Raw genomic sequence first — 57,671 nt, 5'->3', positions numbered from 1 at the left:
AACGATCAAAATAAAGCTCAAGATCAGGAGGTTAAGTAATGGATTTACTGCTGATAATGACCTACGCGGCACTGTGTATCACCATTTTTAAGGTGTTCAACATTCCGCTAAATAAATGGACTGTCCCTACTGCTGTTCTTGGCGGTGTGATCATCATCGGTACTTTGATCTTACTGATGAACTACAACCACCCTTTCACTCAGATTGGTAACCAAGTTTACTCAACAACGCCTATCGTTTCAGGGGTTAGAGGTAAAGTAATTGAAGTGCCAGTAGAGGCAAATAAGCCTCTGAAAAAGGGCGATATCCTCTTTAAAATCGATCCTATTCCGTTCGAGGCTGAAGTCGCAAGATTAGAAGCGAAAGTAAAGGAAGCAAGCCAAGGTGCGCTAGGAATGGAATCTGACGTTGCTGAAGCTGAAGCTGCAAGAATCAAAGCTATTGCTGAGAGAGACAAAGCTCAACGTGAGTTCTCTCGTTACAAACGCGGTTACGACAGTGGTGCCTTTACTGAGCAACAACTGGATACTCGCAGACAAGCGTATAAAGCATCAGAAGCTGCCGTAAAAGTGGCAGATGCGACTTTAGAAAGAGCAAAAATTGCTTTGGATTCTGAGATCGGTGGCGAGAATACAGCAGTATTAAGCCTATTAGCTGAATTGCGTAAAGCTCAGTTTGACTTAGAGCAGACCGTGGTTCGAGCGCCTACCGATGGCTACGTGACTCAATTAGCACTGCGCCCAGGTGTTATGGCAGTGCCACTGCCACTTGCTCCGGTGATGACTTTTGTTCACACAGAAGACCAGTTCTACACCGCAGCCTTTAGACAAAACTCTTTGCAGCGCTTACAACCAGGCTATGAAGCAGAGTTCCTGTTTAGAGCATTACCAGGCAAAGTATTCAAAGGACGCATCGAAGAAGTGATTCCAGCCATCGGTGAGAGCCAATTCCAAGCGAGAGGTGCGCTACTGGGTACTGAGGCATTGCGTACTAGTGGCCGTGTGTTTGTGAAATTGACCATTACTGATGACCTGTCTGATTTCCACTTACCTATGGGTACAGCAGTAGAAGTTGCAGTTTATTCAGATAGCTTCACTCATGTATCTATCATGCGTAAAGTACTTATTCGCATGAAGAGTTGGCAAAACTACCTATACCTAGATCACTAAGCCAGGTATAGGTTGGTCAAGAACTGACTTAACACACTGTTAATGTGAATGAAAAAGCCAGACCTGCTCTGGCTTTTTTGTTGCTTGATTAACCATAAACCAATGCTTTTTACATCATATAAACTTATCTGGATGGAATTTTAGACATCTAGACACTTACCTTCCCTTATGGAAGGGTTCTACTGTATAATGCGCGCCTTATTTTTTATATTTGCCTAAAAAACGATCTCGATGAGATACCTACTAAAAATGGCGAATATACGTTCTTTGTTATTTTTATCTTTCAGTATTTGAGGTTACCTATGAACTTTTCAGCTAAAACAGTGGTTGTCATTGCCATTGGTGCAGCACTTTACGGCATTGGTGGTTTACCTATGTTTGGTGTGCCAGTGTTCGCTAATACGACATTAAAACCAGCAATGGCGGTGTTAGCACTGTTTTCTGTTTTGTTCGGCCCAATTGTAGGTTTCTTAGTCGGCTTCATTGGCCACTGGGTAACAGACCTATTCGCAGGCTGGGGTGTATGGTTAACTTGGGTATTGGGCTCAGGTATTGTGGGTATGATCATCGGTTTATTCCCGATGTTGACCAAGAACCGCCTTCAGCAAGGTGAGTTGCCTATGAAAGACTTCGCGCTGTTTGTGGTACTTGCCCTTGCTGGTAATGTGGTCGGTTACGGATGTTCTGCATTCCTAGATACCATCCTTTATGCAGAACCGTTTACTAAAGTCTTCACTCAACTGTCTATCATTGCAGCGGGTAACACCGTTCTGATCGCTGTTGTTGGCTTACTGATCCTTAAATCAGTCGCTAAACGCAACAAACAAAGCCGTAACCTGACTGAGGCATAAGCGATAATGACTATAGCATTTTCGAACTTCTCTTTTAGATATGAGTCGCTGGATAAACCGACGCTAAAAAATATCAATCTAAGGATAGAGAAAGGAGAGAAAATCGTCATTATTGGACCAAGCGGCAGTGGTAAATCTACCCTAGGTCAGTGTCTTAACGGTCTAATCCCTCACGCGATTAAAGGTGAGGTTACCGGTTCTTTAGAGATCAACGGCAAGAACATCTCTAAGTTTTCAATGCACGACTATACCGAGCAAGTCGGCACGGTATTGCAAGATACTGATAGCCAATTTGTCGGCTTGAGTATTGGCGAAGACATCGCATTCGCTCTGGAAAACCAGTTAGTGTCGAACATTGATATGTACCCTCTGGTTAAGTCGACAGCAAAAATGGTCGGCTTAGCAGATATGCTTGATCGTTCGCCACATGATTTATCAGGCGGTCAGAAACAACGCGTGTCATTAGCAGGCATCTTAGTTGATGACGTTGACATCCTGTTGTTTGATGAACCTTTGGCTAGCCTTGACCCGAAAACGGGTAAAGCGACTATCGAAATCATCGACCAGCTTCATAAAAAAACCAACAAGACTATCGTAATCATCGAGCATCGTCTTGAGGATGTTCTGCACCGCGATATCGACCGAGTGATCTTGATGGAGCGCGGTGAAGTTGTTGCGGACATGACACCCGATGAAATCTTAGCTTCTGAACTGCTTGAAACACACGGTATTCGTGAACCGCTTTATTTATCTGCTCTTAAGGCAGCGAAAGCACCTTTGACCAGTGAAGATAAACTATCAAACCTCAAAGCTCTCGATTACAAAAGGTTCCGTCCTGCAGTTCAGACTTGGTTTGCAGAGCGCCCGACTCCAGTTGCCGAGAAACAGTACCAACCTTTGCTTGAGGTCCACGGCCTGACTTACTCTTACGATGGTGAAAAGAACGCTCTCGAAGATGTTAGCTTTAAGATTGGTAAGGGTGAGTTCGTTTCAATCTTAGGCAAAAATGGCTCCGGCAAATCAACCATCACCAAGATTATCATGGGTGTGATTGACGCAGATTCAGGGTCTTCGTACCTCAACGGTGAAGACCTGTCAGAACTTTCTATCTTCGAAAGAAGCCAGAAAGTCGGTGTAGTGATGCAGAACCCAAATCATATGATCTCGCATCATATGATCTTTGATGAAGTTGCATTCGGTCTGCGTAATCGTGGGGTTACAGAGCAGGAAATCAAAGAGAAGGTGGAAAACGTTCTTGAGCTGTGTGGCTTGAGCAAGTTCCGCCACTGGCCAATCGAAGCGCTAAGCTACGGTCAGAAAAAACGCGTAACGATCGCTTCTATCTTAGTATTGGAGCCAGAGCTTCTGATCTTGGATGAACCGACCGCTGGTCAAGATTACCGTAACTACACCTCAATGCTGGCGTTTATCCAAAAGCTTAACCGCGAGTTAGGTATCACCGTCGTGATCATTTCACACGACATGCACCTTGTTCTAGAGTACACCACACGCTCAATTGTCATTGCTGACAGTAAGCTGATTGCCAATGCCGCGATGACGGAAGTATTCAGTCAGCCATCGCTGTTAGAACGCGCAAATCTTTGTACCACCAGCATTTATGAACTCGCGACCATGATGAAAATCGACGACACCAATGCATTTATGCAGTACTTCATCGACTACGAGAGAAGCTCGCTATGAATGCATCAAAAGTAAAATTCGGCATCAACTACATTGATACCAAATCACCGCTGCATGCGTTAAACGGCATCACTAAATTTGCTCTTTTCTTAGCTTGGGTGACTGTTGTATTAACGACATTCGACCTACGGTTAATCACGTTACTCATCCTAACGGGGCTTTATCTACTCAAGCTAACCAGAGTGCCGGTTAGGGTTTATAAGCCGCTGTTACTTGGTACGGCTAGCGTACTGAGCCTGAATGCTTTATTCATGTATCTACTTGCGCCTCAACAAGGTACTGATCTTATCGGTAGCGAAACACTATTACTTGCTTTGCCTGGTAACTACTCGTTGAGCCAAGAGACATTGTTTTACTTGGTGACCGTAACACTTAAGTACATGAGCATGTTTCCGATAGCGCTGATCTTTGTATTCACAACGCACCCGACTGAGTTTGCGGCTAGCCTCAACCGCATTGGTGTTCCTTACAAGATTGCCTACGCAGTGAGCTTAACGCTACGTTATTTGCCAGAAGTTAAGAAGGATTTCGTCAACATCATGCATGCCCAACAAGCTCGTGGTGTTGAACTATCTAAGAAAGCGCCACTTCTTACACGCATTAAAAATGTTGCTAAAGTGTTAGGGCCATTGATTTTCTCAAGCCTAGATAGAGCAGATGAAATATCGAATGCTATGACGCTGCGTGGCTTTGGCAGACACAAGTCTCGCACTTGGTATAGCTACGCACCATTAAAACGTATAGATTTTATTTGTCTATTTATCATTGGTTTAATCGTGATGTTGGCTATCGCGAAACGCATTCTTGAACCAACGTTGTTTTGGTATCCATTTTAGTATCAAGCTAAACAACTAGTTAAAATGATACACCGCTCAATAGGGCGGTGTTTTTGTTTTACCTATCCACTTTTGAACAAAACTTAACCGAACAAACCATAACCATCGGATTTTGACGATAAACTGACCGTTTCCTCACATCTTTGGTTTGAATTCTAATTTAGAAGCTCTTAATATTCTTTTTACAGAATGTTGCGCGAAATAGAGATTTGTAATGGCTCGAATTACCCAAGTACAGAAACTAGAAAACCAAAAGCACTACGATGAGATCGTACTAAGCCTTTTTCTAGCTGAAGGACATGAAGCACTAACTTATGCAAGGATTGCTCAGGAAATTGGCATTAGTTTAACAACGCTTCAGGGTTACTACCCATCGACTCGTGCTATCCGCTCCGTATTACATCAACACATGCTTTCGATTGTTATTGAGAGTTTAGACTTCTCGTCTGAGGAAGCCTTTGTTCAATCATGGCAAAACGCTTTAGATAATGAACAATTCCGATACGTGATCAAGTTGATGTTCTTTCATGCTTCGCAAGTGAAAAGCCCTGAAGAGTTCAATATCAGCTCAGATGGTGAGTTTCGAGAGAAAATGTTTGAGAGCTTTGGTAACGATTCAGTTCGACTCCTTGAAACTGTGGTAGGACGTTCAATGTTTTATCTAACGAACTTCAAACAACACTGAGCAAATACGTCACCCCATTGAAAAAGGAGCTTTAAAGCTCCTTTTTTGTGCCTAAAACAAAACAACTGCAGAATACCACTCCATAGGCACACCCATGTTATAGATAATTATAATGCCTTGTAATTAAAACTAATTTAGCGCTATAACGTATAAATTCATTGTTATTTATTTGTTCTCGGTACCTTACATACCTAAACTTTCTCAATATGAAATAGACGACTATAATTTTAAAATGTCTCGAATTACTAAAATACAGAAACTAGAAAACCAAAAGCACTACGATGAAATTGTACTCAACCTTTTTCTTGCTGAAGGTCATGAAGCACTAACTTATGCAAGGATTGCTCAAGAAATTGGTATCAGTTTAACGACGCTTCAGGGCTATTATCCAACGACTCGTGCTATCCGCTCCGTATTGCACCAACCCATGCTCTCGCTCTTCATGGAGTGTCTCGATTTTTCATCAGAAGAGGCATTTATACAGTCATGGGAGAACGCCCTCGATACAGAGCGTTTCCAGTATGTGATAAAATTAATGTTCTTCCACGCATCACAAGTTAGTCACCCCGAGGCCTTTGATACGACCTCGAAAGGTCAGTTTCGCGAGAAAATGCTGGAGAGTTTTGGCACCGATTCGATTCGGCTTCTTGAGACCATGCTAGGACGCTCCATGCTCTATCTCACCAACTTCAAGTAGCTCAGATCAATTTGCTGAAATAATAAAGGGAACCTCTAAGGTTCCCTTTTTGTTCTGTCTAATAAGTGACGTATCTTCGTTAACTAGTTCAGCTTGTAGAAAACCGTTGATAATGGCGGCAAACGCAGCTCAATCGATGTCGCTAAGCCTTCGCTTTCCACTTGTTCAATTTCAGCAACCTGCTTCACTTCAAAACCACTACCTGCGTAATCTACAGAGTCGGTATTCAATAGCAACTTATACTGACCTTGTGCCGGCACGCCTAAACGGAAGTGCTCGTGAGGAACTGGCGTAAAGTTCGATACCACCAGCACACGCTCACCAGATTCACTGATACGCTCGTGAGCTAGAATGCTCGCTTCCGCTGAATCCTGTAGACGCCATTCAAAACCTCGTGGGTCGAAGTCCAAATCATGCATCGCAGCTTCATTACGGTAAAGATGGTTCAGATCTTTGGTTAGCTTTTGGACACCTTGGTGACGTTCGTAGTCGAGTAAGAACCACTGCAGTTGGTCATCATGGTTCCACTCTGCTGTCTGGCCAAACTCAGCCCCCATAAAGTTAAGCTTCTTACCCGGCTGTGCGTACATGTAACCCATGTATGCGCGTAGGTTAGCCGTTTGCTGCCACTCATCACCCGGCATCTTGTTATGGATAGAGCCTTTACCATAAACCACCTCATCGTGAGACAGTGACAATACATAGTTCTCACTGTGTGCGTAAACCAGTGGGAAAGTAATCGTATCGTGGTGGTATTTTCGGTTAATTGGATCTTCTTGGATGTAAGATAAGCTATCGTGCATCCAACCCATGTTCCACTTAAAGCCGAAGCCTAAACCACCCATAAAGGTCGGTGCAGAAACACCAGGGAAAGCCGTCGATTCTTCCGCAATGGTCATCGCATTCGGGAAATGTTTGTAGACTTCTTCGTTCATCCATTTCAATGTCGCGATGGCGTCGTAGTTCTCATTGCCGCCATCAACATTCGGAATCCATTGATCGTGGCTACGCGAGTAATCGAGGTACAGCATTGAAGCTACGGCATCCACACGAATACCATCAATATGGAATTGCTCGAACCAGTACAGCGCGTTTGCCACTAAGAAACGACGTACGTGTTCGCGACCTAAGTCATAGATGTACGAGTTCCAATCCTGATGCCAACCACGACGCGGGTCTGGGTCGTGGAACAGCGGTGTACCATCGAAGTTAGCCAAGCCGTGATCATCACTTGGGAAGTGTGCTGGAACCCAGTCAAGTACAACGCCTAGACCGGCTTGGTGACATTGGTCTACGAAGTATTTGAAGTCATCCGGTGAACCAAAGCGGCTGGTTGGCGCGAAAAGACCAACAGGCTGGTAGCCCCATGAACCATAGAAAGGGTGTTCTGAAACTGGCATCAACTCGACGTGAGTGTAACCAAGCTCAGTGAGGTACGGGATCAGCTCTGCTGCTAACTCGCGGTAGTTTAGAAAATCACCTTCAGCATTACGCTTCCAGGAACCAGCATGTAATTCATAGAACGACAGTGCTTCTTTACGCTTCTCTGTCACTGGGCGATTTTGCCATTTGGCATCTTGCCACTCATAACGAGCGTGATCGTAAGTCACAGAAGAGAACGAAGGGTACTGCTCAGAGTAGAAACCCCATGGGTCAGCCTTGTGAGGTAAGCCTTCACCATTTGGTCCTTTTAATTCGAACTTATATTGAGCGCCCTCTTCCAAGTCTGGAATGAATAAGCCCCAAATACCGTAGTCCAAACGTTGCATAGGGTGGCGACGACCGTCCCACGAGTTGAAGTTACCTACTAAGCTAGCCGCTGTTGCATGCGGTGCATAAACCAAGAAGCGAGTACCAGAAATTGTCTGACCATCACGCTCTAGCGTAACAAACTGAGCCCCCATGTGATGGTACATATCTTTAGGTGTGTGAAGGTCTTCATAGCTCGCGTACAGATCATGATACTGGTAAGGATCATCGATGATCTGCTCTACTCCCGCCCAATCAACTGCAAGCTTATAGTGAGTAAAACGCAAATCTCTTTGTTGCTTAAGAATGAAGCCACTTTCATCCTCTCGCTCTAACTCAATACGAGGTTCCTTTCCAACAATCAACTCGACTTTATCTGCCCCAGGGATCCATACGCGTAATGCACCTTGAGCTGAAGGTAAGTACGGCCCTAAAAACGCAAACGGGTCAGTGAAACAAGCCTGTGATAGTTGGGTATATATTTGTTTTTGCTTTGAAATCGAACTTAGTTCCAAAACGTTTCTCCCTAACCAAACATCCAAAAAATATAATACAAAAATGCCCGCTATTAGTGCGGGCAATATAACGACGATTTATTCTACCAGATGAGCATTCATTATTGAGTGACCAAGGTTGTAGTTTCGTACGCCGTAAGCAAAAAACCACCTATTTTCAAAGCCACTCAAACTCATCATTTACCTGCTTTTTCTCGAACTTCTGTTAGCTTAGAAGCAATTCGATTCACGCCGTCATGAGCAAAGATTTCGTCTAGGTTCATCGATAGTTTACGACGCCAGTTTGGGTACTCATCTACAGTACCAGGAATGTTTACTGGCTGGTCCATTTCCAACCAGTCTTCCAATTGAACACTAAGTAGTGTTGAGCCACCGGCAGCAACGTGCAGTTGAAGTGCTTCCGCAAGGTATGAGTCCATTGGTACTTGGCTCGCGTCACGGCCTACACCTTCAGGTAAGAAACCATGCCATGCCACAGAGTCTAAGATACCTTGCTTACATTCAAGACGGTCATCAAACAAGCCGTTCAGCTGCTCCTGATCTGGGTACAGACCAATCTCTTGACCCATTTTCAGGTCATCGCAGTGCCAGAAGCCACGTAGTGTTGGCATATCGTGAGTACATAATGCCGCCATCGACTGTTCAGCATAATGAGCAGGTGAGATGAAACCACCATCTTCTTCTGATGTTTCGAAGAAGAACACCTTGTACGAGTGAACACCCGCATCAGCCAAGATATCGACAATCTCATCCGGCACAGTACCTAAATCTTCACCGATAACGCTACATTGGTAACGATGAGATTCAAGAGCAAGAATTGACAGCATGTCTTGAACTGGGTAGTAGATGTAAGCGCCTTTCGTTGCGTCTTCACCTTTTGGAATCCACCATAGACGAAGCAGGCCTAATACGTGGTCAATACGCAACGCACCACAGTGCTTCATGTTTGCTCGAAGCAACTTGATGTAAGCATCATAACCCGTCGCCTGAAGTACTTCTGGGTTTAGCGGTGGAAGACCCCAGTTTTGACCCAATGGACCAAGAATATCTGGCGGAGCACCGATGCTTGCATCCATCACAAGATTACCTTCATCAGCCCAAGTTTCACTGCCTGAATCCGCAACGCCTACCGCTAGATCTCGATACAAGCCAACCGCCATGCCTTTTTCTTCTGCCAATGACTGAGCATCGTTGATTTGGCAGTCAGCTAGCCATTGTAGGTACATGTAAAGATGTACTTTATCTAGGTTGTCTTTGATGTACTTTTGAGTAGCTGGGCTGTCGAATGTACGGTATTTCTCAGGGAATACCGGCCATCCCCACATACCAGAATCTTCAGCATGCAATTCACCGTGCAGAGCGTCAAAGGCCGCTTGGTGCATCAGGCTATCACCGCCCTCTTCAACAAACGCTAAGAATGCTTGTGCGCGATCGCTGTTTTTGTCTAAGTGACGAGTTTTAAACTCTGTAAATAGCAGAGGCAAGATGCTCATCTTCAGCTCAGACACTTCGGTGTAGTTCACCCAATGTGCATCACGTGCTTTCTGAAGGCGCTGTTGGAACTCTGCGCTGCCTACTGTTTGTTGCGCTTCAGCGCTTAATGCAAATTCAGGAACTGAGCTCACATCAATGTATAGGATGTTCAACCAACGACGTGAAGACGGGCTGTATGGGCTCGCACCTTCTGGGTTCGCTGGGAATAGAGAGTGAATTGGGTTAAGACCCACAAAATCACCACCACGTGATGAGATGTCAGCAACCAGCTGTTTCAGATCACCGAAGTCACCGATACCCCAGTTATGCTGAGTGCGCAGTGTGTAAAGCTGGACACTTGGGCCCCAAAGCTTTTTGCCTTCTTCAATTGGCGACTGCTTAAAGCACGCTTTAGGTGTAATAATTAGCGTCATTTCGTAAGGCTTTTTACGGCGCTTACGGCTCACAATTAACTTGTGGTAACCCCATGCCAGATCACTTGGCAATGCAAACACTAAAGGGCCACCCTCTGCACGCTCATCACGAACGACTTGAGATTGAAGATAGCCTTCAAGTACCTCTCCTTGCTCGGTCTCTAAACGCCAGCTGAACTCACTTTCACGAGCGCTTACACCTAGATTCAACGCCACTTCTACTGGCTCACCATCACGCAAGACAAGAACTGGGTCTAGTACATCTTTTTTGTGTTTTCTTTCTGCTGACTTAAGCAGTGCATCATCGCTGCTTGTATCGTAGCCCAATGAAGCCAGTAGAGATGTAATTGTCTCATCTGATACCTGTGCTTCATCGCCCCACGCACTAACGTAACTGTCGGCAAGGTTTGCCATTTCTGCGACTTGTTTTAATACGGTCTGTTCTTTCATCGCTCTCTCCGAAAACGTTCTAACGCTTTCAATTTTGTAGGGTTGTTATTTAATCTGTTACTAATCAATTAGCTTGTGACAATCAGTTTGTGAGCATTTCTATCGGAGCTAAGCCATCTGTTTGCTCACAAGCTAATTGAGCCAAGGCAGAGGCTGCCTTGGCTGCGTTGGAAGTATTAACGGTTAACCGCTTCTAGTTTCCAGATATTGTTCACGTAGTCGCGGATAGAGCGGTCTGATGTGAACTTGCCAACCAATGCGGTGTTAAGAATCGCTTTCTTAGCCCAACCCGCTTGGTCTTTGTATTGCGTGCCCATGTCTTCATGCGCTTTCACGTAAGAAGCAAAGTCAGCAAGACATAGATATGGGTCACCACCATCTAGCAGGCTGTCAAACGTTGCACGTAGAAGGCCTGGTTGACCTGGTGTGAACTCTTCACCAGTTAGTAGATCAAGTGACGCCTTCAGTAGTGGGTCTGCATTGTAGTAATCGTATGGGTTGTAACCCTGAGCTTTCAGTGCTTGTACACCATCAACGTCTAGACCGAAGATGTAGATGTTCTCATCACCCACTTCTTCACGGATCTCAACGTTCGCACCATCCATCGTACCGATAGTTAGAGCGCCGTTTAGAGCCATCTTCATGTTACCCGTACCCGATGCTTCTTTACCCGCTAGCGAGATTTGCTGAGAAACGTCAGCCGCTGGGATGATGATTTCCGCCATGCTTACACGGTAGTCAGGGATGAATACCACCTTAAGCTTATTACCGATGCGAGGATCGTTGTTGATCTTCTCGGCAACCTTATTCACTGCGAACATGATCTCTTTCGCTAGGTGGTAACCCGGTGCTGCTTTTGCTGCGAAGAAACATACGCGTGGCTCACACTCAAAACCAGGTTCGTTAAGGATGCGGTGGTACAGAGATAGAATGTGAAGCAAGTCTAGGTGCTGACGCTTGTACTCGTGCAGACGCTTGATTTGCACATCAAAGATAGCGTTAGTATCTAATTCGATACCCATGTTCTCTTGAACCCAATCAGCAAGACGCTGTTTGTTTTCTTTCTTAACCGCCATGAATTCTTTTTGGAATTTCGCGTCTGTCGCGTACTTAGCAATGCCTTCTAGCTGCTCAAGTTTCGCAGGCCACTCTGAACCGATCTTATCTGTGATTAACGCAGACAGACCTGGGTTACAGAACTTCAACCAACGACGTGGTGTAATACCGTTTGTTACGTTAGTCAGTTTACCTGGGAAGATTTCGTTGAACTCAGGGAATAAGTCTTTCTTAACTAGCTGAGAGTGAAGCGCTGCTACACCGTTTACCTTGTAAGAGCCAATTACACATAGGTTTGCCATGCGAACCATGCGGTGGAAACCTTCTTGGATGATAGAAAGCTTCGCTTGCTTCTCACCGTCACCAGGCCACATCTTACGAACTTCTTGCAGGAAGCGGTGGTTGATTTCAAAAATGATTTCCATGTGACGTGGAAGTAGACGCTGGATTAGCGACTCAGACCAAGTCTCTAGAGCTTCTGGAAGTAGAGTGTGGTTCGTGTATGCAAATGTGTGTGCACTGATTTCCCACGCTTCATCCCAAGATAGGCCGCGCTCATCGATAAGAATGCGCATTAGCTCTGGGATCGCGATTGTTGGGTGCGTATCGTTTAACTGGATAGTCTCTTGCTTAGGAAGATCCGCTAGAGAGAAGCCTGCTGCTTCGTGACGACGTAGGATGTCACGTACAGACGCTGCAGAGTGGAAGTACTGCTGCATTAGACGAAGCGTTTTACCCTTCTCGTGGTTATCATTCGGGTATAGAACCTTAGTGATGTTACCAGCATCGATCAGTGCGTGTTGCGCTTCGAAGTAATCACCGTTGTTGAAGCTTGCTAGTGAGAATGGTGCAATTGCCTGGCATTCCCAAAGACGCAGTGGGTAAACCGTGCTTGACTCGTAACCAACGATTGGTAGATCCCATGGCATTGCTTTTACTTCCATACCTGGAACCCAAGTACGCACTTCTTTACCGTCAATGTATTCAACTTCAACATGACCGTAAAAACCAATGTGTTGCGCAAGTTCTGGACGAGCGATTTCCCATGGGTAGCCTTCAACGCCACGCCATGCATCCGGTGCTTCTTTTTGACGCCCGTCTTCGAAAGACTGCTTAAATAGACCGTACTCATAGTGTAGGCCGTAACCTACTGTTGGGAATTCTTGTGCTGCACAAGAGTCCATGAAACATGCTGCTAGACGACCAAGACCACCATTACCTAGTGATGGATCACGTTCTTCTTCTAGAAGGTCCGTTAAGTTCTGGCCTAACTCTTCCATCGCATGCGTGATCTGCTCATACAGACCCATGCTAATTAGGTTGTTACCCGTTAGACGACCAATCAAGAACTCTAGCGAAAGGTAGTTTACGCTCTTCGCATTTTTGATTTTCTCGTCATTTTCAGTTTCTAACAGGTCAAATGTTGTAAGTTCGGCTAGCGCGCGACCCATTGCTAGGTACCATGCGCGGCTATCTGCGTTTTCTATAGTAGTTGCGTAGGTTGCAGATAGATGTTTCTTAACGCTTTCTTGGAACGACACTTTATCGAAAGTTTTTTGCTGAGTTGGTTTCATTTCAGAAATCTCGCTTTTAATAGTTCTAATTCATCTGTGACATATCGTGCATGGTCACTAGAAACTAAACATCCTCCCGCTAACGCGCCAAACTAGGAGTAGATGGGAGGGCGTAGGGGGCGTACCGACATAGGGTTAGTGATCTGACTCTCATGTTCTGACTTCGAACAAAAACTTGGAGTGACTAAGATCACAAGCTCCCGTTCGATAACTTAACTTCGATTGATGTGATTTTTATTTGACCTAATTACAGTCATTGTCAAATCTGAGTTTCAGATCACGAAAATAATTTCCGGGTATCATCTTTTGCATTAAATACAGTGCAAACAGAAACAAAGTCACATTATCGAACCACCACATTTTGTGAGAAAAGTCACAAATAAAGGGCGTAGAGATTCAAAAACATGCAGGAGTGCAAGGTTTCTGCGGAGGATCATAGTCGGTGTCGTTTTGCTTCACGTAATATGAGTAAAGACTTAAGTAATTAGGCTAGTGTCATTGGACAGCACTCAATGCGTGCTTGATAGATTCCAGACCATAGCCACGGAATAGGTGTAAAACTTCGACATGTGGATCCCTTCGAAACTGACTCGTCCCGGCCGCTTACACAATGCAATTCTGCGTCCTAGGGTTCTCGATCTGCTTCAGAATGCAGATTGCTATAAACTCGTACTGTTCCGCTCTCCAGCTGGATACGGCAAGACCACCATGGCTGCCCAGTGGTTGGTAGATAAGCCCAACGTAGGTTGGTATAGCATCGATGATAGTGACAACGATGCCTTCCGTTTTATCAACTACCTACTTCAATCACTCAATAAAGCGACGCAAAACGCCTGCCCTAATGCGCAAAAGCTGGCAGAAAAAAGACAATTTTCATCGCTACACTCTCTATTAAGTGAAGTGTTCGCCGAGATGTCTGAGTTCCATCAGGAATGTTTCCTCGTATTGGACGACTATCACTTAGTGAACAATGACGACATCCACGAAGCCATGCGCTTTTTCCTTAAGCACATGCCCGACAACCTAACGCTTGTTGTGACCAGCCGCGGCACACCTCCACTTGGAACGGCCAACCTGCGTGTTCGCGACTTAATGATCGAATTAGGCAATGACTCTTTGGCATTTGATACCGAAGAGACGACACGTTTCTTTAATCAACGCGTTGCCGATGGCATTGATGACACAACCGCCGATAGTATTTGTAGTTATGTAGAAGGTTGGCCTTCTGCACTGCAACTTATCGCGCTTCAAGCACAGCACCAAAAACGCACACTGGCGCAGTCTGCTGAGTCATTCTCTCACTTCAATCATGCTCATTTGTGGGATTACTTGGTTGAAGAAGTCTTCGACCTGCTAGACAAAGAAACCCGCCAGTTCTTGATGCAATGTTCTGTACTTGATCACTTTAATGATGAACTGGTATGTGCGCTCACTCAGCGTGAAGATGCGCTTGGAATGATCGAGTCTCTCAACCGATTTGGTCTGTTCATCTACCCTCTTGAGGGAGAGAAGAACTGGTATCGCTTCCATAACCTGTTTGGTGAATTCCTAGCTCATGAACGCCAAGCTCGCATTCCGCAACAAGAAGCTGAACTGCACCGCAGTGCAGCAAAAGCCTGGATCAAACAGAAGACACCGCATCAAGCACTGCGTCACGCACAACGCGCCGATGATCCTGATTTGATTGTTCAAATCCTCAGCGAACACGGCTGGCAGATGTTTAACCAAGGTGAGTTGTCATCACTAGAGATGGCAATTAAGCAGCTCACGACCGATCAGCTCTACAGCGAGCCAAAACTATCGATGCTACGGGCATGGCTAGCGCAGAGTCAGCACCGTTATGATCAAGTGGGTACCTTGTTAGAAGAGGCAGAAACTCAGTATCAAGCACGAAACATCGAGCTAGATACTCAACAACAAGGCCAGTACAACGCCTTACGTGCACAGGTAGCCATTAACAGCAACGAACCAGAGAAAGCACTCGAACTCGCAGAGCTTTCTCTAAGCCAGCTTAATACCACGGTTTATCGCAGCCGCATTGTGGCAACCTCAGTTGTTGGCGAAGTCAATCATGTCATGGGTAACCTGAGCCGCGCTCTACCAATGATGCAGCAAACTGAGAAGTTGGCTCGCCAGTATCAGGTTTACCATCAAGCACTGTGGGCAATTCTTCAACAAAGTGAAATATTGATTGCTCAAGGCTACGTTCAAGCGGCATTTGAATTGCAAGACAGCGCGTTCAAGTTGATTGAAGAACATCAACTTCAATACGTACCTCTACATGAATTCTTGCTACGCGTACGAGCTCAGATCTTCTGGTGTTGGAACCGTTTAGATGAAGCGGAAGAGTGTTGCTACAAAGGCTTAGATATCCTCGGTCACCACTCTCCAAGTAAACACCTTCATAGTTACTCAATGCTAGCTCGTATTTCATTGAGCCGTGGTGAGATCGACAAAGCGTCGAAGTTTATTGACCAGATCCAACACTTGTTACGCCAATCAACCTACCACGTTGACTGGACGGCGAATGCTTCACTGTCTCTGATCTTGTTCTGGCAAGTGAAAGGCGATAAAGATGCAATCCGTGACTGGCTAAGCGTTGCTGTAAGACCGGAGTCTGCTAGCAACCACTTCTGTCAGCTTCAGTGGCGAAACATCGTGCGTGCTCACATTATTCTTGAGCAATATGAAGAGGCTGAAGAGGCATTAGCATTCTTAAAGAGCGAAGCACAGCGCTCACACTTGATTACCGATACGAATAGAAACTTGATCGTCGAGGCTGTTTTACGCACGCAAATCAACGATGAAGACAGCGCACGTGTATTACTTGAAGAAGCCCTACACATGACCAACCAAACAGGCATGGTCGGTAACTTCTTGGTCGATGGTGGCACTATCGGACATATCTTAGATAAGTTGAGCAACAAGCCAGGCCTAGGTGATTTAGAACGTCACCGAGCACAACAAATCATGAAGGATATCTCGACCACTCAGCGCAGCCGCTCAGTTCACTTTGATGAAGACTTTGTTGAAAACTTGGTTAATCACCCAAACATTCCTGAACTTGTACGTACCAGCCCACTCACTCAACGTGAATGGCAGGTACTGGGCTTGATCTACTCTGGCTTCAGTAACGAGCAAATCGCTCAAGAACTGGATGTAGCAGGCACCACGATCAAAACTCACATTCGAAATCTTTATCAGAAGCTCAACATTGCTAACCGTAAAGAAGCGATAAGCACAGCAGAGAATTTGTTGCAGTTAATGGGTTACTAAACGGATTCGAAATTCGAGAAAACACAAGCTGGTCACCGACGGTGGCTGGCTTTTTTTTCACCTGAAATTCAGAGCCTGAAAGTATAGAGGCGGGAGTAGAAAAAGGAGAACACCAAATGACAGGCAAAAAAATAGCCAACCGCAATAATCGCGATTGGCTCTATATATTTGTGAACAAATCATAGGTTCACTAACAACGTCAGTTGGCTAGGTGACCCTCGGCTTAAGAAGGGTCGATTAGTACTATGCAGTTAGCGTGCCAACTTTAATTAGGCATTTTATAAGCCCTGCATCGCATAAAAGCGGCTAATTTTACATGCGAATTGCAAAGTGCATTTGCATAATGCAATCAAGATGCAATATTGATAAGAGACCAGTTTCATCCCTAGCATTAATGATAAATTACTAAGTGACTGTATTTTAAATGTTAGGCAGATATTCACATCAACGTATTGCCTTACAATTAAGAGAGTAAGAAAAGCACCTTCTCAGTAGCATATTCATACTTTTTTGACAGCAAAGTTTGTATACTGCACGAAATCACCCTCAACTCTATGAAGCAATGAACTACTTAAGTACTTTTTTCAAAGGCATGGCCATGGGCGCGGCTGACGTTGTCCCAGGCGTTTCAGGCGGAACCATCGCATTCATCACAGGTATTTACGATACGCTTTTAGAAAGCATTCGCAGAATTAACCCTAGCGTACTTGGTTTATGGAAGCGCGAAGGCTTCAAAGCCGCGTTTAACCACATCAATGGCTTTTTCCTAATTTCATTATTCGCAGGCGTGTTCACCAGCATTGCGACATTCGCAAAACTGATTTCTTGGTTATTGGTCACCCACCCAGTCCCACTGTGGTCTTTCTTCTTCGGCCTGATTTTGGTGTCGGTGTTCCATATTCTTAAACAAGTAGAAAAGCGCGATATGATTCGATTCGTGTTTTTACTGCTTGGTGTTGCCTTTGCTTATAGCATTACAGTGCTTAAACCACTGCAAATGGAGCCAACCAGCATCAACGTCTTAATTGCGGGTGCGATTGCTATCTGCGCGATGATTTTACCCGGTATTTCAGGCAGCTTTATTCTGCTCCTGATTGGCATGTATGGCCCAGTGCTTGGCGCCGTTAAATCATTTCAAGTCGATGTACTTGCGCTATTCCTTGCTGGCTGTGTGATTGGACTGCTGACTTTCTCACATGTACTGTCTTGGCTATTGCGTTCATTCCGCGACTTCACGCTTGTGTTCTTAACTGGTTTGATGATCGGTACGCTGCCTAAGATCTGGCCTTGGAAAGAGACCATCAGCTGGCGCATCAACTCTAAAGGTGAGCAAGTGCCTCTCATTCAAGAGAACTTGTCTCCATTTAACTTCGAAGCCGTCACCTCTCAGCCTTCTCAACTGACCTTGGCTGTGATCATGATGTTGGTTGCCATCGCATTAGTTCTTGGCTTAGAAAAGTTTGCCGAGCGCAATGCTGACTAACCTCTAACAATCGAGCGGCATTTCGCATGTAGGGTGCTTTCCTTAAATAGCGACGTGTCAGTAAATTGAATCAAAGCGAAGCTACTGGCTTCGCTTTTTTATATCTACCATACGCACAAAATTGCTTTTTGATACAAGCACGTATTGAGTGGTGTGATACCATCGCCGTTCTTATAAAATCAAATGAGAACACGACATGCACCCAGCATTAAAGGTTGCTGCGCTCGGTATTGCGCTGGTCGCTGGCTTTTATGGACCACAGGCAGTCGAGCAATTTAAATCGGTAGTAGAGAGCCACTCTCCTGACGTCAATTTAGATGACTACTGCATGCTTTCAACAACATCGTGTGAGCAAGACAGCGTTGCTATGACCCTTGAGCATGAAACAGCTCAACCTCTAGTCCCAACAAAAATCAAAGTGGTGTGGGAAGGCGCGGCCTCTGAAACCTTGATGCTATCGCTGACCGGTTTAGAGATGGAAATGGGCTCAGCACGTTTCCAATTAAAAAATACTGGTAACAACATCTATGAAGGTGATGTCATTTTACCCGTGTGTACCATGGATCACATGACTTGGCTTGGTGAGCTCACCGATGGTGTTGAAACCGTAAAACCTGCAATAAGGATGACAAGATGAGTAAGAATTGGTCGCTAGCGCTGGTTGTAGCGTTTGTACTTGGCTTTGGAGTAAAAAGCTATCTCGATGGTCAAACAGAGGCTCAAGAGCAACACGTTGAAAAACAACAATTCTCCGAAACAACGCTTTTTGGAAAAGACAACCAATCAATAAAACTCTTTGACGAAACCGATGACAGAATTCGTATCGTTTACTTTGGCTTCACACGCTGTCCTGACGTTTGCCCAACATCATTAGCAATGCTAGCGGGTGCGCTCAACCAGACCTCTGATGAATCGAAAGCCAAGATTCGTCCTATGTTTGTTTCTCTTGATCCAGAGCGTGATGCCGCGGAAGCGTCATACGAATACGCGCAGTACTTCAACCCAATGATTGAAGGTATGAGTGGCCCATTGGATGTCACCACGAATCTGGCACATAAATACGGTGTTATTTTCCGAAAGACACAGCTTGAAGGTTCCGAGCTGGAATACACACTCGACCACAGCTCATATTTCTACTTTTTAAAGCCCAACGGTACCTTGATTACTAAAGTACCGCACACGTTGACGCCTGCGCCAATTGTTGAAGCCATCAACACATTGACACGCTAGTGTGCTAAGTCACTCTAGAAGCAGCGTGTATAAAAATAAAGAACTCAACTAATCGAGTTCAAAACGTAAAGTCAGGTCCCAGACCAAAACATAAAACAATAAGGACAACAACATGAAGTTAAAAGCACTTGCTCTAGCAGGCTTATTGCTCACCCCTCTTGCTCAGGCAAAAAGCGACATCATGGTACATGACGCGTACGCTCGTGCGACACCGCCAACGGCTGTGAACAGCGCAGTATTTACGACCCTGATGAACCATAGTGACAAAGACCGCGCTATCGTTTCAGCGACAACACCAGCAGCAGGTAAGGTAGAGCTTCATGATGTGATCGTTGAAGGCGATGTAATGAAAATGCGTCAGGTTCAACAGATCACAATCCCAGCAAATGGTGAAGCCGTACTTAAGCCTGGCAGCCTGCACATTATGTTGTTCGACCTAAAAAATGGTCTAAAAGAAGGCGAGCAGATCGAAATGACACTGACTTTCGCAAATGGCGAAACACAAACTTTCGAAGCACCAGTTAAGAAAGTGATGAGTGGCATGAAAAAGATGAATCACGATCATCACTAATTCTAGAAACTGATGCTCATGAGGCTTATCAAGAGCCAAAGCACATCAGTGAAAAATTAGACAAAATAAGCCACGATGACTTCTCGCCATCGTGGCTTTTTGTTAAACTGCACTCGCTTTTTATGCAAAGCCTAACCATATTAATAACCAAGGAGAAGAGAAGATGATTGTAATGAAAACACTAAAACTGGCAGTAAAAGTAACGCGTTAATTTTGTTTGGTTAAACCAACTTTAATTCCGAACTACCAACATTAAGCCACCAGCTGGCTACCGCACACTTTTACCCGGTTTACATTTGATCGCACATGGTCAAAGCATGCTCATTATGCATGAATCAATCCGGGGTCCTATCTATTGAATTCGACCCAAACTCTAAAGCATTTTTGACGTCCCGACGCTTTTGGGCTTTTAACGCTTCTGATCTCACCAACAATAAGAGATCTCACAAGAAGTTAATGCTCTCACAAGAAAAGAAAGCTCGCACGTCTGGGTAAATAGACATGAATTCACAAGCTGCATTTTCTCATCCAATGTCACTTCAACAACTTGGATGGCAACCTGTATTCCAACAACAACTGACACTTGAAGATTACGACCATTCAGTGATCGCCCGTATCACCGCGCACCATCGCAGTGGCTACACATTGGCTTCTGAACAGGGCGAAATCACTCTACCTATTCATCACAACCAACCTGCAATGACGGTTGGCGATTGGGTAATATTGAACTCTGAACTGCAATTCGATCGCTTACTAGAACGCCAATCGCTCTTTAGCCGAAAAGCTGCGGGCAGTCGTGTGGCTGAACAATATATTTCAGCCAATATCGACACAGTGTTTATCGTGGTTTCATTGAACAACGACTTTAATCTGAGTCGCATTGAACGCTACCTGGCACTCGCAAATGAAGCACAAGTTGAAGCGGTTATCGTCCTGACGAAGAAAGACTTGTGTGACGACTACGAAGACAAAGTACAACAGGTACAAAGCTTAGACCCGATGCTCATGATCGAAGCGGTCAACAGCCTAGATCAAGGCTCAACCCAAGTACTTTCACCTTGGTGTAAAATCGGCAAGACCGTCGCGCTAATGGGCTCTTCTGGTGTGGGTAAGTCGACTTTGGTTAACTCATTGCTAGGTGAAGCATCGCAGGCAACTGGTGGTATTCGTGAAGTAATCACACCTACCCAAGTTACGTACTAACTACACCTTGCTATAGCACTCTCATGTATTACAGTTATGTTACTAGCCCGCAGAACGTAACATGCATTGATTAGCTTCTAGCTGCTCAGGATCCAAGAGAGAAATGTGATTGAAATTAAGTATGTAAAAGTAAACTTAGGACAACTGCCCAGTTTCAAGAAAGAACTGGTTAGTGTGCCTAGTACTGGTCACATGATTCGCTCAATCCATTACCAAGTCCCCCACGTTGAGAACAAATTCCCTGTACTTATTAGCGATACCCAATTGAAAGAGTGCTTAGAAGCAAACTTATTCTTAGATTATCGCTACAAGGGTAAGTTTATCCCTCCCCAAAAGGGAGGGCAGAAGAATCTTCTCGGCGGAGTCCAAGTCAAGACAATTAAAAGTATTGCTAACTCTCTAAAGGCGTTCCTTACATGGTTTGAATCTGAGAAGCTGAGTTTTGATTCTCTTTATGCTGTCTCAATCACCGATGAAGCTAAACAATGGCTTCCAGCATATCGCTACCGTAAACACCTAATTATTAGGGTTAATAAGCGAGAATTAGATCTTGATACAGCCAACCTCTACATCGCGCATGTACGCCAATTCTATGAGTGGGCTTATCAAACCAAAAGAATGGAGAAGCTTCCATTTACATATAAGAACAAGATTGTAAGGAAAAATAAGACAAACTCGGAGTTTGATCTGCTTTTCTCGTCTCCATTTCAATCAAGAGGTATTGAAGTGACGACCAGTGATCTAAAAATCCCAAGAAAACACAAGCAAAAGAGGTTTAATACTGAACTTACTCCTTTCAATAAAGATGAGATAAACCTTCTATTTTCCACAAAATATATAAAAGGCGGAGCTCGACGATTGTGGTGTGAATTAGGTCTATTTTGCGGGTTACGCGCAGTTGATATTGTTGAGCTAGAAGATACAGACATAGTTGACATTAGTCTTTGTAACACAGATGTGTTCACTGTGACTTTAACGGGTAAACAAAATAAAAGTAGGAAAATTCATGTAGCTAGAAGCTTAATGGGAAGGCTTTGGGATTATAAAGTTTCAGCAGTAAGATTAAGTCGTATCGCCAAATGGGAGGTTAGGTTCGGCACAGAGCCTACAAAAAAGCTTTTTATTAATCGGTCAGGCAATAAACTTAATACTGGTTCCATCACAAATATCCCCTCGAAAGTAAACGCTGAGTTATCAGATTCACCTCTAAAGCTCGAAAGGTCGTTTCATGATTTACGAGCGACATTTGCAACAAGCTTAGCTATGCAAATGTTGAAGCAAAACCTACCGTTAGGTTTTCTACAATATAAGCTAATGCAGCTTATGGGCCACAATCAATTTTCTACGACCGAAAAATATATAAATATGGCACGTTCGACATCATTCAACAAACAAATGTCATGTTGGGTTGAAGGGATATTCAAAGGCATTGAGGACGAAATAAAGAAAGAAAAAGAAGGAGGCTTTAGATGATTCTTACAAGTTCCAACCTTATCGGTAGAAGCGTAAACCTTGAAAGAATTGAAAAGCAAAGCCCTCAACTCGCCAAGGATATTTGTTTCTGCTACGAGAAAAGAATGAAACAAGCCGATAAATGGGGGGGAGCTGAAAGTACTTTTTTTATAAAACTAAGCAGCCTCTTGAGTATATTTGAGCACTCTATTGACCGCCTACCCTACACATCAAAAGAAACTTTACTCAAACTTGGATTGAGAGCTTTGGAAAGTAACAACCTCTGGGTAGAGCTTGAAAACTCAGGTCATTTAGAATCTGGAGTAAGAGAAAGCACGGGATATAGAGCCTGCAAAGCATGGCACACTCTTGCACAAATCTATTTTAACGATCCCGACCTTCTCCCCCCAAGTAAGTTCAACCTTAGAGGATACATCACTGATATATCAAAACTCTATGCTGGTTCAGACGTACTAGTTAAAGACTATCGATGTTTTTTAGATCGGCTCGCAAAAGGAAGCTTAAGACTCAATACCATTAAAATAATGAAAGCGAATACACACGGAATCATCGTACACTTACTAAAAGACAAACGGTTTCGTCAACAACTTTCAGAACACGGCTTAAAGGCTTTTGAACGAGATAATAACTTACTTAATAGAGCAAAAAGTTATAGTCACTTCACAGAGAGTTCCTTTAGAGCGCTATTGAAAGGTTTAGATATCAAACACTTTCAGACGATTAGTATTGAGTTGGCAGGTTCTAAGGTTGACTGTACTGAACTACATAACTTATCACCAGCCCTATATAATAATATGGTTAATTTTGCTTCATATATTGAAAAAGAAATTGACCTAAAACCCCAAACACGAGTCGACAAAATCTCATTTTTTAAGCGTACCCTTACACTCCTTAAAAATAATCTAACTGAAAAAGAATTTAGTACAATTGTAAACAATGGTGTTCAATCACTTCTTCAATTTGATGGACTACTACAAAAAATATTTGATTGTAAATATATTTCCAATAAAGAATTCAATCTAATCCATAGTGTTTGCAAGGCTAACTACCCCAAAGAAACACCAGAAATAAACTCCCTAAGAAAATTCCATTTATTATTTTCTGGAGTAGATAAAAATAGAGATTTGATTATAGACTTCAACCCAATCAACAATATGTCTGAGAAGCTATATCAAGATTTAGAATACCATTTAAAACATACGAAAACTTCGATGGATGAAAAAGTCTACAACGAGACAACTTTACACCACAAATATTCTCAACTTAAAGCACTGTTAAACGTTGTAACAAAAAGCTTGAAGTATGAACATTTATCTATACTGAGAGCACATGGAATGAGAGGTTTTGAAGACTCGAGCTTCTTAGTTCAAAATCATATATTAGCCGAGCTCCAAAGCTATGTAATCAATGATGGAATGAACAGGACTACAGCCAATACGTATCGGGATAGTCTAAAATGGTTCCTAAACGAATTTGGGTTAACTTTCACTAACACTTATCCAATACCAATAAGTAAAGATAGAGAATATACAAAACATATTGAGTCAAAAGATTTTTATTCCGAGTTAGAATGCAGGGAATTAGCATTCCATATAGAGAAAGTACTAGCAAAAAGAAAAACCTCCCTGCGCACTAAAGTCCTATTATACTACGCAAAGATTCTTTTAAAAACAGGGTGGAACGTAGCTCCTACCCTCGCGTTACAATGCGGTGATATCATTGAAATTAAATCCCCTCTTTCGAATAAAAGTGAGTACGCGGTAGTAATTCAAAAGGCAAGAGCTGGTTATCGGAGTGATAGTTATACTTTTGACCAAGATAGCGTAAAGGAAAGTTCCCTTCGCAGTGCCGCTCTCGATATTATATATGTCAGAGATGTTCTCACTAAGAAGTTAAGGCAGAAGTACGCGGGAGTAGAGGGACATGAATGTATTTTTATTTTTGAAAAAAAAGGGAAACTAATCAGGCTTCAATATAGTTTTCTGAAGAGTATTAGCCATATTTTAGCTACAGCGGGTTGTAAGATTCCGTTTATTCAAGCAAAAGTACGAAAAGGTGGTCTCAACCATATTTACCGTAAAGTCAGCAAAGACATTAGTAGATATACAGCAATATCTAACCACTCTTTTGAAGTCTTTGAATCGCATTACTTTAGAGAGGACCCTAACCAGTTACGCTACTCACTTAGTCAAGCAACCAGGATAATGGGCAATTATTTTACAGGAAAAGAAATTTCACGTGAGATAAAAATCTTAACAGATGAACCGAGAGAGTCACACCAAGTAACCCCTTCAGGCACGTGTCTTTCACTTGAAGAAAGCGAAGAAGCAATCAGATACAGAAAGGAACATCGAAAGATTCCCATCAATGATAACTCTCAGAAAAAACAATTTTGCGCAGATTTTCTTAGTTGCATCTGGTGCAAGTATTTTCGGATTGTATTAGATCCAGAACACGTCTGGAAACTGTTAACGTACAGAAACTACATTTTAAACAGTATGGAAGTTTCGATAACAAGTTTAGACAGTAAGCAAGATCAAGAGGCTCAAATAGACATTCTGAAGCAACGAGTTTCGGATATTTTAAAACACTTACGTGAACGTGATAATAATGTCGTAAAAGAAGGGGAAAAGCTGATAAAGGACCATGGCATGCACCCTGATTGGGAGTTTACGATGCCACCCCTTGACAATATTGGGGAACATTAGAATGGCAGATCTAAATGAGATCATTACTAAAGTTACTGAAATTGATACTAATATTAAAATAAAAGCTCTAGCTAAAAAGCAAATTAATGAACTTGCGGATCTTATTATTTGGGATACACCTTACGCAGAGAACAAGCCTATTAGATTTGGGAGCAACTCGTTTAAACCAACTACGAGTACTGGCTTACTTTTTGACGCCGACTCTGTCTTCTTCAACTATGAGCTCAAAACAATTGCGATTGTAGCTACGCATATAGGAACCATAGAAGGAGGAAAGCCATATAAGTGGAGTACCGTTGCACCTCGAATCAGAAAACTGAAAATCCTGAGCAAATTCATCTACCGAAGAGGGTTTACTTCCTTTAGTGAGTTAAATGAGTTGTCAGAACTTCGACTGAGAAACTTAATTAGTGATTTCCTTTTATTACCTGTAAAACAAGGGGGCCTTAATTCGAATGTATCAACGTCAATATGCAAGATTGCTAGAGAAGCTTTACTCTTTCTGAGTACCTATCAAATTGTCTACTCTTGTCATTTTGACGAAGTGGTGAATACTCTTACAGTGGCTAAGAGTCAAAAGCATGAAACCGAAAATCGCCTCAAACACCCTATCATACCAATCAGAATATTAAAGGCTCTAATCTCTGATATAGAATTCTACATTGATGACATTGAGAGTAATTTAGCTGAATTTTTAGATTTATCAGAACGAGTAAACGAATCTATTCGAACTTCGAAAAGCCAAAAAGACCCAACGTCAAAACCCAAAGCACGAAAAGAATTTACCTCCTTAAAACAACACATAGAAAACATACAACACCTTAACCTATATACTGCAACATTAGTTCTTACTTTTACAGGGATGCGCTACAGTGAAGTTGATGCTCTTAAGAATGGCTGTAATACATACAAAGATGAAAGTGGCGAAGATGTGTACTCTATTCGAAGTACTCTAAGAAAAACCTCAGATGGCGAAATGCAACTTGATTGGATCGCGAACAAGTTGGCATGTAAAGCTATCAAAATTCTAAGTCAGATAAACAAGGTCTATTTACAGAGGGCAGAGACTTTGTTGGAGCACAATTACCATACCCCCACGAGCCACAAGGCTGAAAGGCTAAGAAAGTCTATTAAAGAGGACCGACTTTTTGGCTTTGCTCATAATGAGTTCAACGCCAACCCCATTTTTCGCACAAGCCTAAGTGAAACGCATGGAAGTGTTAGTTTAAAGGCTCTTAGCTACCACGTCTCCCCCAAAGATGTCTCTCAACTTGAAAAGATGGATTGCAATTATCAATCAACATCAGCAAATTCAGGTAAGAGAGGAGTCAAATACAGAGGAGGAGAACTCTTCAATTTTACTCCACATCAATTCAGACACACTTTTGCATGGTTCATTATTGCTAATCAACTTGGCGATTTGGACGATATTAAGTACCAATTCAAACACCTCAAGAGAGCAATGACAATGGTGTACTCTGAACGAGGATTTAAGAGCCTTGACGAATTAAAATCGGTAGTAAAGTCTTTTGAAAGATACCTAACCTCACAAGTAATAGAAGATATCGTCACGTCAGCCCAAAAAGGGACTGTATCGGGTGGAGGGGGGACGAGGCTATCGCGCTTCATCTCAAGATTAAATGAAAGTACACCAGGTATAATATATTCAACTGAGCACCAAGGGCATTTCAACAATGTTCAAGAATTGGTTGAGTTTGCAATGAAGTACAGCGATGGCATTAGAGGCTTACCGCATGGTTACTGTACTAAAGGTCCTGAGTGCAAGATAAAAAACGCAGCCGACCCTTCACATTGTTTGTATTGTGATACGTATTTTGCCACTCCAAAGCACCTTCCCTACTGGGTAGCAATTAAGAATAATTGTCGAGCAAAAATCGAACGAATAAAGTCTCTGCCGGACCCATCTCGTTATAAAGCATTTCTAACGGCACTTAAAGACAACTTAGCGTCAGCTGAAAAAGTGATCGCAGATTTGACCAATGGTCAGGAAATAGTACACAGAAGTAACGAAACCTAAATATAAACGGGTGATAGGCATGTCAGCATCATTAATACCTGTCATATTCTAACAGTAGAGGGATTGAAAATGTCTACTCGTGATAAGTTGAAGCAAGCCCTAAGCTCCCTAATTGATGAAAGAGTGCCAATAACAGTCTCAGCAGTAGCCAAGCGCTGTGGAGTCTCACACTCATTAATATACAACAACCATCCAGACATCAAAGATGCCATCAAAAAAGCTAAAAACAGGCAGAAAGAACAACAACAAGCTGAAATAAGTCGAACTGAGAATGAAAAGTTAGTAAAAAAGGTCTCTGCATTAGAAACAATACTTGAGAAAAGAAAGGGCCGTGACGACCAAGAAACAATTAACATACTACTAGCTCACATAACTGAGGTTTACTCCATGTATGATGTCTTGCTTAAAGAGCGAAATGATTACGCTGAACGCTTATGCGAACTTGAAAAAATAATTAAGTTTCAATAACTTAAAACCAAGAAAAGGTCTGTGTTCTTGTCTCACTTTTTATAGAACCCAATAAGTAATGAAGAAAAGTTAGTGATTCATGCATTAACTTGAACTTAACTTTGGTAAAGAAAAGCCGAACTATATGATTAAGGCGCACAACTGAAAGTTTACCTAAGTATTTTGTACAATATATAAAACTGTAATAAAAAAGAAGACCGATTCGAGCATATAATCTTCAGAACCACAGTTGTTGCAAGTACGACTTTTCTAGTTCCGTATCTAGCTATTCAAAAGAGTTTACTGTAATTGATCTGATAAATCTTTAGCACTCTGTCTTAACAGGTTTTCTTTCCTTCAGATAAAGTACTTAATACGTTTGTTAATACGTTAACCTTTCCTAGCAAATGTGCCGAACGTTGTTTCGATTGTTGTAACAAGGGAATCAACTTACTCTCAAGTGCAGGGAAGCGGCATCTTAGTGATTGGTATTCATCTATCTCACCGAGCACTACCTCTAACTCACCTTTGTATTCATTACTCTCGTTAAACAAAACAGAGTAATCTGAGTCACATTCTTTAATAGAAGCTTCACACTGCTTTGCTTTGCGAGGTTCAACCTGAAGCAACCCAAATTTCTCAGTTTGAAAATATCGCTTATTCCAGCCTTTACCCTCACTGCGTAACCAACCTCGTTTCTGATATTGCCATATCAGACGATAAACTCGCTTTCGTGCTACGTGTGGCTCTTGTGGTCCTTCTTCCAGGTCTAATAAAACACCTCTGGCTTCAGTCACAGAAAACCCATCCATAACTTTTTCAATCAACAGCTTATACATGATGGGGCTGATTTTAGTTGAACGTTTCATTTATTAACTCTAATCACAAAAAAACTAAGGATTGCTTAGTATACAGAAAACAGTAAAACTAAGAAAATCTTAGTTAATTAGAGTTTATAGATATGAAACATAAGTGGCCTTCAATAATCCATTACCAATACGCCTCAAAGAGGCGCGTAAAAAAGCCAAACTCTCCCAAAAGGCTTTGGGAGTGCGTATAGGTATGGATGAAAGCTCGGCTAGTGCGCGAATGAACCAATATGAGAAAGGTAAGCACACTCCCGATATAAGCACCTTAAAGAGGATTGCTGAAGAGCTTGATGTGCCTTTAAGTTACTTTTTTTGTGAAGATGACAATTCAGCTAAGTTGGTTTGCCTGATCGCCAAAATGAGTGAAGATGAAAAAGTAGACCTAATCAAACAAATGGAAAGTTTAGAGCTAAGCTAGAAGATTCCCCCGGGCATGCACAGGGTGCTTATCGTGACAACGCACAAGCGTTGACCAAAATTACAAACAGCTTACGCTGTAATTTTGGAATTGGCATTCATCCACGGGTAAACTCGTGGTTTTCTGTATTCACAGAATAAAAAGCTAATGTTTTCCAGTTCAACTATAATGTGCAGAGTATCTAAAAGCTCAGAGCAAGTTGAACTCTATAATACTTCTACTCTATATTGCCCCCACACGTTTTCAAAACAACATTCTAAAAAGTTAGTCGACCGAATACTCTTTATTCACGTTAGAATTGAGTAAAACTTGAACTCTCAATTCATAGAGTTGAACTTTTGGAGGCCTTGTTGCGTAATTCAATGGACCTAACTCAAGAACCTACGATCTGATCAGCTACATCCACTACCTCTCGTTGCTCTATGCCTAAACCTAGAGACAAAACAACCAACTGAAAGCAATACAATCACTCATTAACAGTGGCTCTCTGACCTTTTGGACTAAATGAAGAGGCAATAAACGGGTGGGCCCAAAGCAAACAGAATAAGCGCGGGAGACCACCTCGGTTCAGTGATTTAGCTATCACCACAGTCCTCATCATGGTGAGACGAGTTTTTTCTATGCCACTGAGAGCGCTGCAAGGGTTTATCGACTCGATATTTAGGTTAGCCCATGTACCGTCAAGTTGTCCGCATTACACCAGCATGAGTCGTAGAGCCAAGCAAGTTGAGGTCTATTTAAGACTAAAACTAGAGGAGCGATACGACACCTAGCCATTGATGCGACTGGCCTTAAGGTTTATGGCGAAGGTGAATGGAAAGTCAAAAAACACGGCACGGATGGCAAGCGTCGAGTCTGGCCAAAGCTTCATGTGCAGTCGATTCAAGCACTCATGAGATCATTGCCCCCGAACTTACTGAAACAAACACGCCGAAATATCCTTGAGATGTCTGGTGATGGCGCTTACGACACGAGAACGTGTCACGCTGCTATTAAGATTAAGGGGCCTGTTGCGCTTAGTCTCCCGAGAAAAGAGGCAGCCTTCTGGAAGAGTGGTCACCCTCGAAACTTCGCTGTGGGTTGCCAGAAGTTATACGGCTTAAATAAGTATTGGAAAGAGCGGTATGAATGCCACAAACGTTCACTCTCAGAAACAGCGATGTATCGAGTTAAACAGTTGATAGGAGCGCAACTGAGCTTAAGAAATTACAATGCACAGGTGGGGGAAACTGACGCGATGATAAAAACGTTGAACAAGCTTACTGGGTTAGGTATGTCTGAAACTTGTCGTATTGACTAAAAAGCATGTGAAACGGGGTGGATCTATTTATAAACTGAATTACGCAACAAAGCCCCTGCCAGAGGATAACGGCTAGTCATATATGGCGTCATTGATCTTCAAACTGATTTGATTAACAACGCCACTCGAAATTGCCCCATTCCTTGTTTGCGAGAATTTCGACCGATAAATCCCACCATAGTTTGCCCTAAATTTCCTAATGTCGGGACCGAATAGGATTATGCTAGCCTTGGTATATACAGTCATATTTGTACGCGCAGCACACATAGTAACGTCAATATGCACGTAGCACTTGATACTAAAGCACATCAACCGTTGAAAGCCGTCAAAGAAGAGTTCTGTTTAAGCACTTTGCAAAACGCTATCAATCAATGTTGTATGCAGATAGCTGTATCCATAAGTAAATGGCTCAAATCAAAAGCCCAGAGCTATGAGTTGGGCCATTTTCGCTATCAGAAAAACTTAAATTTATCTAAAAGTTCACGATGTTTCTCAGATTCTTCAAATTGCCACTTCAAATTCCATTCCCAAGAATCCTCTCTGGCTTTACAATCACAACATGAGTCACAGTGCCGTTGTTTAAAACCTTGTAAAGGTTCTGGCGCTTCAGGTCTACTATAAGCCTCAGATAATAACGCCCCAGTGCCAGTTGCATGTCCATATTTAAGACAAATCATAAGCCCACTGCCAAGAGAATGCATGCGCAGTTGCTGTGCAATCATCCCTCCGGGTTTATAGTGCACAAACATGTTCTCACAATTTTTAACCACTCCACTTGGATCATAATTATCAAGACCAATTTTAACGAATCTTCCAAACTCATTATCTGGATCGTCAGGGTCCATTCCTAAGTTTTTAGCCATGTCAGTAAAGAATTTCTTTTGCTCTTCGACACTTAAATCATAAAAGCCTCGTTCACTATTGATCTCATTAACTTTCTTTTCTATAAAGTTCAAAAGATCTTCTGATTCGGGAAGCGCACTTAAAATCAACTTTTTGGTGTGGGTTAGTTTTTCACCATCCTTCAAACCAAGGTGGGCAGTAAGAAAATATAGTCTTTCTAGCTTGTGGTAGTCTCTGTCGTTAGCAACATACATTAGGACTAACAAATTCACTTGTTCAAACCAATTGTCAAGAAACTCAATTGATTCATTAGATCCACGCGCTGAATGTACAGTTTTGAAAATTAAGACTAGTGCTCCAAGCTCTACAAACAAACCAGCAAGCACATCAAACTGACTTTGCCTAACAAGTCTATTGCACAAAAAGATAATTTTCTGAAGAGTTCTACATACACCTATGTAGAGCTTCTGTGTTTCCGCATTTAAATGGTAGAATTCGAAACTCTCACTGTCAAAATGCTGATTTGATATATGTAGTGCATGTAGCTGATCTAACTTTGATTTAAAGATTTCAATTCTAGCTTTGCCGACAGCTGTTAATCGGTAGATTCTATCTCTTTTTTCTCGTGCGATTTTTACTAGTATTTCACGCAAAATTAAGCGCTCAACAACTTCTTCATGCTTAATTTTTGTGTAAGGTGAAATGTTAAAAGCTTCGGCATAGTACATGGTTGCAATAAAACGATCTTTCGGTGGCGCGATCGGTGACTGCATAATTTGGTTTGACTGCTGATAAAGCTCATCAAAGCTTCTTTTTAGCAAAAGCTGATCTAGTTTTGCATGATGTGCTCGAAAAAAAGCATCGCCAATTTCATCGATACACTTGTCAATCTCATCAGGCTTCACTATCGAATAATTAGCTACCGCTTGTTTAATCCCTCGAACGGACAGATAACTCCAACACTGTGTGACAGCGTCTAAAAGGCTAAAAAATGAGGCATCATTTCTTCTGACAAGTTCATTTTCAACTGGTAAGTGTATTGCTTTACTGTCATCGAGAGTATTAGATACTTGCTCTTTAATTTTATCGCTGTCAGTAATCGATACCCAGAAAACTCTTTCAAGGGTTACATCGACAACCACTAAAACAACTGGAATATTGAATCTCAAATAATATTTCAATCGTTCAACTTTGATACTGTGCGAAACTGTTTTGCCATTATTAATAAATGAGCAGTTTTCCTCACCCTTCACCTGAACTTTAAATACACTATCTTTACCCAGAGCTTGACCATCCGAGTTCTTGATTTCTATCTCGTAATCGATACCATGATCGTCTTGATCTTCTTGACTACGGGATATCCAATTTGCTGGGAGCTTATATTCAAAGATTCTACCAGCCTCTTTCCCTATCTCGCCTGCATTCATGTGCTATCCTCTTGTTTATTTAGGCATTATAACAAAGAGCAATGGCAAGTTGAGCAAGAAAATTAAGTTCTTCAGAAGATACTCCGTCCCTTCTTTCGAAGCCGTTATATGAATCGTAAATCGGAATTGTCCAGAGCCGTCATAGGTTGAATTTTTACCCGTGGCAACTTTCTAGCTCAAAAGTGTCCCAAGCCGTGTTTAGGAAACCCACCAAGTCATTACTTGGTCTAATTAAGCTATTTGTATTTGGTAACAGCATCGTACCCAATTTCCCGGGCACCTCATACCTCAATAAGCGTTTAAAGCTACTAGTCTTTAAATCACCATCTTTTATTGTATTTTCATACAGGAATGGTTCTTCGGTTTCTTACGATAAGAGTGATATTCAATAATTAAGATGCTTTGTGTATCATGCATATGTAACTACATGAACAGTGAGAGTGTTAATTTGAATAGAATCTATATTGAGAAACTTCATGTTAAGAACTTTCGTCAATTTGATGAGCTTAATGTTTCTTTTAACCAAGGTTTCAACTTTATTGCAGGCCCAAACGGTTGTGGCAAAACCTCCATTTTATCAGCAATAGCCCACAGCATTTCTACTGGTAGCTTTGGATATTCTAGATTTAAAACAGGAGCGGAAGTATGGACGGATATGAATGTACAAGGCGCCCACGTACGGATAGGGTTTGGTTCTGGTGCTATTAGGGACTCAGGTTACAGAAATGCGACTTACGTTAGCCATGTTGATCCTCCAGTAGAGCAAGGTCGAAAGGTTGTGCCAATCCATCAGTCTGAGCAAGCGCTTACAGGGGCGCTGCCATTATTTATAGGGGCGAGCCGAAGTATTAAATACAAAAAAATTCAAGGTATGACTCGTGAGCCCACCCTAAATGAGAACAATCGAACATACGTAAATAGTGGTAATAGTGCGCTTTATGGAGATAAAGAAACAAACATAAAACAATGGATAATTAATCGTGATTTTTTAATTGAAAAAGATTGGGCGGAAGAGGAACGAGCCAACTGGAACCATATGCTAGGTTTATTGCCTGAAATCGGGCCATTTGATAGCAACTTTTCTTACATCAAAACAGGCAGAGATTTAGAGCCTGAATTTTCCCTTTATGGCCAAAGTTGTTATCTGGAAGAACTTTCTTCTGGGTTTCAGGCCGTATTATCAATCATAGCCAATATAATTGAATGGATTGAGGGCACTCGTCCCGAAGGAATGAGAAGTGTTATAGCTGCTTCTGGTACAGTCTTAATTGACGAGTTAGATCTTCATTTACATCCAGAGTGGCAGTTTACACTGCGAAATGGACTCGAAAAGTTATTTCCAAACATCCAATTTATCGTTACTACCCACTCGCCACACATTTTAGCTTCAGCTAAACAAAGCGAAGTTATTGTAATGCCAAAAATACAAGGTGGTGAGACATATAACCTTCAACCTACAAATACAATGTTTTCAGGATGGAATACTGACCAAATACTTGCGGATGTGATGGGAGTTCAGAGCTTAGAAAACAAACAGTATGCTCAACTCATCGCAACAGCCTTTGAGCATGTAGAAAAGCATAATCCAGAGGCTTTACAGTTATCGATTGACGACTTGCTAAGGGTTACTCACCCAAATGATGTCATAGTACCAGTTCTTCAAGCTAAACTAGCATCGATGGTGGCTATGCAAAATGATTAAGTTAGTGCGCGGGATAAAGCCAGATATTTTAAATGCTCATCACGACACTTGGCAGGTGGCTTTAGATGCAGCTATACAAAAGTATGGGTCGTACAAAAATATCCCAAAAAAAGAAAAAGATAGTTTATTGAGCCATTACCGTCACCAAGATATCAAAGATATTTTATTCGCAACATCTAAGCTTAAATGTGCTTTTTGTGAATGTAAGCCAACGGAAGGGGGAAATATCGAGGTTGAGCACTTCAAACCGAAGTCAATTTATCCTGAGTTCGCGTTTGAGTGGTTAAATTTTCTTCCATCATGCAATAAGTGTAATAACAGTAAACTAAATCATGACACGGGTAAGCTTCCTATCGTTAACCCTTATGAAACAGATCCTGAGGATGTTTTTTACTATGAAGACATTAGAATTCGACCTGTAGACGGAAACAAACTAGGTAACACTACTATTGAAGTTTGTGGTTTGAATACTGTAAGGCTAATGACTCCCAGAGGACAACTCTTAGCTAGCCTTCACGAATTCGCTTATTCAATGGAAGAAGCTTTAAATGACTATCATAGTTGTTCAACTGAGCTTACAAAGATGAATCGGTTAAGAAAAATCTCTTCATCAATTGATTCAATAGAAGAATTAACGAAATCTTCTAGCAAGTATTCAGCATACTGTTCACACTATTTGCGAAATTGTCAGTCCTACATTGACGCTAAAAAACTCATCCGTTCTGCTATGGAATAGAAAAAATTCTGTAGAGTATTGCCTTACCTTTAATAATCTAAATCACCAGAGCTAGAGGGAAATCTCTAGCTCACTTCTGTCCAAAAGCGTCACAACTTGAATTTTAACACATGGCATTTTTTAGCTTGAAAATGCCCCATTCCGAGGTTGCGCAACGGAACTCTGATAACCCCCGCTAGAAAATAGGCCTACTTTTACTAAAGGTAGTCCGTGTAGCATCAGTATGCGGAGTCTCCTAAAAGCGGTGTTTATAGTCAGCAACTCTCTCCTGCATAGCTACGCGAGTTTGTTGGAGGACATGTCTCGAAATTGAAAAGAAAATAATATTTGATTTTACTAAATTAGCACATCATAAATTAACTATGGTAATGCAAATCTTCTTTTTAATGATTGAAGCATTGAGCTCAGGCGAAGCAAATAAGTGTATAGAAAGCAGAAGCCTTATCAGTACGCTAGAAACACCTAGTCTACAATTATATGTGCATCAATGATGGTATGATGGGTGTATAAGATTCGATTGTATAAGTTGTGAGAAACATGAAACCTATAGAGTTCCGTGGCGTAGTCTACAAAAGTCTAAGTTCTTTCTTTATTGAGAACAAGCATCTGATCAATTGCTCTAAGCCTACTCTGACTATACGGCTAAATGAAGGTATGGATATTGAAGAAGCTATAGTTGCCTCTAAAAAGAAGACTGGAACTACCTTCATTGAGCCTCAGCTTATTGAAGGCGTTATATATAAAACCATAAAAGAAATTGCTGAAGCATACAAAGTTAACTTTAATACTATGTTCAAAAGGTATTCTCGAGGAAAGCGTGGTGAGGATCTGGTCAAGAAAACCGAACGTAAAGACTATGTTGAAGAGTCAAAAGTAATTTCCAAGAAAAAGTATATACCTGATAGCGCAAAGGCAATTGAATATGAGGGAGTGGTTTACACTTCACAGAAAAATATATGCGCGGTTTTCAATGTTGATAGAGCCACCTTCCGTGTTCGCAGAAAACGCGGACTTACTATTGGTCAGGCTCTGGGTCAAGAACCTACTGTTGATGGTCGTACGACTACCGCTAAAGTAAAAAAACATGAATATCAAGGAAAAGAATATACTATCCCAGCGCTATCTAAGGCGTTTGGTATAAATGAGAGTACGATTCGTGATCGCCTTAATCGCGGAGCAACTGTTGAACAAGCACTATCAAAAGAAAAAATTGATCGTGGTATCCTCACTCCTCAACGTAATGTTCCTACAAAAAAAAGGTCTCATAACGTTCCAGTTATGGTTGTTGACGGTAAAACTTATTCATCTTACAAGGCTCTAGCTGATGAGTACGGCTTAAAACAATACGTGGTACGACAACGTATTGTTGATTATGGCTGGACACCAGAAGACGCAGTGAAGCTTGAGGGTAAGCATAAGTCATTTATAGTAGATGGAAAAGTATTTCCAACTCTACAGGACGCAGCTAAAGAATATGGTATTAAGATCGAAACATTGAGAGGTAGAAGGGAGATGGGGTGGACTCCTCGACAGATTGTTGGGCTCGATATAGCGCCACACTTGACAGTTTACAAATGGGATGGAAAGGAGTTTGGGACAGTTCGAGATGTTGCCCAATATGTTGGAATGTCAGAAAAATTGCTATCAAGTCGACTGACTAGAATGACCCTAGCGGACGCCATTGAGTTAGGCAATAAAAGGGTTGTGAATAGTGGCCGTTATAACATGACTATCCTTGAACGCGATGAAGAGTTAGCTAACACACCTAGTTTTTTGTACTTCTTAGAAATGATTGTCGATGAGCGATTAGCGTATAAGGTCGGAATTACAACGACCACAGTAGCTGAACGAATGTCATCAGAGCGAGGCGTTCTATGGGAAGAGATTGCTGTTGGTAACGGTACCTTGATGGAGTGTTTCAAACTAGAGCAAGCTATCCATGAATTAATGGAAGATAAAAACATTAAAGATATCGATGGTAGTATTATGGATGGGTACACCGAACTGTTTGATTTTAATGATAGTGATGTGGAGAGTATTAAAGAGTTAATCGCTGAACTATTATAACTACTTCCCACTGGCTAACTCTAATACCTGCCACATTAATAGGAGTAGGTAAAATGTATATGTAACCACTCTAACTAATAATGGGCAGACGCGCTTCAAGGGTAAATTGCAGTTTGCATGTCCTGCAAAAGATTCTGCATAAAGTGAACCCGCCACCACAGATCGAAATTGAACGTTTCTGTTCATTTTGTTACAACTCAGGCACTGCGTTCAGCGGAGCCTGATTGCGTTTTGGGATATCTAAAGTTATTCGATGATAGCAAAATTATAAGAACTACTGACACGTCTTTGTCCAGAGGTGTGCTAAAGCCGATCACGGCAAGCACACATTTCTCCATTCCTGTTTAGACCAAATACTCGTTTATATCTTGTGGATGCGAGCTTACCCTGCCTTGAACTTATGCAAGGCAAAATGCAAATTTGACACTGTTCTGTCATAGCCTGTTAGCCTGCTCAATGTTAATTATTACACTACCAGTATTTATACCCTGTAGTTACCCTAAGCACTATCTTTGTAAAGTTATTTGGAATAACCGTTAATTCCTTACTTTTCAGCCTGTTATAGCTTGAAAAAAGGAGAAGCCCATATACCCCGTAGCGTTATTCTATATGATTAGATTTCTTAATGAACGTGACTAGTTGGTTAAGACGTTTGTTTAGATCTAACTTGGTTAAGTCTGCAGGGTAATTGTCGGTGTAGTGGTTTGCTACTTTTACCTTACTAGCTGTAGGGTAGGGTTTAGCTTTGTTCTTAGAAACGGTTTTATGTGTGAACTCAAGAAGGTTCTCCCACTTTCCTTTAGCACGTAGCTTAATCGCTGATTTAGGATGAACGGCTGTTACAGTATCTTCCAGCTTATCCTCATCTAAATAGTTCTCTACTTCACGGCCTTCTGTTACCCAAGCAAACCCTGGGCCCATGTTGAACTCATCTCGTAGGCGCTTCTTTGTATCATTGATTCTGCTTTGTGGTGCGGCTTTATCGCTGTCGATCATGATGACACTGCTACGATTCAATTTCCGCAGTGAGATAAGTTCTTTTTCATGTTCTTCTAGTTCATCAGGATCGTATCCGCTGAGATGACTAGCTAAGCGTCCACCATAAAACATTATAGAGTAGTGTATCCCTTCCACTAGGCTATCATCCTTAGCTTTAAGCCAATAGTTTAAGTAGGTTCTATCTGATGGGCCTTCTACCCAAATCACGCAATTGGCTTGGAGAATGTCCGAGCCTTTGTAACCTAGGCTTGCGCAAAGTTCAGAACGCTCGCGCGTATTAGAAACAGCCGCGACTTTTGATACGCCCTCTTCCATCGATACATGGAAAATTTGAGCCTCAGTCGCATCAAGTAGGTGTGCAGAGTGTGTCGTAATAAAGTACTGATTGTTGGTATCAGTATTTAGGTAGTTGATGAGCTTACGCTGAAGGATTGGGTGCAAATGAAGTTCAGGTTCTTCTATACACACAACAGTATTTTCAAGGAGTGTCGCGGCAGCAGCCAAGATAACAACCTCATGAATACCAGTGCCCAGAGACTCTAATGGGAGAGTCTTGTCATCCATATGTACGATGATCATCGATCGATCATGAGGTATTTCTAGAGTAGCACTGTCATTCTCTAACACAGAACGCAAAAAGGTATTAATCTTAGCGAATTTTTTTTTGTCTTGTTGGTTTGTACCAATCGCTGGGCGTTCTAGCTTTTGAAGACGCTCAATAATACCTGAACCACTAAAATCCGATTGGTTAGATAGCTGAGAGTCGAACTGGCCAATTTGACGAATTGCAGGTATGAATATGGGGCTAAAGTTTAGCTTGGGCTTTACCATTGCCATTGCATTTAAAACATCTGGAATATTCTGTTTATCAGTCTGGTAGTAGCTATTATTCAGAGAAATGTTGAGACTTCTCCAACTAAAACCTTCAGGTACAGCTAGGTTAATGGCATATTGATTGTCTAGAGGTTCGTGAGTATGACTACTGCGATGGTCAAAATTGAACCAAGTATAAACATCTTCGCCTTGTCCAATATGCCCAAAAAGTTCTGTACCAAAAAGCCACTCAAAGTGTACTTCCTGCTCTTTGTAATCTGTTCGCTTTATAAGGCTTTTACTCAGCGCCTTTACAGTTTCCTTTGATGCTGCAATTGAAAACTTGAAGTTGCCAGAGCCCACTTGAGGAATATCAAGCTGATCGAACTTTGTCTCGTGTTTTGTAAACAAGGTTTGGTGTTCACAGATAAGCCTCATCACATTCGACTTACCTGAGTTGTTAGCACCAATTAGAAAGTTGATCTTTTGAAGGGGGGCAATGACAGCTTTTTCTTCATTGCCGAAGCTGCGATAGCCAGAGAATGCAAAACCAGAAAGTATCACTCAATAAATTCCCATAATTCCGAAGGTTATTGCTGAGATGATACTATGGAACTTCCTAAATGCCATTCTATTCATACGTAATCAGGTGACTATAAGTATATATTGTCTTGAAATACTAGGCGGAGTATATATGCCCCCTTATGATGTGCTTACGCAACTAAAGCCAGCGGTTTTGTAACCAATTCAGCACCTTAGTGTTAAACTTTGGCTTCACCGCAGTCGTAAATAGACAAGTGAGATTGTATAAGCAACTGATTCATGAGGATATTTTACCCATATTGACGCCATATTTCAGCGTGGTGGGTTAGGCCATTTTGCCACATAAATAGAGATGGACATGGCTTTGCCAGCATTGCTTTATGATACCTGACCTAATCCACATATCACTAAATTAGCAAAATCACTGACACGCTTTTGTCCAAAACAGTTACAGTCGGCACTTTCCCACCCGAAAGTGCCCCAAAATTGTTTAGAGCACATGAATTACAAAATCTAGGGCATGCGTTTGCTCCTACTAGAAGTTATCCGCACTCAGCATATCCCCGCGTGGTTTTGTGTAATGCTTTAAACCATTCTATAGGGTAATCCAAAAGTGGCTAATTGAGTAAAGCCTCCGACAAACTTTTGTCAAAAAGTGAACTGTGTAGGTATTGAGTTGAAAATGAAGGTAATCGACACTATATAATACAAACTGCCAAATCATGCATGAGTCTTTACAACTGGCTCATTTAATTTCCTGTCCGTGATGCTTCCTAGAATAAACTCACAACCGTTAGTTATTAGCCTGAGATGAGTTCCGCCGTGGTTTGCTCTCTTGGTTCTGGTAAGTGCTTTCTTAACCGAGAACTCCATTCTTTTCTAGCAACTGATTTTGATACTTCAAGATGCCATACATGTCTTTTAAGCTGCGATTTGATAGCTTCGTTCCATGTATCGCTATTAGGTTCAGCATCTAACACTTGCTCAAAACAAAAGAGCATCTGAGCGATAAACCAACGGTACTTTGAATAAGTGGCTGGGTCGCTCGTTATATTCATCTTAGTACCTCTGGCTAGCTCTGGGTGCTCAAAACATAGATTTAAGTAACTTTGATATGAAGCGTATGCTGTAGCTCTTCTCGCTTCATTGCGTGAAGACAATATCTGGATGATGGCAAATACAAGTGCGAAGAAAGCGATTATCATGACGAATATATCGGCTCGTGCATCCCAGAACTCAAAACTTAAAAATTGTGCTGCACCAAAATCTAAATACATACTTAGCTCCTAAAAGTGTTTTATTCTATATCTCAACGACTTATTACTTTTTCGCAATCGTAACCTGGGGGCAAGTGCTTGAATGAGGCCCCTGCACCTGGTCTAGATTTGTACTGAAACTCCCTTAGCTTTTGTATATCTATATCGGTCGTTAAAACACAAGCATTGTTTCCACCTTTGACATAAAGCATTGTTTTATTATATGTTTTACTTGGTCTAAGTACGCATGAGCCGCCATATTGAGACGTGTTGGATTGAACTACATAGCAATGAAGGTCTCTGACAGCAGACTCCAAGATATGTTGGTAGTAGTTAGTATCCTTGTTCCATACACACGCGAAGATCATATCAACTTCAGATTTGAATAGAGTTCTGTGTTCTATGTCAGATAACTCGAAACAGTTGTATGTGGTAAAACTTACTCCGTTCCAATTTACTTTATGGTAATAGTTCTTTGGTTTATGCAGCATGTTTGCGGGTGCAAGTCTTAGTGAATCAATAAGCTCTAATTCACTAGGAGCGTAGTGGTTTTTAAGCCTAACGGAGATTGCACACGACTTATATTTGTTCGAAGCTTTGAATGGGAGTACTTCAATGATTAAATTATAAACTTGGTTGCCTACGACCCAATGCTCTAACCCAAATATCAACCCTATCTGATGTCTGCGAGAGTGAGCTACCATAAAAGGAAGCCAAGTGACTGGTATAGCGACTTCTGGCATAATTAAGAGTTCTGCCTGCTCTTTGATCGCTGAGTTTAGTAACTGATATAACCTCTTCTGACGTTCGAAGCTCACATTGGAGCGTTTGTCCTTCCTTAAAGATGAATCGATATCTCGCTCATCTACAACCATGTTGGCTAACGCAAGTCTTATGCTGTGCTTGCTCTTACTACTCCCAACAGTAAAAGTAGACTTAACATTGCTCTTATCGTCTAGTGGCTCAAAATCAACAGGCAGTTTCTGGAAAAAAACCTTTTCCTCGTAGGATATTAGGGAGCTTTTTTGCCATTCTACGAGCTGTTTTTCTGCGTGAAGAGCATCGGGTAGTTTGAATAGTTGCCACTCATCTAAGTGGATAAACCTAGGTGACATTTTTATTTTCTCAGCACACAAAGCAACTGTTTCAATCTCTAGAAACGAGTCTTCGTTCGTAAGGTCTCCGTTGAAATCAGCAAAGTTGGCTAATGGCCATGAAACTAAATGATGTCGAAGCAGATTTGATTTTCTAAATGACCATGAGTAATGGGCTAGTTGATTTTCAAATATGAAGGCCGCTAGTTTGTCTTTGCCGCTGCTTAGAAATACTTTATGCGCCTCATCAGTACCTTCTTCTGGCGGTTCAGCAATATCTAGCAAGGCGACCGTAAGAGATAGAGATAGATGGTTATATAACTCCATATCTTTGTGGAGTTTAGTCGTCAATCTTTTTCTAACCCTTTGACTTGTAGGATTGATAACCCGAATCTTCTTGATTTCAGATTCTAATGTGTTTACGAATCTAAATATAAAATCATATCTTTTGGTTACCAGAGCATATTGGTAGACTTTTTCCCAAAGACGGTTGAATTGAAGGGCATTAGCTCCTCTAAAGAAAAGTTGAATGTCAGGTATGACAGTGCTGTTATAGTCTAACTTACAGAGTCTATGCGCAGTTATATGGCTCGATAAATATTTTGATAACTCAGTTTCATTTTCAGCTAGACCAACAACACTCCTCAGCTTATTAGCTGAACCATCATACAGAATATCATAAGCAAATTTATCCAGTTCTTTGTCAATGTGCTCTGTAGGTAAAAACTTAAAAGCACTACTTCTTTCTTCTAGCTCTTGTTTGAATATGTCTAGTCCAGCTTTACTGTGGTTTTTGTCGAAGTACTGGAGTATTAGTTTATCCCTTTGAATCGGAAGCTTGTTCTGAGCGATAGTAATGAAATAGTCAGCTTTTGGGCCTTTATCTCGTTTCAATAGATTGTTGAAATAGTGTTCAATAAAGCTTTCAATTGGGTTTTGTTGTTCAAAGTTTGGGCGTCTAAAAACTAGCAGGATATCGTCTACGTAACGACCATAGTATGAGGGTCTAACTTTATTAGAGATATCCTCATCAAACTCAGATAGATACCAGTTGGCGATGATGGCGGACGAAGCCATGCCTATAGGTAGCCACAATTTTTCCTGGCAATCAGGGTGAGTCAGTGTTGCGGACTTATAAGTAGTATAATTGTATGTATCGTGGACTTTTTCCAAGGCTTCGGTCAATAACTTAGCCAATTCTAGGTCGACAAAACAACCCTTATTTTGTTCAATGAAGTCAGATATTGAGTTGAAATCGAAATCAACATGATAGAAGTATGATTTCAAGTCGAGAGATAGAAGAGCAACATCTTCTTCCTTGTCCGCGAGGTTTGATGCTATTTCAATAGCTTGATCTCGCCACTGATTGTATTGGTCTACATAACGCTTAAAGATATCTTTAGTGTAATTTGAAGGCTTATCCTCAGTGTCATTGCTGGTCAGGAAGCTTTTGAGTCTATTCCCATAACAATCATCAGACAGTTTACTATCCATTACAGAGCCTACTACGGTACACCACAACATCTCTACAACATGAAGCTCAACTGGGGCATTGATAAAGTAGTTTACTTTTTCAACTTGATACTGAGGTGAAGATGTAATGTTTGAAATGAAAAGGCCATTTCTCTCATTATGCTGGTTTTGTTTGGTATCTTCAGTTCTTGATACTGACTTCGGTAACAAATGATAGGAAATTTCGTCCAACCAATCTTTAAAATCATTAGTAGCCACGGGATTTTTGCTTTTTAGAACTGAAAGTATCTTTTGAAGAGATGTGTCAAGGTCTGTACTTTCGAAAGCAGCTACTCTTTGTTTCAAAAATAGGTTGAGATTATCTTGATAAGCGTAGCTCTTGAGTGAAAGATATGCGCTTCTAATAGTTTCTATATCCAACTTCATGCTCTTCATGTCTCAGTATTGATTTATGTTAATTCATTGTAGTTATGCAATGGTTTTATGCGCTTATGTTATCATATGTTTCGCAATTTTAATCAAAAGCTTGGATACTGCTATTGACTCATCTTTGCCCTATGCTGGGGCGTTTGGAGTAGCTAAATCAGTTCTTCCCCCCTTTCAGTTCGACAAACTCATCACGCAAGCAGCGTGACGCAACTTCCATGATGAGCATCTTCCGCAATTGACCGTGCATATTTGTACGGGAATTGAGAATATTCCATATTTAAAGTAACTCATGATTATCTAAATTAGGAAAAGTGCTAACTAACTTCTGTCCATAGGCTTCATAGATCTGAAGTTTTACCCATGGCACCTTCTAGCTCAAAAGTGCCCCAAAGTGAGCTAGAGATGGATTGAACTTAGTTTCAAACCCTGCAATTTACCTTACTTTTACTCATGCCTAGAGTTCCAACAATGAAGCTAAATGTTCTAATCCACAAACAACAGGCTAATGTTCAATCACACTCACGCACGAATATATTGTTCAACTATTTCTAATCTATTGAATAATTGAGAACTAAAAGGAAATTTTTGATTGATAACGTGCCTTGAATCGGAAGGAATATGTGCTTGCACGGCTTTCAACTAGAGGTTAGAAAAATCTGAATTATATACATAATTTTCAGTTAGTTAGAGATGGTGCTTAAGATATTCTGAATATATAAATTCGTGCTGGCACGATATTAAAATGTTAGGCGTCACCCAGCCTGAAAGTATCATTAATAGAATAATTTCTTAACCTTGTTTTCACTATGACGCTATAACCATACTTCCTATAAATTCTCGATTCTTTCTCTGATAAGGGATACGCATCAGAAAAAAAGCCATTAGGATCTATAGCGGAGTCGGTTTTTACATCATATACATAAATGCACTCTCTGCGCATAGACCATCTACGCCAGAAAAGAAGGCGACAATTGGGATAAACATAGAACCCTGCAATTTTTGCGTCATCAACTAATGCAACGGCAAATAGTTTATTACTATCAAATTGCTTCCCTACAACTAAGGTATTGTGCTCGGGTTTGTGTCTCAACATATCTAAAAAATACCTTATCGCGCCAAAGTTTACCGGGATGCTTTCAATCATAAATGAGTACCTAAGAGATTTGATTCATTGTAAATCTTATTAAGCTACTGATAAAGTTGAGTTTGCGTCTAACAAGGCGTTATGTTGATCTCCCAAGTCATATGTAGCAAAATGCATATTTATTTATATAAGGAGGTTGGTATGGATATTTTAGATAAATTCTCAGCAGTTAAAGAGCATGCGGACTTGCTTGCCATTCCTTTTCTTTCAATTGCGTATTACGACTATTTTCCCGCATCACTAAGCGAGGGAAGTGACATCGCTTGGCTTTACAGTGTCTCTCCGAGTTTAGGAGTTGCTGCGAATCTTATAGTTGCTGTCGCTGTGGCTATTGTTTCTTATGCCCTTTTATTTGCGGGAGCTAGTTATTTTAGTGCGTATCATTCTGTTCCAATGTTTCCGATATTGGGTTTTATAGCGTTGGCTATGGCATTTGCTCCTCAATTTGGACTTCAAGACTTTACCTGGATAAAACCATCGTTATCTTTCGCGCTAGGCGCTGTAGGTTTGTCTATGTTGTCATTGAGTTTTATCGCCAAAAGATCAACATAACAAGGCGTTATAAGCCACGATCACAAGAACACATACCTGTAGTTTTAAGACCTTTTCCCTAAACGTGTACCATGTGTTGTTAATTGATTTGATTCACAAAAATACAGTTTTTAACACTGTATAAAGGTTTGGTTATAAATCGTGTGTGTGATTCAAATCATAAGGAGATTATATGGATTGGGATGATGTTAATGGACCACTAACTTACTCAGGTGATGGAACCATGGTTCCGGATATGGATAGTGAAATAGAAGTCGGTGAACACGCAAAATTAAGATCTGGAGAATTTGAAGTTAAGGTAGAAATCACTGAAGTATGGGATGACTGCATAGAGGGTGAAATTATACACTTAGGTCCAGAACCACAACTAGAAGTAAATGGCTTGTTTCGAGGTGATATCGTTGAATTTAATGAGGAAAATATAGTAACACTGTATCGGAACTAGGCTTATAACAAGCATTTCAGGTTTCAAGGTACTCTTTTTAATCTTGTATAAACGGTTTAGAGCTATAGGTCTAAATCGTTTTTGTCCAGAACCTTCACAGATGGCACTTCTTAACTCAGAAACGCCCCATTGTCATTCAGAGTAAAAGCTCAATCATATTCTGTTGAAGCGGACTTACCCTATCAAACCTTATTTGAAGCAACCTGTGATTACTGAGTGTTCCGACTCCTGTTCAGCTATTAAAACTGTGTGGTATTTATGCCTTCGGCTATCTAGCCGTTGAAACGTTGCAGCAATCCGAACTGATAATCTGCGAGAGTATGCTTCTCTAACTAACATCCAATCAAAAATCACCGAGAATCACTGAATAATCACTGTTCTATCTTCGTCTTTGTGAAACCGTCTTTCATACAATGTCATCGTTCATTCAACAATGGAGATAGAACGATGAACAACAAACAGAACAACAAACAGAACAACCATAAAGCAAATCAAGGCAACGGCAACAAAGGTACACCTGGACATAACACCACGTACCAAAAGGCTCAAGATAATCGAGCAAATCAGCTAAACCCAAACAACTCACGTTATCAAGGAAAGAAATAGTTATGATGGATTCTTCAGATATGTCACAAGATGAGCTAGACCTGTGGTCTGATATTAATAACCCTAATAATGAGTCTGATATGGATGACTGGGCGGATGCTCACAATCCAAATAATGATGACTACTTAGGGGATGACTAAGTCTAAAGCCGATGGTTTAATGCCATCGGCTTTTCATTAAAAAAAACAGTTGGTTGGCGATGGGTGAAACAGATAAGAAGTTCAAACTAACAAGACAGCTGCTCAGGTTAGCAATAGATGCTGCAGGATATCGAAACGAGGATATAGCAGTTAAAGCGGGGTTGAGCGGAAAATCTGTTGCTCAAGTTTCTGCATGGCGAAATGGACGTAAGAATGCAACTGAAAGGCAGATGGCGTACTTTATTAAGGAGTATGGTCATTTGCTAAAACGGAAGATGGAGCATCTGTTCTGTTTCTGTGACCCTATATCAGACGCAGCAGTAACGCGGTATGAAAAGTTGTCTGGAGAGGTTGTTTTTAAGCATCAAATCAGAGTTTTGTCTCAGAAAGGTAGAGCAATTAGTAGTACAGCTGTTCTTCGTTTTATTGTTTTAGAAGATAACCGTAATTTTCATGTTATTCAACAGCTTAGGGGTGGATTGACACGAGAGCAGTTAAGTAAAGGTTTATATTATGAGGTGTTTCATAGTGATAACGAGGATGCTAACTGGTATTCGTACTGTATCAGTACCCGATTAGATCTTGACGGTATACTTGAAACTTTTAATGGCTTTAAAACTTCATTGCTGGACAATACTAATCCAGTCGATAGATTGTATTATGGAAATAACTCGGCAAATTACGAAAGTTCATTTTTCTCTGCAAAACAGGTACAACCTCTAGAGTACTCATTTTATCAAAAGTTAATGAAACTTGGTTTGCATAGCGATCTGTTGCCGTTTTAAGATGTACCCGAAAACCCAATAGCTAAAGAGGGGCTTAATCCTCGAATCAGGGCTGGATACCAGCGCAACTAAATAATACCTTTCTTAGGGATCACCACCTCAGCTTTAAAGTTGAGGTTGTGTATAGGTATTCGGATAACCTTGTAATCTGTCGCGGACTAGGTGAAAACGCCGAGGCAAGTAGCTGAAACGGTTCAAGGTTTCTTAGGGATAGGGGTGGGTAAAGTCGAACCATATAGTTTCATGCTGTATCGTTCGACTTTTATTTTTTATGCTATACGGCTCTCAATTTTGTTAATCAAAAACTCGCCAAACTCTTTAGTTATCTGCATCTTATCGTTGCCGAAATTGAGTGTGCAAGAAGTATAGTGGGTAACTGATTTCGGCCTACTGATTAGAAGTTTTTCTATACCTCAGGTAATCCGTTAAGCGCTAATTTAGTAACATCTGTAAAACAGTTTTGTCCAAGAGTTTCTTAGGTTGAATTTCTACCCTTGGCACTTTCTAACTAAAACGTGTTCAATGTGAGTTTCGAACTTTGTTGTCATGCTTTAATGCTCTCAGACACTAGTATAAGCCCATTTATTCAGTAATCATAAGACTAGACTTTTCATAATTACTTGTCAGGAAATGATTTTCTGATTCTACTCGAGGAAAATATGGCACTAAATTTTAGAGAAAAAGTCATCTTCTTTATAGCTATTGTGATTAGCCCTATCTGCATAAGCCTCTACAATATTTTTATTGGTCCTGCGCCTGAAAATGTACCAATACTAAACTGTGAAGCACAAGAAAGTTTGCAAGATCCAAGGGTTGTAGCCTTCTACTCGCGCCTCCCTGAAATTGAAGAGCTGGCAAAATTATCAGACGCAATCTACGCAAGTACACCTACAACGTTAGCTCCGGACATTAGAAGATTTTGCTCTGATAAAGAGTGCGAAGTTAAAGAGACCAAAAACGGTATGCGGCTCTGATTGCCATTGATGAGTGGCAAATTGATCAACCTAGTATCATAGTCGTTTTTCGAGGTACTGGTGATGACGCTAACAATGGCATCGATAAACATGACGGCAATACCAATACATCCCAGTACATAGGGGTGCTACCACCAATGTATCAAGATGCAACAGAACTGCTCATGACTTTAAAAAACGAATACCCGGATTTTTCTATCACAACATCAGGTCACTCGCTCGGTGGTGCGTTGGCAAATGTTAGCTCACGAAAAAATGATGTGAACGCAGTGATATTTAACCCTGCAACCTTGAACACATACAATGTAGTGGATAGCATAATGGATAGACAAAGTCACTACACTAGCTCTATGGTCACTATTGTAAATGAGAAAGATCGAATCTCTGCAGCAAAATTAGCATCTTCGCCACTTAAGTATCAAGGCGCGCTTTTTGTGCTGCCAGAACGTTGGCACTGCATATTAAAATGTAACCACAACATTTCTGAAGTACGCAGTCGGCTTGGTATCATTAGTCAATCGAAACGGGCAGAAAAAAAAGTTTGTGAGTCTTATAATGGGCTTTCGAAAGTAATTTAAGCTTTATAAGACAGACTGGTGCCTGAATAAACCTTTGTACGTGTGTAGGGAATGAATAAAGAAAAACAATGGTCCCATTACTATAGACATGGAATCAAAATTCTATTGATTTTCTTGTAACAACAAACAATAGTTATGCTTAATATCAGCCCTTTTCTGTAAGTAATACATCGAAAATTGTTACATGACATAAAGCCAACATTTAAGTTGAATGTAACACTTTATGGCAATACTTAGGTTAAATTAGACGCCACGACAGTAAAGGTCGTCATACAACCACATCACGATCACTCCACTTGCTCGCATCAGGTGGCTTGCTTCTCGACACTCCAGGAATGCGAGAGCTCCAACTTGCAGACTGCGCTGAAGGCGTGAGTGAAACTTTTTCAGACGTCGAAGAGTTAGCAATGCACTGCCGCTTCTCTGATTGTCATCATGAATCAGAGCCGGGATGCAAGATAAGGGCTGCCATTGAGAGTGGTGAACTGTCTGAAAGACGATTTACTAACTATCAAAAGCTACTGAGAGAGCAAGCAAGAAACGGCGCTTCTCTTGCAGAGCAACGCGCTAACAATAAGCAGCTTTCCAAAATGTACCGAAACGTACAGTCAGAAAGCCGCAATATTAAGAAAGGCTCAGCTTAAGCAGCTAGATATAAAGGTAATCTGAGTTAATCGCTCAACACTGAGCTGAAACACCGAGCCCCACGTGCCAATCGCGTGGGGCTTTTTGTTTCAATTAGATAAGAAAGCGACTATTTACGCACACGATGTTCTTACTAATCGCCATTTACATCTTCTAATTTACAGTACATTAGCTCTACCAAATATGAATTTGTAGATTTTTAGCTAAATCAAAATACATTTATTTAACATTTAGCTCTAAAAACACCACGTAGTGCAAACAATCACACTAAAAGTAAACTATTCCTAGACACCCGCTACGATCCCGCTAATATGACCGCCCATTCCACTAGTGTATAGTTGGAATCGGTACAACTTTATAAAAGATACATCACTATAATAAATTAACAATTGCAGGTATTTTATGCAAAATCACAACATGCTCGCCCGCATCGCTCGTGGGAATCTTGTCCTACAGATCCTTGCTGGTATTGTTTTCGGTGTCGTTCTCGCCATGGTTTCTCCTTCAGCAGCTCAAGACGCAGGCCTTTTAGGTAGTCTGTTTGTTGGCGCTCTGAAAGCTGTTGCCCCAATTTTAGTATTCATTCTTGTTGCAGCTTCTATCGCAAACCAAAAGAAAGGTCAGCATACTCATATGCGTCCAATCATCGTGCTTTACCTGATTGGTACCTTCTCAGCTGCACTTACAGCCGTAGTATTAAGCTTCATGTTTCCAACCACTTTGACACTGGTTGCTGGCGCGGAAGGTGCTACTCCTCCTCAAGGTATTGGTGAAGTTCTTCACACGCTTCTATTCAAGCTTGTAGACAACCCAGTTAGCGCGCTAATGAACGCAAACTACATCGGTATTCTTGCTTGGGCTATCGGTCTTGGTCTGGCTCTGCACCACGCATCTGCAACAACCAAAGCGGTTTTCGAAGATCTAAGCCACAGTGTTTCACACATTGTTCGCTTCATCATTCGCCTAGCACCATTTGGTATCTTCGGTCTAGTTTCAGCGACTTTCGCAACCACTGGCTTTGAGGCGCTAGCAAGCTATGGTCAACTTCTAGCGGTACTACTAGGTTCAATGCTCATCATTGCTCTAGTGGTTAACCCACTGCTTGTTTTCGTTAAAACAAAGCAGAACCCATACCCTCTAGTATTCCAATGTATTCGTGAATCAGGCGTAACTGCATTCTTCACTCGTTCAAGTGCTGCGAACATCCCAGTAAACATGAACCTTTGTAAGAAACTAAACCTAGACGAAGACACTTACTCTGTATCTATTCCACTAGGTGCAACCATCAACATGGCTGGCGCTGCAATCACTATCACTGTGTTAACGCTGGCTGCTGTACACACGATGGGTATTGAGATTGATATATTCACTGCAATCCTACTAAGCCTAGTTGCTGCGGTATCGGCATGTGGTGCATCTGGTGTTGCGGGTGGCTCATTGCTACTTATCCCTCTTGCATGTGGTCTATTCGGTATCTCAAACGATGTTGCGATGCAGGTAGTAGCGGTAGGTTTCATCATCGGTGTGATTCAAGATTCTGCTGAAACAGCGCTTAACAGCTCGACAGACGTAGTGTTCACAGCTGCAGTATGTAAAGCTGAGCAGAACAAAGCTTAATAAGCCTTTTTTGGCTCTCAAGCCAAAAACTATATAAAGAAAAAGGGAAGCAGATGCTTCCCTTTTTTGTTGGCTAGATTTTCTAGATAAGAGTTAGAACTTAAATCAACTCATCGCTGATTGGTAGCAGGCTCATTAAATAAGCCGATGACCACCATCGACTAGTTTCTGTTCCAGTTAGACTGACTAAAATCTAGAGGGTCAATACCGTGATTGGCTTGTGTCTCTGAGGATGTCTGTTCGGTACTAGGTTGCTGGCTGTAATCGACATTCGCTTCCTGTGCAGTCGATACCGGTATTTCTAGATGGCTGGTCTCTACACTTAATGGCTCAGCCTCTTCATCAGACGCTTCTTTCACTTTCTTTGGAATCGGTATATTGCGTTTGTAAAGCTTGTTGAGCGCCTTGATAATAGAGTGCTTAGTGATTGCTTGCTGAGTAAGTTTGGTCATGATCGGTTTAGTCAGTGCTTGTAAGCCCACAACCGCATCGACACCTAGCTCACCGCCTACTTTATCTCGCTGCTGCTTAGCTTCTGAGTAGCCAAAATGAGCAGATAGGAATAGCCAGATATAAGCAATCGCATTACCGTGTTCACCATGGTCTATCCATGCCTCACCGGCTCTAAACATCGCCTCTGCGCTGTTCTTTTCTGCTGCTGTCTCAAACCAGTACACAGCCTCACCATGGTTAGGCTCTACGCCAACACCATTTAAGTAACTCATACCCAGTTTGATCTTACCGTCTAGGTTGTTTTTCTCCGCCGCTTTGCGATACCAATCAACAGAGCTTTCTGCAGAGTAGTCTGGGTTTTCTTTGTCTAGGCACCAGTCACCCATGAATAGCATCGCTTCGGTATTACCACCAGCAGCAGATTCCTCAATATAGGTGTAGCCTTTGGGGATGTTCTTCACGGTCCCGCGTCCATGGACCAGCGCTTTACCCATCTCAAATTTCGCCGACATATCGTTATCTAAGGCAGAGATCGCAAGCTGCCAAAAGTTGGCTTGTTCTCTCAAGATCAGATCTTCTTTGCGCTTCATACTTAAGCGAACAATGCCGTACATGCCGTTGACGTTATCCAAATGCGCCGCTTTATCGTACCAATATAACGCTTCCTTGATATTGTTACGTTCAGCCTCTTTCGCTAAATATAGAATCGACGGGACATGCCCTGTTTCTGCTTTAAAGTGGCGCTCTTTTTGCTCTTGGATACGTGCTTTTTCAATCGCCTTTCGGTAAGCGACAGCTCGCGCTTTACGTTCTTGTTCCAAGCGCTGCTTTCTTAGTGATAAAGAAATCAGCCACACAGCAACAAGTATTAACGAAAGAGCGGTCGCACCAATTGCGATTCCCATTGTACTCATAAAATGTTTAACCTAATTCGGTTCCGTTCTACTCTATATCGGCCACAAGCAGCCTATATTGAGTAGTTAATTTCTGGGGCTATTAGCCCTGATGGTGACAAGAGACGCAGTCTCTATACGCTTCGCCTTAAACTCGGTTCAGTATCTCAGGAATACATAACGATAAGAAGTCTGCAAAGACTAATCCGTACGCACTCCATAAATCGTGTGATCTTGCTTCAATAAGGAGGGTTTATCGAGCTTGCCTTTCATCAAGTTAGACTCAACCATTCACCAGAAACTGATGGTTAAAGACCTGTACCTGAAAGCAGCGGTGACGTTGCCCCACCAAGTGTGACAACGTCACTCGCGCGTGAAATATCAAGATCTATGAAGCGGGCACTGATCGTCGATCAAGAAGTAGAAATTGATGGCCACGTACTGAGGACAAAAGCTTACCCAAGTGGCAAAGAAGTGATTCACAATCACTAACTTCAACCAAGGGGCACTCTTTGTGAGAAAAAGCCGCTCACGCTAGCTATATCTGAACTTTACATTGTAAATTAGTGACGGCAGGAAAGTAAAAAAGAGCCAGATCGTGTGACGTTCTGGCTTCTTTTTTGATTTGATATAGCAGAGAAACCGTTAATCTTGCTGCATCTTCTCCCAAATCGTTGGCGACCCAATATAATCTTGCACTGAGGTGATGAACTCTTTTACTAGCTTGGTCTGCTTACGGTGTGGGTAGACGGCATAAATGGCGGTATCAGCTGTTGAAATGGCGTAATAAGGAAGCAGTGTCACTAAGCCCAACTCTTTCATGGAGGCGTACAGATTTGATTGATCAAGAAAGCCATAACCTAATCCATCTTTCACACAAGACACCATAGTACGAACATCACTCACCTTATAATTGCCACGAATCGTCAGGCTCTGAAAAGTATTGCCATGCGGCTCTTCACTTATGCGTAGATGATCCACCGTCATATCGCCATTGGTATAAATCACGGCAGGCAGAGACAACAGATCTTGTGGCGTTTTCGGCTCACCATGCTGCTTCACAAAGTCATTCGAGGCGACCAGCATGAAGTTACTGTCGGCTATCTTCTTCGCAATCAAATTCGATTCCACCAGCTTGCTAAAGCGGAACGCAATATCAAACTGCCCGGCAATGATGTTGGCGATCTTGTCGTCCAAGGAAAGTACGATCTGAACATCCGGGTACTTTCTCATGAACTGCGTGATGATAGGTTGCAGGTATTGCTGACCAAAATAGATAGGCGACGTAATACGCAGCACGCCTTTCGGCTCTGACTGATACGAATCAGCGATACCTTGAATCTGATTGATGGTGTCTTTCAGCACATAGGTTTGCGCAAGAATATCTTCCCCAGCAGACGTCAAAGAAAACGATCGAGTAGAACGGTTGAGTAGCTGAACACCTAAGTCTTGCTCAAGCTTTTTGATCTGTTTAGAGAGAGAGGAATTGTCCATGTCGTGCAAGGTTGCCGCTTTGGTAAACGACCCTTGTTGAACTACATCTAAGAACAATAGCAACTGATTGGTATTGGGCACTGTGCCGCTCCTGATATTAAGCTCGATTAACGTTCATCTTTAGGGGTGTCCATCACCACCATGGTTGTGATGGATTGAACCTGAGCACATTCCCCTAACACATCGGCATGAAACTTCTTATAGCTCGGTAAGTCTTTAGTCTCGACTCGCAACAAGTACTCATTGGCTCCGGTGATGTTGTGACACTCGACCACCTCTTTCTCCATAGCGACGTGCTCTTCAAACTCCAATTGAGCAGATTTTTTGTGGCTTGATAAACCGATCGAAACGTAGGCTATAAAACCCACGCCCATCAAACTGTTATCGAGAACCGCACGATAACCTTGAATGATGCCTCTCCGCTCAAGATCTTGTACACGCCTTAACGTCGCTGAAGCCGACAAACCAATCCGCTCTGAGAGCTCAATATTGGAGATTCTGCCGTCCAACTTAAGCTCTTGCAATATCCTTTCGTCAAATCTATCCATGAGTACTTATTATTGTGCATTTAGTGATAATAGAGGAAATAAAAGCACATAATTGCCTCACTTTCCACCTACTATGTTTCTCAACACGTGAAAGTCATGACCGGTCAGTCACTTCGTTCATTTTATTGCTGGAGAACCATTATGCCTTTAGAACAACTTAGCGCACTTGCCTTGTTTGCGTTTGTCTCGACCTTCACACCGGGTCCAAATAACATCATGCTCATGACATCAGGTGCCAATGTTGGCTTTGCCCGTACTATTCCGCACATGCTTGGCATTGCTCTAGGTTTTGCTGCTATGTTGCTATTGGTTGGCTTTGGTTTAATGGGGGTTTTCAACGCCTATCCGGTGACTCACCAAGTATTGAAATACCTGAGCCTTGCGTACTTGGTGTACCTCGCAATTAAAATAGCCAAGAGTGGAAAAGCGAAAAGCACTGAAGCTTATAAACCGATGACCTTCATCGGCGCGGCAAGTTTTCAATGGGTTAACCCGAAAGGTTGGTCAATGGCACTTACAGCCATTTCTGTTTATAGCAGTGGCAGTTCATGGTGGGAACTTGCGATCATCGCAGCCATTTTTACATTAGCTAACTTACCGTCGGTAACCTTTTGGACTGCAGCAGGCAAGCAACTGCAACACTGGTTAACAACTCCAGTACGTATCAAAAGCTTTAATTACGGTATGGCGGGGTTACTGTTAGCATCAACGATTCCAATGCTCTAATCGACTCACTATAGCTATTGATGGTTAGTACACAGTTACTAGCCATCATTATCGTTAAAGAAGCCCGATAATCTCACTTACCCAACGACCAAACATCGTCTGCCCGCTCGGCGTTAACGTCCATACAAACGCCGCTACATTGATTACTACGGTTAGCCAATAGATCGCTCTGAAAGGCTGTTTTTGTGTTTTATGACGCAGCTTATCTTGTGCGATCAAAGCGCCTAACCAACCACCAACAACAGAAAAGATGTGCAAGGTTTTCTCTGGCACGCGCCAATTACCATTAATCGCGGCTCGCTTGTCTTTTGCGTACACAAAAAACGTCACGACACCGATAACTAAATACCACGCCAACAGCACTTTAGAACTTTCCGCAAACAACATAGATGCAGCCACCAGAACCAAATAAGTGGTAGCGATTTGAATAGATGAAGACAACATCAACTCCTTTTGGGTAACAGCTCACATACTGTGGCAATTACGCCCTGTAGATTTTGATAAGGATGAGTAAGGCGTATTGTAATTCAGTTAGCCTGCACAAAATAAACAACCCCTTTCATCACTACATAACATGATGGAAGTTAAAGGAATTATAAATATGTACAACAAAAAGTACGTCATCTACCAAGTTTTTACGCGTTTATTTGGCAATAAAAACACCCAACATGTCCCATGGGGCACCCTTGAACAAAATGGCGTGGGCAAATTCAGTGATTTTACCGACAAAGCGCTGTCTGAAATTCGCAAGCTTGGAATGACTCACATTTGGTATACCGGAGTTCCTCACCACGCTTTAATCAATGACTACAAACATATTGGTATTTCAGACGATCACCCAAGCGTGGTAAAAGGCCGTGCAGGCTCTCCTTATGCCGTAAAAGATTACTACTCAGTTAACCCTGATCTCGCTGATAACCCCGAGCAGCGACTAGAGGAATTTGAGGCGCTAATTAAAAGAAGTCACGACAACGGCTTAAAGGTGATCATCGATATCGTCCCTAACCATGTTGCACGTCATTACAAAGGGTTAAATAATCCCGAGGGCGTCAGTGACTTTGGTGCTCACGATGACACAAGTCTCGAATACCATAGAGACAATAACTTCTACTACATCCCAAACAGCGCCTTTGAGCTGCCGAATATCGAGCCCGATTTTACTCCACTTGGTGGTGAACAACACCCAACCCTACACTCTCCATTTGTCGAAATACCCGCTAAATGGACAGGTAATGGCTCACGCCTAGCGAAACCCAATTTCGACGATTGGTATGAAACCGTAAAGATCAATTACGGTGTGCGCCCTGATGGTTCAAAGGATTTCCCAGACTTACCGAGTGACTATGCTCAACGTGATTACCGAGATCACTTCGATTTCTGGAAATCTATCGATGTGCCTAACTCTTGGGTTAAGTTCAGAGACATCGCCTTGTTCTGGTTAGATAAAGGCGTCGATGGGTTTCGTTACGATATGGCTGAAATGGTGCCTGTTGAGTTTTGGAGCTATCTCAACTCATCAATAAAGATGCAAAAAACCAATGCCTTTCTAATGGCAGAGGTGTATCAGCCAGATTTGTACCGCGACTACATTCACCTAGGAAAAATGGGCTATCTATACGACAAAGTGGACCTATACGATGGGCTAAAAGCCATTATGCAAGGCAAAGCCTCAACAGCCATCATTCCCGAGATTCAGCAGCAAATGATGGACATAGAGCACCACATGCTGCACTTCTTGGATAACCATGATGAACAGCGTATCGCGTCTCCTGAATTTGTAGGCGACCCGAATATCGCCAAACCTGCAATGCTCGTCAGCGCCTTATTGAGCAGCTCACCGACCATGGTCTATTTTGGACAAGAAGTCGGCGAACCGGGCGCGGAGAACGCAGGCTTTGGACAACCCTCTCGAACATCCATCTTTGACTACATCGGTGTCCCACAGCATCAAAAATGGATGAACCACGGCGCCTTCGATGGTGGGCTATTAAACGATAGCGAAAAGCAGCTGCGTCACTTCTATCAGAAGGTGATGAACTTTTCTCTTGAGCACTCTTCAATGACTGGGCATTACCGAGACTTACACCAAAGCAATAATTTGAGTGATTCGGTTTACGCATTTCTGCGCTATGACGACCAAGAGCTGACAATAGTTGCTGCGAATTTCAGCCAACACACTACAAAGCGTGTTTGCTTGGCCATTCCACGTGATGTAACCCAAGCAATTAAAATTGCGGATGGCAGTTACTTTCTTAATGAATATATCGAATCTATTCAGTCACAAGAATTACGCGTAGAGGAAGGGATTGGCTGTTTCAATATTGAATTAAAACCGCTGGCATCATTGGCTTGGGTATTACCTTTAAATACTTAAAACCCTTTTCGATATTATATAGAAAGAAAATAAAGGTTAATTGATAATTAACTTAATTCTTAAGTTAAATTAACAGGTGATCATTTCGATATATTCCTCACATTTATAA

Annotated in this window: 43 protein-coding genes and 3 pseudogenes (1 of these 46 running past the window's edge); 33 read left to right on the top strand and 13 right to left on the bottom strand. The window is 41.9% G+C overall.

What is annotated here, in order from left to right; genetic code table 11:
• The 7 genes from F0228_RS06495 to F0228_RS06465 form a co-directional block, all read left to right on the top strand.
• Positions 1-39, top strand: partial view of a DUF3302 domain-containing protein gene (locus F0228_RS06495; RefSeq protein ID WP_061032136.1) — the 3' portion only. It extends 357 nt beyond the left edge of the window; the window shows 39 of its 396 coding nt (coding positions 358-396); its start codon lies off the left edge, out of view; the stop codon is at positions 37-39.
• Entirely contained in the window at positions 39-1,169 is a 1,131-nt protein-coding gene (locus tag F0228_RS06490) for an HlyD family secretion protein (protein WP_008215839.1), read from the top strand. The genes F0228_RS06495 and F0228_RS06490 overlap by 1 nt, the downstream gene beginning before the upstream one ends.
• A 302-nt stretch (positions 1,170-1,471) precedes the next feature.
• The gene (locus F0228_RS06485; RefSeq protein WP_004737739.1) at positions 1,472-2,020 is read left to right on the top strand and encodes an ECF-type riboflavin transporter substrate-binding protein; all 549 of its coding nucleotides are present in this window, start codon (positions 1,472-1,474) and stop codon (positions 2,018-2,020) included.
• Between the two features lie 6 nt (positions 2,021-2,026).
• Positions 2,027-3,721 carry an ABC transporter ATP-binding protein gene (locus F0228_RS06480; protein WP_171762044.1) on the top strand — a complete coding sequence of 565 codons (1,695 nt, stop codon included), beginning with the start codon at positions 2,027-2,029 and terminating at the stop codon, positions 3,719-3,721.
• A complete protein-coding gene (locus tag F0228_RS06475; protein ID WP_171762043.1) occupies positions 3,718-4,557 on the top strand; it encodes an energy-coupling factor transporter transmembrane component T in 840 nt (279 codons plus the stop codon). Before F0228_RS06480 ends, F0228_RS06475 begins: the two co-directional genes overlap by 4 nt.
• A gap of 214 nt (positions 4,558-4,771) precedes the next feature.
• The gene (locus F0228_RS06470; protein WP_061032133.1) at positions 4,772-5,242 is read left to right on the top strand and encodes a hypothetical protein; all 471 of its coding nucleotides are present in this window, start codon (positions 4,772-4,774) and stop codon (positions 5,240-5,242) included.
• Positions 5,243-5,474: 232 nt separating this feature from the next.
• Positions 5,475-5,939 carry a hypothetical protein gene (locus F0228_RS06465; RefSeq protein WP_061032132.1) on the top strand — a complete coding sequence of 155 codons (465 nt, stop codon included), beginning with the start codon at positions 5,475-5,477 and terminating at the stop codon, positions 5,937-5,939.
• Between the two features lie 83 nt (positions 5,940-6,022).
• On the opposite strand, the gene glgB is transcribed toward F0228_RS06465, so the two are convergent.
• The 3 genes from glgB to F0228_RS06450 all read right to left on the bottom strand — a co-directional run bounded on the left by glgB (position 6,023) and on the right by F0228_RS06450 (position 13,190).
• A complete protein-coding gene (glgB, locus tag F0228_RS06460; RefSeq protein WP_171730502.1) occupies positions 6,023-8,203 on the bottom strand; it encodes a 1,4-alpha-glucan branching protein GlgB in 2,181 nt (726 codons plus the stop codon).
• 176 nt (positions 8,204-8,379) lie between these two features.
• The gene (gene malQ / locus F0228_RS06455; protein ID WP_061032130.1) at positions 8,380-10,560 is read right to left on the bottom strand and encodes a 4-alpha-glucanotransferase; all 2,181 of its coding nucleotides are present in this window, start codon (positions 10,558-10,560) and stop codon (positions 8,380-8,382) included.
• A 176-nt stretch (positions 10,561-10,736) separates the two neighbouring features.
• Complete coding sequence (locus tag F0228_RS06450) at positions 10,737-13,190, bottom strand: glycogen/starch/alpha-glucan phosphorylase (RefSeq protein ID WP_105058471.1); 2,454 nt, start codon at positions 13,188-13,190, stop codon at positions 10,737-10,739.
• 567 nt (positions 13,191-13,757) lie between these two features.
• Between F0228_RS06450 and malT the strand changes: the two genes are divergently transcribed.
• The 10 genes and pseudogenes from malT (at position 13,758) to F0228_RS06400 (ending at position 27,640) form a co-directional block, all read left to right on the top strand.
• On the top strand, positions 13,758-16,466 hold the full coding sequence (gene malT / locus F0228_RS06445) for an HTH-type transcriptional regulator MalT (protein WP_061032128.1): 2,709 nt from the start codon (positions 13,758-13,760) through the stop codon (positions 16,464-16,466).
• Positions 16,467-17,028: 562 nt separating this feature from the next.
• Complete coding sequence (locus tag F0228_RS06440) at positions 17,029-17,949, top strand: DUF368 domain-containing protein (RefSeq protein WP_008215853.1); 921 nt, start codon at positions 17,029-17,031, stop codon at positions 17,947-17,949.
• 196 nt (positions 17,950-18,145) lie between these two features.
• Positions 18,146-18,586, top strand: a complete 441-nt coding sequence (locus F0228_RS06435; protein WP_008215856.1) for a hypothetical protein — start codon at positions 18,146-18,148, stop codon at positions 18,584-18,586.
• Entirely contained in the window at positions 18,583-19,179 is a 597-nt protein-coding gene (locus tag F0228_RS06430) for an SCO family protein (RefSeq protein WP_171731329.1), read from the top strand. The genes F0228_RS06435 and F0228_RS06430 overlap by 4 nt, the downstream gene beginning before the upstream one ends.
• A 112-nt stretch (positions 19,180-19,291) precedes the next feature.
• Positions 19,292-19,750: a copper chaperone PCu(A)C gene (locus F0228_RS06425; RefSeq protein ID WP_004740439.1), complete on the top strand. Its 459-nt coding sequence runs from the start codon at positions 19,292-19,294 to the stop codon at positions 19,748-19,750.
• Positions 19,751-20,251: 501 nt separating this feature from the next.
• Positions 20,252-20,923: pseudogene (rsgA, locus tag F0228_RS06420) on the top strand (GTPase RsgA); the annotation flags it as partial.
• 135 nt (positions 20,924-21,058) lie between these two features.
• Positions 21,059-22,426 (top strand): site-specific integrase, encoded by a 1,368-nt coding sequence (locus F0228_RS25985; protein WP_216619292.1) that lies wholly within the window; start codon positions 21,059-21,061, stop codon positions 22,424-22,426.
• On the top strand, positions 22,423-25,134 hold the full coding sequence (locus F0228_RS06410) for a hypothetical protein (protein ID WP_171762042.1): 2,712 nt from the start codon (positions 22,423-22,425) through the stop codon (positions 25,132-25,134). Before F0228_RS25985 ends, F0228_RS06410 begins: the two co-directional genes overlap by 4 nt.
• A gap of 1 nt (position 25,135) precedes the next feature.
• Complete coding sequence (locus F0228_RS06405; RefSeq protein ID WP_171762041.1) at positions 25,136-27,172, top strand: site-specific integrase; 2,037 nt, start codon at positions 25,136-25,138, stop codon at positions 27,170-27,172.
• 69 nt (positions 27,173-27,241) lie between these two features.
• Positions 27,242-27,640, top strand: a complete 399-nt coding sequence (locus tag F0228_RS06400; RefSeq protein ID WP_123296683.1) for a DUF6262 family protein — start codon at positions 27,242-27,244, stop codon at positions 27,638-27,640.
• Between the two features lie 317 nt (positions 27,641-27,957).
• Here the strand turns inward: F0228_RS06400 and F0228_RS06395 are convergent, their stop codons facing one another.
• Positions 27,958-28,488, bottom strand: coding sequence for a hypothetical protein (locus F0228_RS06395; RefSeq protein ID WP_171762040.1), 531 nt, complete (start codon positions 28,486-28,488; stop codon positions 27,958-27,960).
• Between the two features lie 103 nt (positions 28,489-28,591).
• On the opposite strand from F0228_RS06395, the gene F0228_RS06390 reads away from it, so the two are divergent.
• Positions 28,592-28,906, top strand: a complete 315-nt coding sequence (locus F0228_RS06390) for a helix-turn-helix domain-containing protein (protein WP_171762039.1) — start codon at positions 28,592-28,594, stop codon at positions 28,904-28,906.
• A 422-nt stretch (positions 28,907-29,328) separates the two neighbouring features.
• Positions 29,329-30,206, top strand: a pseudogene (locus F0228_RS06385) (IS5 family transposase).
• A gap of 452 nt (positions 30,207-30,658) precedes the next feature.
• Here F0228_RS06385 and F0228_RS06380 read toward each other — a convergent pair.
• Positions 30,659-32,476, bottom strand: coding sequence for a DUF4365 domain-containing protein (locus tag F0228_RS06380; protein ID WP_171762038.1), 1,818 nt, complete (start codon positions 32,474-32,476; stop codon positions 30,659-30,661).
• A gap of 448 nt (positions 32,477-32,924) precedes the next feature.
• On the opposite strand from F0228_RS06380, the gene F0228_RS06375 reads away from it, so the two are divergent.
• From F0228_RS06375 to F0228_RS06365, 3 genes are all read left to right on the top strand, one after another.
• Entirely contained in the window at positions 32,925-34,178 is a 1,254-nt protein-coding gene (locus F0228_RS06375) for an AAA family ATPase (protein ID WP_216619290.1), read from the top strand.
• Positions 34,171-34,914, top strand: coding sequence for an HNH endonuclease (locus F0228_RS06370; RefSeq protein WP_171762036.1), 744 nt, complete (start codon positions 34,171-34,173; stop codon positions 34,912-34,914). The genes F0228_RS06375 and F0228_RS06370 overlap by 8 nt, the downstream gene beginning before the upstream one ends.
• Positions 34,915-35,568: 654 nt before the next feature.
• Positions 35,569-36,981, top strand: coding sequence for a GIY-YIG nuclease family protein (locus F0228_RS06365; protein WP_171762035.1), 1,413 nt, complete (start codon positions 35,569-35,571; stop codon positions 36,979-36,981).
• Between the two features lie 600 nt (positions 36,982-37,581).
• Here the strand turns inward: F0228_RS06365 and F0228_RS06360 are convergent.
• From F0228_RS06360 to F0228_RS06345, 4 genes are all read right to left on the bottom strand, one after another.
• On the bottom strand, positions 37,582-39,357 hold the full coding sequence (locus F0228_RS06360) for an AAA family ATPase (protein WP_171762034.1): 1,776 nt from the start codon (positions 39,355-39,357) through the stop codon (positions 37,582-37,584).
• Between the two features lie 779 nt (positions 39,358-40,136).
• Positions 40,137-40,613, bottom strand: coding sequence for a hypothetical protein (locus tag F0228_RS06355; RefSeq protein ID WP_171762033.1), 477 nt, complete (start codon positions 40,611-40,613; stop codon positions 40,137-40,139).
• Between the two features lie 32 nt (positions 40,614-40,645).
• Positions 40,646-43,585, bottom strand: a complete 2,940-nt coding sequence (locus tag F0228_RS06350; protein WP_102362622.1) for an RNA-directed DNA polymerase — start codon at positions 43,583-43,585, stop codon at positions 40,646-40,648.
• 748 nt (positions 43,586-44,333) lie between these two features.
• Entirely contained in the window at positions 44,334-44,732 is a 399-nt protein-coding gene (locus F0228_RS06345) for a hypothetical protein (RefSeq protein WP_171762032.1), read from the bottom strand.
• 141 nt (positions 44,733-44,873) lie between these two features.
• Here F0228_RS06345 and F0228_RS06340 point away from each other — a divergent pair, with 141 nt between their 5' ends.
• From F0228_RS06340 to sstT, 9 genes and pseudogenes are all read left to right on the top strand, one after another.
• Positions 44,874-45,284, top strand: a complete 411-nt coding sequence (locus tag F0228_RS06340) for a hypothetical protein (protein WP_108180394.1) — start codon at positions 44,874-44,876, stop codon at positions 45,282-45,284.
• Positions 45,285-45,456: 172 nt separating this feature from the next.
• Positions 45,457-45,729 (top strand): hypothetical protein, encoded by a 273-nt coding sequence (locus F0228_RS06335; protein ID WP_171762031.1) that lies wholly within the window; start codon positions 45,457-45,459, stop codon positions 45,727-45,729.
• 447 nt (positions 45,730-46,176) lie between these two features.
• Positions 46,177-46,335: an alpha-amylase gene (locus tag F0228_RS06330; RefSeq protein WP_171762030.1), complete on the top strand. Its 159-nt coding sequence runs from the start codon at positions 46,177-46,179 to the stop codon at positions 46,333-46,335.
• A gap of 2 nt (positions 46,336-46,337) precedes the next feature.
• The gene (locus F0228_RS06325) at positions 46,338-46,475 is read left to right on the top strand and encodes a hypothetical protein (RefSeq protein ID WP_171762029.1); all 138 of its coding nucleotides are present in this window, start codon (positions 46,338-46,340) and stop codon (positions 46,473-46,475) included.
• A 59-nt stretch (positions 46,476-46,534) separates the two neighbouring features.
• Positions 46,535-47,260 carry a hypothetical protein gene (locus F0228_RS06320; protein WP_171762028.1) on the top strand — a complete coding sequence of 242 codons (726 nt, stop codon included), beginning with the start codon at positions 46,535-46,537 and terminating at the stop codon, positions 47,258-47,260.
• Between the two features lie 659 nt (positions 47,261-47,919).
• A complete protein-coding gene (locus F0228_RS06315; protein WP_171762027.1) occupies positions 47,920-48,234 on the top strand; it encodes a hypothetical protein in 315 nt (104 codons plus the stop codon).
• A 137-nt stretch (positions 48,235-48,371) separates the two neighbouring features.
• Positions 48,372-48,812, top strand: coding sequence for a YqiA/YcfP family alpha/beta fold hydrolase (locus tag F0228_RS06310; RefSeq protein ID WP_171762026.1), 441 nt, complete (start codon positions 48,372-48,374; stop codon positions 48,810-48,812).
• 254 nt (positions 48,813-49,066) lie between these two features.
• Positions 49,067-49,456: pseudogene (gene rsgA / locus F0228_RS06305) on the top strand (GTPase RsgA); the annotation flags it as partial.
• 403 nt (positions 49,457-49,859) lie between these two features.
• Entirely contained in the window at positions 49,860-51,074 is a 1,215-nt protein-coding gene (sstT, locus tag F0228_RS06300) for a serine/threonine transporter SstT (RefSeq protein WP_004740432.1), read from the top strand.
• Between the two features lie 161 nt (positions 51,075-51,235).
• On the opposite strand, the gene F0228_RS06295 is transcribed toward sstT, so the two are convergent.
• The 3 genes from F0228_RS06295 to F0228_RS06285 form a co-directional block, all read right to left on the bottom strand.
• Positions 51,236-52,432, bottom strand: coding sequence for a tetratricopeptide repeat protein (locus F0228_RS06295; protein WP_061032125.1), 1,197 nt, complete (start codon positions 52,430-52,432; stop codon positions 51,236-51,238).
• A 633-nt stretch (positions 52,433-53,065) separates the two neighbouring features.
• The gene (locus F0228_RS06290) at positions 53,066-53,995 is read right to left on the bottom strand and encodes a LysR substrate-binding domain-containing protein (protein ID WP_171762025.1); all 930 of its coding nucleotides are present in this window, start codon (positions 53,993-53,995) and stop codon (positions 53,066-53,068) included.
• Between the two features lie 26 nt (positions 53,996-54,021).
• Positions 54,022-54,462, bottom strand: coding sequence for an Lrp/AsnC family transcriptional regulator (locus F0228_RS06285; protein ID WP_171762024.1), 441 nt, complete (start codon positions 54,460-54,462; stop codon positions 54,022-54,024).
• A 141-nt stretch (positions 54,463-54,603) separates the two neighbouring features.
• Here F0228_RS06285 and F0228_RS06280 point away from each other — a divergent pair, with 141 nt between their 5' ends.
• Complete coding sequence (locus F0228_RS06280; protein ID WP_060980635.1) at positions 54,604-55,188, top strand: LysE family translocator; 585 nt, start codon at positions 54,604-54,606, stop codon at positions 55,186-55,188.
• Positions 55,189-55,242: 54 nt separating this feature from the next.
• Here the strand turns inward: F0228_RS06280 and F0228_RS06275 are convergent, their stop codons facing one another.
• The gene (locus F0228_RS06275) at positions 55,243-55,632 is read right to left on the bottom strand and encodes a DUF1294 domain-containing protein (RefSeq protein ID WP_171762023.1); all 390 of its coding nucleotides are present in this window, start codon (positions 55,630-55,632) and stop codon (positions 55,243-55,245) included.
• A gap of 157 nt (positions 55,633-55,789) precedes the next feature.
• Here F0228_RS06275 and F0228_RS06270 point away from each other — a divergent pair, with 157 nt between their 5' ends.
• Complete coding sequence (locus tag F0228_RS06270; RefSeq protein ID WP_171762022.1) at positions 55,790-57,562, top strand: alpha-amylase family protein; 1,773 nt, start codon at positions 55,790-55,792, stop codon at positions 57,560-57,562.
• Positions 57,563-57,671: the final 109 nt, after the last annotated feature.

It is taken from the genome of Vibrio sp. 99K-1 (genome assembly GCF_013114585.1).
Taxonomy (GTDB): domain Bacteria; phylum Pseudomonadota; class Gammaproteobacteria; order Enterobacterales; family Vibrionaceae; genus Vibrio; species Vibrio chagasii_B.
Note: the sequence above shows the minus strand (reverse complement) of the source record. Positions and strands in the feature narration are given on the sequence as shown.

Bases quoted from the DNA above. Each gene is read 5' to 3' on its own strand.
- F0228_RS06490 (WP_008215839.1), top strand. From the start codon at position 39: ATGGATTTACTGCTGATAATGACCTACGCGGCACTGTGTATCACCATT.
- F0228_RS06485 (WP_004737739.1), top strand. From the start codon at position 1,472: ATGAACTTTTCAGCTAAAACAGTGGTTGTCATTGCCATTGGTGCAGCA.
- F0228_RS06480 (WP_171762044.1), top strand. From the start codon at position 2,027: ATGACTATAGCATTTTCGAACTTCTCTTTTAGATATGAGTCGCTGGAT.
- F0228_RS06475 (WP_171762043.1), top strand. From the start codon at position 3,718: ATGAATGCATCAAAAGTAAAATTCGGCATCAACTACATTGATACCAAA.
- F0228_RS06470 (WP_061032133.1), top strand. From the start codon at position 4,772: ATGGCTCGAATTACCCAAGTACAGAAACTAGAAAACCAAAAGCACTAC.
- F0228_RS06465 (WP_061032132.1), top strand. From the start codon at position 5,475: ATGTCTCGAATTACTAAAATACAGAAACTAGAAAACCAAAAGCACTAC.
- malQ (WP_061032130.1), bottom strand. From the start codon at position 10,560: ATGAAAGAACAGACCGTATTAAAACAAGTCGCAGAAATGGCAAACCTT.
- F0228_RS06450 (WP_105058471.1), bottom strand. From the start codon at position 13,190: ATGAAACCAACTCAGCAAAAAACTTTCGATAAAGTGTCGTTCCAAGAA.
- malT (WP_061032128.1), top strand. From the start codon at position 13,758: ATGTGGATCCCTTCGAAACTGACTCGTCCCGGCCGCTTACACAATGCA.
- F0228_RS06440 (WP_008215853.1), top strand. From the start codon at position 17,029: ATGAACTACTTAAGTACTTTTTTCAAAGGCATGGCCATGGGCGCGGCT.
- F0228_RS06435 (WP_008215856.1), top strand. From the start codon at position 18,146: ATGCACCCAGCATTAAAGGTTGCTGCGCTCGGTATTGCGCTGGTCGCT.
- F0228_RS06430 (WP_171731329.1), top strand. From the start codon at position 18,583: ATGAGTAAGAATTGGTCGCTAGCGCTGGTTGTAGCGTTTGTACTTGGC.
- F0228_RS06425 (WP_004740439.1), top strand. From the start codon at position 19,292: ATGAAGTTAAAAGCACTTGCTCTAGCAGGCTTATTGCTCACCCCTCTT.
- F0228_RS06410 (WP_171762042.1), top strand. From the start codon at position 22,423: ATGATTCTTACAAGTTCCAACCTTATCGGTAGAAGCGTAAACCTTGAA.
- F0228_RS06405 (WP_171762041.1), top strand. From the start codon at position 25,136: ATGGCAGATCTAAATGAGATCATTACTAAAGTTACTGAAATTGATACT.
- F0228_RS06400 (WP_123296683.1), top strand. From the start codon at position 27,242: ATGTCTACTCGTGATAAGTTGAAGCAAGCCCTAAGCTCCCTAATTGAT.
- F0228_RS06395 (WP_171762040.1), bottom strand. From the start codon at position 28,488: ATGAAACGTTCAACTAAAATCAGCCCCATCATGTATAAGCTGTTGATT.
- F0228_RS06380 (WP_171762038.1), bottom strand. From the start codon at position 32,476: ATGAATGCAGGCGAGATAGGGAAAGAGGCTGGTAGAATCTTTGAATAT.
- F0228_RS06370 (WP_171762036.1), top strand. From the start codon at position 34,171: ATGATTAAGTTAGTGCGCGGGATAAAGCCAGATATTTTAAATGCTCAT.
- F0228_RS06365 (WP_171762035.1), top strand. From the start codon at position 35,569: ATGGATATTGAAGAAGCTATAGTTGCCTCTAAAAAGAAGACTGGAACT.
- F0228_RS06355 (WP_171762033.1), bottom strand. From the start codon at position 40,613: ATGTATTTAGATTTTGGTGCAGCACAATTTTTAAGTTTTGAGTTCTGG.
- F0228_RS06350 (WP_102362622.1), bottom strand. From the start codon at position 43,585: ATGAAGTTGGATATAGAAACTATTAGAAGCGCATATCTTTCACTCAAG.
- F0228_RS06345 (WP_171762032.1), bottom strand. From the start codon at position 44,732: ATGATTGAAAGCATCCCGGTAAACTTTGGCGCGATAAGGTATTTTTTA.
- F0228_RS06340 (WP_108180394.1), top strand. From the start codon at position 44,874: ATGGATATTTTAGATAAATTCTCAGCAGTTAAAGAGCATGCGGACTTG.
- F0228_RS06335 (WP_171762031.1), top strand. From the start codon at position 45,457: ATGGATTGGGATGATGTTAATGGACCACTAACTTACTCAGGTGATGGA.
- F0228_RS06330 (WP_171762030.1), top strand. From the start codon at position 46,177: ATGAACAACAAACAGAACAACAAACAGAACAACCATAAAGCAAATCAA.
- F0228_RS06325 (WP_171762029.1), top strand. From the start codon at position 46,338: ATGATGGATTCTTCAGATATGTCACAAGATGAGCTAGACCTGTGGTCT.
- F0228_RS06320 (WP_171762028.1), top strand. From the start codon at position 46,535: ATGGGTGAAACAGATAAGAAGTTCAAACTAACAAGACAGCTGCTCAGG.
- F0228_RS06315 (WP_171762027.1), top strand. From the start codon at position 47,920: ATGGCACTAAATTTTAGAGAAAAAGTCATCTTCTTTATAGCTATTGTG.
- F0228_RS06310 (WP_171762026.1), top strand. From the start codon at position 48,372: ATGTATCAAGATGCAACAGAACTGCTCATGACTTTAAAAAACGAATAC.
- sstT (WP_004740432.1), top strand. From the start codon at position 49,860: ATGCAAAATCACAACATGCTCGCCCGCATCGCTCGTGGGAATCTTGTC.
- F0228_RS06295 (WP_061032125.1), bottom strand. From the start codon at position 52,432: ATGGGAATCGCAATTGGTGCGACCGCTCTTTCGTTAATACTTGTTGCT.
- F0228_RS06285 (WP_171762024.1), bottom strand. From the start codon at position 54,462: ATGGATAGATTTGACGAAAGGATATTGCAAGAGCTTAAGTTGGACGGC.
- F0228_RS06280 (WP_060980635.1), top strand. From the start codon at position 54,604: ATGCCTTTAGAACAACTTAGCGCACTTGCCTTGTTTGCGTTTGTCTCG.
- F0228_RS06275 (WP_171762023.1), bottom strand. From the start codon at position 55,632: ATGTTGTCTTCATCTATTCAAATCGCTACCACTTATTTGGTTCTGGTG.
- F0228_RS06270 (WP_171762022.1), top strand. From the start codon at position 55,790: ATGTACAACAAAAAGTACGTCATCTACCAAGTTTTTACGCGTTTATTT.